This window comes from Plantactinospora sp. CA-294935, from assembly GCF_050936445.1.
Taxonomy (GTDB): domain Bacteria; phylum Actinomycetota; class Actinomycetes; order Mycobacteriales; family Micromonosporaceae; genus Plantactinospora.
In genome coordinates, this window is sequence record NZ_JBNJMU010000001.1 from 4,687,208 (window position 1) to 4,742,732 (window position 55,525).

General features: G+C 71.2%; 48 protein-coding genes, 20 tRNA genes and 2 pseudogenes (2 of these 70 cut by a window edge). 31 read left to right on the forward strand and 39 right to left on the reverse strand.

All coding sequences use genetic code 11. The features are described from left to right. On the reverse strand, positions 1–704 hold the 5' portion of the coding sequence (locus ACQEVC_RS20905; protein WP_432880067.1) for a serine hydrolase. Its footprint begins 157 nt before the window's first position; only the first 704 of its 861 coding nucleotides appear in the window; the start codon lies at positions 702–704; its stop codon lies off the left edge, out of view. A 21-nt stretch (positions 705–725) separates the two neighbouring features. Beyond that, positions 726–2,594, reverse strand: a complete 1,869-nt coding sequence (gene typA, locus ACQEVC_RS20910) for a translational GTPase TypA (RefSeq protein ID WP_432880069.1) — start codon at positions 2,592–2,594, stop codon at positions 726–728. A 134-nt stretch (positions 2,595–2,728) separates the two neighbouring features. Here typA and ACQEVC_RS20915 point away from each other — a divergent pair. The 3 genes and pseudogenes from ACQEVC_RS20915 to ACQEVC_RS20925 form a co-directional block, all read left to right on the forward strand. Next, positions 2,729–4,138, forward strand: a pseudogene (locus ACQEVC_RS20915) (DedA family protein); the annotation flags it as partial. 181 nt (positions 4,139–4,319) lie between these two features. After that, on the forward strand, positions 4,320–5,180 hold the full coding sequence (locus ACQEVC_RS20920; RefSeq protein WP_432880072.1) for a lytic transglycosylase domain-containing protein: 861 nt from the start codon (positions 4,320–4,322) through the stop codon (positions 5,178–5,180). A 150-nt stretch (positions 5,181–5,330) separates the two neighbouring features. After that, entirely contained in the window at positions 5,331–6,203 is an 873-nt protein-coding gene (locus tag ACQEVC_RS20925; RefSeq protein WP_432880074.1) for a peptidoglycan recognition protein family protein, read from the forward strand. A gap of 54 nt (positions 6,204–6,257) precedes the next feature. Here ACQEVC_RS20925 and ACQEVC_RS20930 read toward each other — a convergent pair whose 3' ends face one another. Further along, positions 6,258–7,313 (reverse strand): NAD-dependent epimerase/dehydratase family protein, encoded by a 1,056-nt coding sequence (locus tag ACQEVC_RS20930; RefSeq protein WP_432880076.1) that lies wholly within the window; start codon positions 7,311–7,313, stop codon positions 6,258–6,260. Positions 7,314–7,607: 294 nt separating this feature from the next. Between ACQEVC_RS20930 and ACQEVC_RS20935 the strand changes: the two genes are divergently transcribed. Both ACQEVC_RS20935 and ACQEVC_RS20940 read left to right on the forward strand, forming a co-directional pair. Beyond that, a complete protein-coding gene (locus ACQEVC_RS20935) occupies positions 7,608–8,180 on the forward strand; it encodes an ArsR/SmtB family transcription factor (protein ID WP_432880079.1) in 573 nt (190 codons plus the stop codon). Positions 8,181–8,352: 172 nt separating this feature from the next. Next, positions 8,353–9,642, forward strand: coding sequence for an MFS transporter (locus ACQEVC_RS20940; RefSeq protein WP_432880082.1), 1,290 nt, complete (start codon positions 8,353–8,355; stop codon positions 9,640–9,642). Here the strand turns inward: ACQEVC_RS20940 and ACQEVC_RS20945 are convergent. Next, positions 9,623–9,826, reverse strand: coding sequence for a cold-shock protein (locus ACQEVC_RS20945; protein WP_278063023.1), 204 nt, complete (start codon positions 9,824–9,826; stop codon positions 9,623–9,625). The genes ACQEVC_RS20940 and ACQEVC_RS20945 overlap by 20 nt on opposite strands. Before the next feature lie 219 nt (positions 9,827–10,045). On the opposite strand from ACQEVC_RS20945, the gene ACQEVC_RS20950 reads away from it, so the two are divergent. Beyond that, a complete protein-coding gene (locus tag ACQEVC_RS20950; RefSeq protein WP_432880086.1) occupies positions 10,046–10,654 on the forward strand; it encodes a DedA family protein in 609 nt (202 codons plus the stop codon). Between the two features lie 293 nt (positions 10,655–10,947). Next, positions 10,948–11,199, forward strand: coding sequence for an SCO4848 family membrane protein (locus ACQEVC_RS20955; RefSeq protein WP_432880088.1), 252 nt, complete (start codon positions 10,948–10,950; stop codon positions 11,197–11,199). Between the two features lie 370 nt (positions 11,200–11,569). On the opposite strand, the gene ACQEVC_RS20960 is transcribed toward ACQEVC_RS20955, so the two are convergent. The 23 genes from ACQEVC_RS20960 to ACQEVC_RS21070 all read right to left on the reverse strand — a co-directional run bounded on the left by ACQEVC_RS20960 (position 11,570) and on the right by ACQEVC_RS21070 (position 16,807). After that, positions 11,570–11,642, reverse strand: a tRNA-Cys gene (locus ACQEVC_RS20960). Between the two features lie 28 nt (positions 11,643–11,670). After that, positions 11,671–11,753: transfer RNA gene (locus ACQEVC_RS20965), tRNA-Tyr, on the reverse strand. A 1-nt stretch (position 11,754) separates the two neighbouring features. After that, positions 11,755–11,831 (reverse strand) — tRNA-His (locus ACQEVC_RS20970). A gap of 20 nt (positions 11,832–11,851) precedes the next feature. Next, a tRNA-Val gene (locus ACQEVC_RS20975) sits at positions 11,852–11,924 on the reverse strand. Positions 11,925–11,952: 28 nt separating this feature from the next. Continuing rightward, positions 11,953–12,026 (reverse strand) — tRNA-Glu (locus tag ACQEVC_RS20980). A gap of 7 nt (positions 12,027–12,033) precedes the next feature. Further along, positions 12,034–12,106 (reverse strand) — tRNA-Val (locus ACQEVC_RS20985). 2 nt (positions 12,107–12,108) lie between these two features. Beyond that, a tRNA-Met gene (locus ACQEVC_RS20990) sits at positions 12,109–12,180 on the reverse strand. Positions 12,181–12,362: 182 nt separating this feature from the next. Further along, positions 12,363–12,445 (reverse strand) — tRNA-Ser (locus tag ACQEVC_RS20995). Positions 12,446–12,848: 403 nt separating this feature from the next. Continuing rightward, positions 12,849–13,592, reverse strand: coding sequence for a hypothetical protein (locus ACQEVC_RS21000; protein WP_318403228.1), 744 nt, complete (start codon positions 13,590–13,592; stop codon positions 12,849–12,851). A gap of 67 nt (positions 13,593–13,659) precedes the next feature. Continuing rightward, positions 13,660–13,733: transfer RNA gene (locus ACQEVC_RS21005), tRNA-Pro, on the reverse strand. A 6-nt stretch (positions 13,734–13,739) separates the two neighbouring features. Beyond that, positions 13,740–13,814, reverse strand: a tRNA-Arg gene (locus ACQEVC_RS21010). 5 nt (positions 13,815–13,819) lie between these two features. Further along, positions 13,820–13,905, reverse strand: a tRNA-Ser gene (locus ACQEVC_RS21015). A gap of 22 nt (positions 13,906–13,927) precedes the next feature. Continuing rightward, positions 13,928–14,000 (reverse strand) — tRNA-Leu (locus tag ACQEVC_RS21020). Positions 14,001–14,170: 170 nt separating this feature from the next. Further along, positions 14,171–14,245: transfer RNA gene (locus ACQEVC_RS21025), tRNA-Leu, on the reverse strand. Between the two features lie 52 nt (positions 14,246–14,297). Then, positions 14,298–14,369, reverse strand: a tRNA-Gln gene (locus tag ACQEVC_RS21030). A gap of 35 nt (positions 14,370–14,404) precedes the next feature. Then, the gene (locus tag ACQEVC_RS21035; RefSeq protein WP_318403232.1) at positions 14,405–14,845 is read right to left on the reverse strand and encodes an HNH endonuclease; all 441 of its coding nucleotides are present in this window, start codon (positions 14,843–14,845) and stop codon (positions 14,405–14,407) included. Between the two features lie 51 nt (positions 14,846–14,896). Next, positions 14,897–14,969 (reverse strand) — tRNA-Gly (locus tag ACQEVC_RS21040). 9 nt (positions 14,970–14,978) lie between these two features. After that, positions 14,979–15,052: transfer RNA gene (locus tag ACQEVC_RS21045), tRNA-Leu, on the reverse strand. 6 nt (positions 15,053–15,058) lie between these two features. After that, positions 15,059–15,142 (reverse strand) — tRNA-Gln (locus ACQEVC_RS21050). A gap of 12 nt (positions 15,143–15,154) precedes the next feature. Further along, a tRNA-Gly gene (locus ACQEVC_RS21055) sits at positions 15,155–15,225 on the reverse strand. Between the two features lie 11 nt (positions 15,226–15,236). Beyond that, positions 15,237–15,309 (reverse strand) — tRNA-Glu (locus ACQEVC_RS21060). A gap of 222 nt (positions 15,310–15,531) precedes the next feature. Continuing rightward, positions 15,532–15,604: transfer RNA gene (locus ACQEVC_RS21065), tRNA-Trp, on the reverse strand. Positions 15,605–16,003: 399 nt separating this feature from the next. Beyond that, positions 16,004–16,807, reverse strand: a complete 804-nt coding sequence (locus ACQEVC_RS21070; RefSeq protein ID WP_432880092.1) for an alpha/beta fold hydrolase — start codon at positions 16,805–16,807, stop codon at positions 16,004–16,006. Positions 16,808–17,336: 529 nt separating this feature from the next. Here ACQEVC_RS21070 and ACQEVC_RS21075 point away from each other — a divergent pair. Both ACQEVC_RS21075 and ACQEVC_RS21080 read left to right on the forward strand, forming a co-directional pair. Continuing rightward, positions 17,337–17,768: a phage holin family protein gene (locus ACQEVC_RS21075; protein ID WP_432880094.1), complete on the forward strand. Its 432-nt coding sequence runs from the start codon at positions 17,337–17,339 to the stop codon at positions 17,766–17,768. After that, entirely contained in the window at positions 17,765–18,322 is a 558-nt protein-coding gene (locus ACQEVC_RS21080) for a DUF3618 domain-containing protein (RefSeq protein WP_432880097.1), read from the forward strand. Before ACQEVC_RS21075 ends, ACQEVC_RS21080 begins: the two co-directional genes overlap by 4 nt. A 92-nt stretch (positions 18,323–18,414) precedes the next feature. On the opposite strand, the gene ACQEVC_RS21085 is transcribed toward ACQEVC_RS21080, so the two are convergent. Then, positions 18,415–19,068, reverse strand: a complete 654-nt coding sequence (locus tag ACQEVC_RS21085) for an MBL fold metallo-hydrolase (protein ID WP_432880099.1) — start codon at positions 19,066–19,068, stop codon at positions 18,415–18,417. A 48-nt stretch (positions 19,069–19,116) separates the two neighbouring features. After that, positions 19,117–19,872, reverse strand: a complete 756-nt coding sequence (locus ACQEVC_RS21090) for a maleylpyruvate isomerase family mycothiol-dependent enzyme (RefSeq protein ID WP_432880101.1) — start codon at positions 19,870–19,872, stop codon at positions 19,117–19,119. Positions 19,873–20,093: 221 nt separating this feature from the next. Here ACQEVC_RS21090 and rsgA point away from each other — a divergent pair, with 221 nt between their 5' ends. The 4 genes and pseudogenes from rsgA to uvrC all read left to right on the forward strand — a co-directional run bounded on the left by rsgA (position 20,094) and on the right by uvrC (position 27,036). After that, entirely contained in the window at positions 20,094–21,164 is a 1,071-nt protein-coding gene (gene rsgA / locus ACQEVC_RS21095) for a ribosome small subunit-dependent GTPase A (protein WP_432880103.1), read from the forward strand. Positions 21,165–21,306: 142 nt separating this feature from the next. Continuing rightward, a pseudogene (gene uvrA / locus ACQEVC_RS21100) lies at positions 21,307–24,246 on the forward strand (excinuclease ABC subunit UvrA); the annotation flags it as partial. Positions 24,247–24,532: 286 nt separating this feature from the next. After that, the gene (locus tag ACQEVC_RS21105) at positions 24,533–25,021 is read left to right on the forward strand and encodes a Rieske (2Fe-2S) protein (RefSeq protein ID WP_432880105.1); all 489 of its coding nucleotides are present in this window, start codon (positions 24,533–24,535) and stop codon (positions 25,019–25,021) included. A gap of 77 nt (positions 25,022–25,098) precedes the next feature. Continuing rightward, positions 25,099–27,036: an excinuclease ABC subunit UvrC gene (gene uvrC, locus ACQEVC_RS21110; RefSeq protein WP_432880107.1), complete on the forward strand. Its 1,938-nt coding sequence runs from the start codon at positions 25,099–25,101 to the stop codon at positions 27,034–27,036. Between the two features lie 16 nt (positions 27,037–27,052). On the opposite strand, the gene ACQEVC_RS21115 is transcribed toward uvrC, so the two are convergent. Next, the gene (locus tag ACQEVC_RS21115) at positions 27,053–27,328 is read right to left on the reverse strand and encodes a hypothetical protein (protein WP_432880109.1); all 276 of its coding nucleotides are present in this window, start codon (positions 27,326–27,328) and stop codon (positions 27,053–27,055) included. 373 nt (positions 27,329–27,701) lie between these two features. Here ACQEVC_RS21115 and ACQEVC_RS21120 point away from each other — a divergent pair, with 373 nt between their 5' ends. Then, positions 27,702–28,418 carry a hypothetical protein gene (locus ACQEVC_RS21120; RefSeq protein ID WP_432880112.1) on the forward strand — a complete coding sequence of 239 codons (717 nt, stop codon included), beginning with the start codon at positions 27,702–27,704 and terminating at the stop codon, positions 28,416–28,418. An 82-nt stretch (positions 28,419–28,500) separates the two neighbouring features. On the opposite strand, the gene ACQEVC_RS21125 is transcribed toward ACQEVC_RS21120, so the two are convergent. Both ACQEVC_RS21125 and ACQEVC_RS21130 read right to left on the reverse strand, forming a co-directional pair. Continuing rightward, the gene (locus ACQEVC_RS21125) at positions 28,501–29,799 is read right to left on the reverse strand and encodes an MFS transporter (RefSeq protein WP_432880115.1); all 1,299 of its coding nucleotides are present in this window, start codon (positions 29,797–29,799) and stop codon (positions 28,501–28,503) included. After that, positions 29,796–30,530 carry a winged helix-turn-helix domain-containing protein gene (locus tag ACQEVC_RS21130; RefSeq protein ID WP_432880118.1) on the reverse strand — a complete coding sequence of 245 codons (735 nt, stop codon included), beginning with the start codon at positions 30,528–30,530 and terminating at the stop codon, positions 29,796–29,798. Before ACQEVC_RS21130 ends, ACQEVC_RS21125 begins: the two co-directional genes overlap by 4 nt. Before the next feature lie 307 nt (positions 30,531–30,837). On the opposite strand from ACQEVC_RS21130, the gene rapZ reads away from it, so the two are divergent. The 8 genes from rapZ (at position 30,838) to ACQEVC_RS21170 (ending at position 37,994) form a co-directional block, all read left to right on the forward strand. After that, positions 30,838–31,722 (forward strand): RNase adapter RapZ, encoded by an 885-nt coding sequence (rapZ, locus tag ACQEVC_RS21135; RefSeq protein ID WP_318399435.1) that lies wholly within the window; start codon positions 30,838–30,840, stop codon positions 31,720–31,722. 89 nt (positions 31,723–31,811) lie between these two features. After that, positions 31,812–32,777, forward strand: coding sequence for a gluconeogenesis factor YvcK family protein (locus ACQEVC_RS21140; protein WP_318399274.1), 966 nt, complete (start codon positions 31,812–31,814; stop codon positions 32,775–32,777). Positions 32,778–32,852: 75 nt separating this feature from the next. Further along, positions 32,853–33,833 (forward strand): DNA-binding protein WhiA, encoded by a 981-nt coding sequence (gene whiA, locus ACQEVC_RS21145; protein ID WP_107263068.1) that lies wholly within the window; start codon positions 32,853–32,855, stop codon positions 33,831–33,833. Positions 33,834–34,100: 267 nt separating this feature from the next. Beyond that, positions 34,101–35,105: a type I glyceraldehyde-3-phosphate dehydrogenase gene (gene gap / locus ACQEVC_RS21150; protein ID WP_432880122.1), complete on the forward strand. Its 1,005-nt coding sequence runs from the start codon at positions 34,101–34,103 to the stop codon at positions 35,103–35,105. 143 nt (positions 35,106–35,248) lie between these two features. After that, on the forward strand, positions 35,249–36,448 hold the full coding sequence (locus tag ACQEVC_RS21155; RefSeq protein WP_432880124.1) for a phosphoglycerate kinase: 1,200 nt from the start codon (positions 35,249–35,251) through the stop codon (positions 36,446–36,448). A gap of 32 nt (positions 36,449–36,480) precedes the next feature. Continuing rightward, complete coding sequence (gene tpiA / locus ACQEVC_RS21160) at positions 36,481–37,245, forward strand: triose-phosphate isomerase (protein WP_432891591.1); 765 nt, start codon at positions 36,481–36,483, stop codon at positions 37,243–37,245. A 51-nt stretch (positions 37,246–37,296) separates the two neighbouring features. Next, the gene (gene secG / locus ACQEVC_RS21165; protein WP_101367013.1) at positions 37,297–37,551 is read left to right on the forward strand and encodes a preprotein translocase subunit SecG; all 255 of its coding nucleotides are present in this window, start codon (positions 37,297–37,299) and stop codon (positions 37,549–37,551) included. A 98-nt stretch (positions 37,552–37,649) separates the two neighbouring features. Then, positions 37,650–37,994, forward strand: a complete 345-nt coding sequence (locus ACQEVC_RS21170) for an RNA polymerase-binding protein RbpA (RefSeq protein ID WP_318399277.1) — start codon at positions 37,650–37,652, stop codon at positions 37,992–37,994. A gap of 102 nt (positions 37,995–38,096) precedes the next feature. Here ACQEVC_RS21170 and pgl read toward each other — a convergent pair whose 3' ends face one another. The 6 genes from pgl to tkt form a co-directional block, all read right to left on the reverse strand. After that, positions 38,097–38,861 carry a 6-phosphogluconolactonase gene (gene pgl / locus ACQEVC_RS21175; RefSeq protein WP_432880128.1) on the reverse strand — a complete coding sequence of 255 codons (765 nt, stop codon included), beginning with the start codon at positions 38,859–38,861 and terminating at the stop codon, positions 38,097–38,099. Next, positions 38,858–39,841, reverse strand: a complete 984-nt coding sequence (locus ACQEVC_RS21180; protein ID WP_432880131.1) for a glucose-6-phosphate dehydrogenase assembly protein OpcA — start codon at positions 39,839–39,841, stop codon at positions 38,858–38,860. The genes pgl and ACQEVC_RS21180 overlap by 4 nt, the downstream gene beginning before the upstream one ends. 36 nt (positions 39,842–39,877) lie before the next feature. Beyond that, positions 39,878–41,392, reverse strand: a complete 1,515-nt coding sequence (gene zwf / locus ACQEVC_RS21185; protein ID WP_432880133.1) for a glucose-6-phosphate dehydrogenase — start codon at positions 41,390–41,392, stop codon at positions 39,878–39,880. Positions 41,393–41,441: 49 nt separating this feature from the next. Continuing rightward, positions 41,442–43,121, reverse strand: a complete 1,680-nt coding sequence (locus ACQEVC_RS21190) for a glucose-6-phosphate isomerase (protein WP_432880135.1) — start codon at positions 43,119–43,121, stop codon at positions 41,442–41,444. A gap of 156 nt (positions 43,122–43,277) precedes the next feature. Further along, a complete protein-coding gene (gene tal, locus ACQEVC_RS21195; RefSeq protein ID WP_432880138.1) occupies positions 43,278–44,468 on the reverse strand; it encodes a transaldolase in 1,191 nt (396 codons plus the stop codon). Positions 44,469–44,483: 15 nt separating this feature from the next. Continuing rightward, complete coding sequence (gene tkt / locus ACQEVC_RS21200) at positions 44,484–46,622, reverse strand: transketolase (protein ID WP_432880140.1); 2,139 nt, start codon at positions 46,620–46,622, stop codon at positions 44,484–44,486. Between the two features lie 263 nt (positions 46,623–46,885). Between tkt and ACQEVC_RS21205 the strand changes: the two genes are divergently transcribed. The 3 genes from ACQEVC_RS21205 (at position 46,886) to ACQEVC_RS21215 (ending at position 49,281) form a co-directional block, all read left to right on the forward strand. After that, on the forward strand, positions 46,886–47,833 hold the full coding sequence (locus ACQEVC_RS21205) for a heme o synthase (protein ID WP_432880142.1): 948 nt from the start codon (positions 46,886–46,888) through the stop codon (positions 47,831–47,833). A 195-nt stretch (positions 47,834–48,028) separates the two neighbouring features. Then, a complete protein-coding gene (locus ACQEVC_RS21210) occupies positions 48,029–48,364 on the forward strand; it encodes a hypothetical protein (RefSeq protein WP_318399285.1) in 336 nt (111 codons plus the stop codon). Positions 48,365–48,366: 2 nt separating this feature from the next. Beyond that, positions 48,367–49,281, forward strand: a complete 915-nt coding sequence (locus ACQEVC_RS21215) for an ATP-grasp domain-containing protein (RefSeq protein ID WP_432891594.1) — start codon at positions 48,367–48,369, stop codon at positions 49,279–49,281. 181 nt (positions 49,282–49,462) lie between these two features. On the opposite strand, the gene ACQEVC_RS21220 is transcribed toward ACQEVC_RS21215, so the two are convergent. Next, positions 49,463–50,413, reverse strand: coding sequence for a COX15/CtaA family protein (locus ACQEVC_RS21220; RefSeq protein WP_432880145.1), 951 nt, complete (start codon positions 50,411–50,413; stop codon positions 49,463–49,465). Positions 50,414–50,520: 107 nt separating this feature from the next. On the opposite strand from ACQEVC_RS21220, the gene ACQEVC_RS21225 reads away from it, so the two are divergent. The 6 genes in view from ACQEVC_RS21225 to ACQEVC_RS21250 are tightly spaced (at most 56 nt apart) and all read left to right on the forward strand, a layout consistent with a single transcriptional unit that may run on beyond the window. After that, positions 50,521–51,273 carry a helix-turn-helix transcriptional regulator gene (locus tag ACQEVC_RS21225; protein ID WP_432880147.1) on the forward strand — a complete coding sequence of 251 codons (753 nt, stop codon included), beginning with the start codon at positions 50,521–50,523 and terminating at the stop codon, positions 51,271–51,273. A 20-nt stretch (positions 51,274–51,293) separates the two neighbouring features. Further along, positions 51,294–52,700 (forward strand): Fe-S cluster assembly protein SufB, encoded by a 1,407-nt coding sequence (sufB, locus tag ACQEVC_RS21230; RefSeq protein WP_432891597.1) that lies wholly within the window; start codon positions 51,294–51,296, stop codon positions 52,698–52,700. A 56-nt stretch (positions 52,701–52,756) separates the two neighbouring features. After that, positions 52,757–53,968 carry a Fe-S cluster assembly protein SufD gene (gene sufD / locus ACQEVC_RS21235; protein WP_432880150.1) on the forward strand — a complete coding sequence of 404 codons (1,212 nt, stop codon included), beginning with the start codon at positions 52,757–52,759 and terminating at the stop codon, positions 53,966–53,968. Then, positions 53,968–54,297: a non-heme iron oxygenase ferredoxin subunit gene (locus ACQEVC_RS21240; protein WP_318399289.1), complete on the forward strand. Its 330-nt coding sequence runs from the start codon at positions 53,968–53,970 to the stop codon at positions 54,295–54,297. The genes sufD and ACQEVC_RS21240 overlap by 1 nt, the downstream gene beginning before the upstream one ends. Next, the gene (gene sufC / locus ACQEVC_RS21245) at positions 54,294–55,067 is read left to right on the forward strand and encodes a Fe-S cluster assembly ATPase SufC (RefSeq protein WP_432880152.1); all 774 of its coding nucleotides are present in this window, start codon (positions 54,294–54,296) and stop codon (positions 55,065–55,067) included. The genes ACQEVC_RS21240 and sufC overlap by 4 nt, the downstream gene beginning before the upstream one ends. A gap of 22 nt (positions 55,068–55,089) precedes the next feature. Beyond that, positions 55,090–55,525, forward strand: the 5' portion of a protein-coding gene (locus ACQEVC_RS21250; protein ID WP_432880155.1) for a cysteine desulfurase. It continues 869 nt past the right edge of the window; 436 of the gene's 1,305 nt are visible here — the first part of the coding sequence; the start codon lies at positions 55,090–55,092; its stop codon lies beyond the right edge, outside the window.

Below are 55,525 nucleotides of genomic sequence, written 5' to 3' on the forward strand. Positions count from 1 at the left end.
TCGTCCGGGAAGACCACGCCGGCACCGTGCCGGACGCCGCGTACCCAGCCGTTCTTGTGTGCGATCCGGGTGCCCGGCGGCAGCCCGGCGGCCAGGTCCTCCCCGCGCTCCTGCGCGAACAGCACGTCCAGCATCGCGGCACAGGTGCCGGGGGAGGCCAGTCGGGATCGGGCGACCGCGCCGAGCAGCCCGGCCAGGTCGGCGGCGGTGACCTGGTTGTCGAGTCCGGCGTCCCGGGCGGCGAAGTCCTCGATGCCCCGCTGGGTGCGGCTGTGCCGGGCACCGCTGTCGGCCCACACCTGGGCGACGGCGGGCAGCCCGACGTGCCCGAGCACCAGGTTGGTGGCGAGGTTGCTGGACCGGACGATCATCCGTTCGGCGAGCCAGCCCAGCGGCGCGGTGCCGCCGAGCCGGGCCCAGACCGCCTCGTCGTTGTCGTAGTCGGCCGCGCAGCAGAACCGGCCCGCGCCCGGCCGGGCCGAGTCGAACTCGTTGACCACCGGCACCGGCGCGTCCAGCTCCAGCTCACCGGCCTCGGCGGCCCGGTGCAGGGCGGCCAGCACCGCCACCTTCATGGTGCTGGCCGCGTAGTGCGGGGTGTCCGGCAGCCGGGTGTACGCCGGCCGGCGGCCGAGCCGACCCGCGTAGACCGAGACTGTTCCGGGTACCGCCGCCAGTTCGACCTCGAGTGCGTCCCAGGGCATCTGCGCAGCGTACGACCGGACTCAGCCGGCGTGCTTGCGCCGGGCGGTGGCCCGGGCCCGGGACGGCGCGTCCAGCATCACCTTGCGCAGCCGGATCGCCACCGGAGTGACCTCGACGCACTCGTCCTCGCGGCAGAACTCCAGGGCCTGCTCCAGGGAGAGCTTGCGCGGCGGGATCAGCTTCTCGGTCTCCTCGCTGGTCGAGGAGCGCATGTTGGTGAGCTTCTTCTCCTTGGTGATGTTGACGTCCATGTCGTCGGAGCGGGAGTTCTCGCCGACCAGCATGCCCTCGTACACCTCGGTGGACGGCTCGACGAAGAGGGTGCCGCGCTCCTGGAGGTTGAGCATCGCGAACGCGGTCGCCACCCCGGACCGGTCGGCGACCAGCGACCCGGTGTTCCGGGTACGCAGCTCGCCGAACCACGGCTCGTAGGACTCGAAGACGTGGTGCAGGATGCCGGTGCCCCGGGTGTCGGTGAGGAACTCGGTGCGGAAGCCGATCAGACCCCGGGCCGGGACCAGCCACTCCATCCGGATCCAGCCGGTGCCGTGGTTGACCAACTGCTCCATCCGGCCCTTGCGGGTGGCCAGCAACTGCGTGATGGCGCCGAGGTATTCCTCCGGGGCGTCGATGGTGAGCCGCTCCACCGGCTCGCAGGTCTTGCCGTCGATCTCCCTGGTCACCACCTGCGGCTTGCCGACGGTCAGCTCGTACGACTCGCGGCGCATCTGCTCGACCAGGATGGCCAGCGCCAGCTCGCCCCGGCCCTGCACCTCCCAGGCGTCCGGCCGGTCGGTGGGGAGGACCCGCAGCGAGACGTTGCCGATCAGCTCCCGGTCCAGCCGGTCCTTGACCATCCGGGCGGTGACCTTGGCACCCTTGACCCGGCCGACCAGCGGCGAGGTGTTGGTGCCGATGGTCATCGAGATCGCCGGCTCGTCGACGGTGATCAGCGGCAGCGGCCGGGGGTCCTCCAGGTCGGCCAGGGTCTCGCCGATCATGATCTCCGGGATGCCGGCGACCGCGATGATGTCGCCCGGCCCGGCCGAGGTGGCCGACTTGCGCTCCAGCCCCTCGGTGATCAGCAGTTCGGAGACCCGGACCCGCTCCACGGTGCCGTCGGTGCGGCACCAGGCCACCGTCTCACCCTTGGTGACGGTGCCCTGGCGGACCCGGCACAGCGCCAGCCGGCCGAGGAACGGCGAGGCGTCCAGGTTGGTCACGTGCGCCTGCAACGGGGCGTTCTCGTCGTAGGCCGGCGGCGGGATGGTGCCGAGCAGGGTCCGGAACAGCGGCTCCAGCGAGCTGCTGTCGGCCGGCACGGTGCCGCCGGGCGGCTGGGTCAGCGAGGCGATGCCGTCCCGGGCGCAGGCGTAGATGATCGGGAAGTCGATCTGCTCGGCGTCCGCGTCCAGGTCCAGGAAGAGTTCGTACGTGTCGTCGACCACCTCCTTGATCCGGGCGTCCGGCCGGTCCACCTTGTTGATCACGAGGATGATCGGCAGCCGGGCCTGCAGCGCCTTGCGGAGCACGAACCGGGTCTGCGGCAGCGGGCCCTCGCTGGCGTCCACCAGCAGCAGCACCCCGTCGACCATGGTCAACCCGCGTTCCACCTCGCCGCCGAAGTCCGCGTGCCCCGGGGTGTCGATGATGTTGATGGTGACCGGGTCGGAACCGTCCGCCGGCAGGTAGCGCACGGCGGTGTTCTTGGCCAGGATGGTGATGCCCTTCTCCCGCTCCAGGTCCATGGAGTCCATCACCCGGTCGGTCGGCTCGGCCCGGGCGGAGAACGCGCCGGACTGCCGCAGCATGGCGTCGACCAGGGTGGTCTTGCCGTGGTCGACGTGGGCGATGATTGCGACGTTACGAAGGTCCCCGCGGGTCTGCATGCCCTCCATCCTCTCGCCTGCGCGATCCGGGCCGGCGTCCGGGTTCCCCCTGAGGTAACCCCGCTCTCGGCGGGAATCGCTGTGCCATCACACCACGCGGCTGGCATGCTGGCCGGGGTGTTCGGGGGGTCGCCGTGCAGGATGTGTTGACGGTGGTGCGGGAGTTGCCACCGGTGCTGGTCTACCTGGCCGCCGCGCTGCTGGTGGCCACCGAGACGGCGGTGATCGTCGGCCTGGTGATGCCGGCGGAGGCGACCCTGCTGCTGGTCGGCTTCCTCGCGTACACCGGGATGCTGCGGCTCGGCCCGGCACTGGTGGTGATGATTGTCGCAGCGGTGCTCGGCGACGCGCTGGCCTTCCGCAGCGGCCGGCGGCACGGCCCCCGGCTGCGGGCCGGCCGCTGGGGGAGCCGGGTCGGGGCGCGGCGCTGGGCGAAGGCCGACGCGATGCTGGCCCGGCTGGGCGGGCGCGGGGTCTTCGCGGCCCGCTGGGTGGCCTTCGCCCGGACCCTGGTGCCCCGGCTGGCCGGCAGCGCCGGGATGCCGTACCGGCGGTTCGCGCCGTGGAACCTGGCCGGGGTGGTGACCTGGGTCGGCGGCTCGGTGCTGGCCGGCTATCTGGCCGGGGAGTCGTACGAGACCGTCTCCCACTACCTCGGCAAGGCGACCGGTGCCGTACTGCTGCTGATCGTCTTCATCGTGGCCATCGTGCTGGTCGGCCGCTGGCTCGGCCGGAACCCCGACCCGGTGCGGGCGCTGCTGTCCCGGGCCGTCGCCCGGCCGCCGCTGCGCTGGCTCGCCCGGCGGTACGGGGTGCTGTTCTTCGTGCTGTCGATGCACATCGGGCCGGGCTGGACGCTGCTGGCCAACCTGGTCGCCGGGTTGGCGCTGCTCTTCGTGACCGGGCTCACCCTGGCCTGGCTGCTCGACCTGGTGGTCACGCAGAGCGGGCTGTCGGTGGTCGACAGCGCGATAGCGGAGTGGTTCGCGTCCCGGCGTACCGAGGGGGTGGCCGAGCTGGCGCACGGCGCGATCGGTGCGCTGCGTGGTCCGGTGCTGATCCTGGTGGTGGCGCTGGTCGCCGCGGTGGTCGGCTGGCGTACCCGGCCGTGGCGGGTCGACCTGCTCAGCGTGCTCGGTACGGTCGGTGCCTTCGTACCGCTGCTGGTGCTGGTCCTGGTGACCGACGTCACCGGGCCGACCAGCGGCACACCGGTACGGCTGCTGCCGGCCCAGAACGCGGTGGTCGCGGCCAGCCTCTGCACGCTGGCCTGGCTGCTGGCCCGGCAGAGCCGCTGGCCGATGGCGGTGGCGGCCTGGACCGTGGCGGCGGTCGGGGTGGTGATGATCGGCGCGGCCCGGCTCTACGTCGGCTGGAGTTCGGCCAGCGAGACGGTCACCTCCATGCTGCTCGGGGTGCTCTGGACCGCGGTCTTCATGGTCGCCTGGGCGACCCGGGACCGCGCGGTACGCGCGGCCGGGGCCTCGGCCGCGCCGGCCACGGCGAACCGGCCACGGCCTTCGGCGGCCGAGGCCCGGCAGCCGTCGGAAGGCGAGGCGGTGCTGCCCGCACGTGAGGCCCGACCGCCCGCAGCGGAGGAGCGGCCTTTGGCGGAGCGGGCCGGCACGCCGGTCGAAGAGACGGCCCCGACCAGCCGGACGGTCGAGGCCCCCTGAGCTGACGGCGTGCCTGTTATGGTGCGCCCGGAGATCTTGGGGGGCTCGAATGACTGAGTGGCTACGCAGGACCGGGCTGGTGTCGGGGGCGGTGGTCCTGGCGCTCGCCACCGTGGTCGCCTGCGCCAACGGCGAGCCGGAGCGCGAGGGCGGCACGACCGTCGCGGCGGAGACCGACCCGTCCGTCGCCGCCGACCCGGTCGCTGACGGCGAGCCGACGACCGAGCTTGAGCCGCCGGCCGTGGCCGGGCTCGGCGCCCGACCGACCCCTTCGGCCACCCCGAGCCGCACCGCGAGCAAGAAGCCGGGGCCGCGCAAGGTCCCGAAGCCGCCGACCGAGACGAAGCTGCCCCCACCGCCGCCCAAGCCCGAGACCGGCTGCACGAAGCCGCGCTACGAGGGCACCCAGGCCAGCCGGGCCCAGGTCAAGCAGGCGCTGACCGAGGCGGCCGGCCGGACCTACTGGCCGAGTTCGGCGCCGAGCATCCGGGTGCCGGTCGACCTGGTCAAGGCGACCGCCTGGCAGGAGAGCGGCTGGCAGTCGAACATCATCGCCTGCGACGGCGGGGTGGGGCTGATGCAGGTCATGCCGGACACCGCGGCCTTCGTCAACCAGCGCTTCGACCAGTCGTACGACATCGACGCCTACCGGGACAACGCCACGCTCGGGGCGAACTACCTGGCCTGGCTGATCAAGTACATCGGTGACGCCTTCTTCGAGAGCGACTACGGGGTCTCCGCCGAGGACTGCCGCACCGAACTCAACTCCTGCCTGCTGAACGCGGTGATCTCGGCGTACAACTTCGGGCCGGGGGCGGTGGTGACCGACGACGGGCTGAAGATCCCCAACCCGCAGTACGTGCGAAACGTCCGCGCGCTGATGACGGAGTGTGAGTGCCTGGCCTTCTGAGGCCGGTGGCCGGCTCGTCGTCCTATCCCGACCTCAGGTCGGTTGACCATTGCTTTTGCTCATATTGGCAGCTTGGACGACTGGACTCGAGCCGTCGTCGCAGATACGGTCAGTAGTGAACCCCTACCTCCGAGTAAGGAGGGCTGATCGATGCGACTGCTCTGGCTCGCCGACGTGCTCCGGTCCGCCGGTCTCACCGTGCACGAGGTCGGCGGTTGGCGGAGTCGCGGGTCCACATCCTTCGATCCACACGGGATCATGTGCCACGAGACCCGCGGTTCACTGCGCTCCACCGACGCCGGCGAGATCTACGTCCTGCTCAACGGTTCCGCGACCGCGCCACCGCCGATAGCCCAGCTCTACCTCTCGCGCACCGGGCACTGGCACGTGATCGCCTCCGGCCGGTGCAACCACGTCCGGGTCGGCTGGGCCGGGCCGTTCAAGGGGGTCGGCAACTCCGGCCTGATCGGCATCGAGGCGCAGCACGCCCTCGGCGAGCCGTGGACCGACCGGCAGTACGACTCCTACGTGCGCGGGGTACGGGCGCTGCGCGACCGTACCGGCTGGGGGATCGCCGGCCACAAGGAGCACCAACCGGCTGGCTACGGACACCCGAGCGTCAAGACGGACCCGAGTTTCAACATGAACCAGTTCCGGCGCGACGTCGCCGCATCGTCCGGAGGGGAGAACATCATGCCGGCACTGTCCGATCAGGAGCAGGAACAACTGCTCAAGTTCGCCAAGGACAACAACTACCTTCTGTGGCAGGGCGCGCAGAAGCCTGACGGAAGCGGCCGTACCGACATCCGGCAGCACTTCTACACCATCGAGGGGATGCTGACCGAGGTCAAGGCCAACCAGATGAACATGCTCGGCAAGGACTGGGTCAACGAGCAGCAGATCATCGACGGCGTGCTCAACGGGCTGGGCTCGAAGGACCTCGACGACGCGGCGGCCGCGCTGCGGGCGGCGTTCGGCGACCGGATCGGGGAGCTGGCCGCCAAACTCGCTGCCGCGACCTGAGCCCCCCGCCGGCCCGGCGGCTCGGCGGCCCGGTCAGCCGGTCGGGTGGCCCGGTCAGCCGGTCGTGCGGCGGCGCAGCCAGGCGTCCTCGGCGAGGTAGTCGAAGTAGTCGGTGCGGTAGTTCTGCGCGAGGTCGGGGAAGACGGTCCGCCAGTCCCGGCCGTGCGCGGCGTCCACCAGCCACCGTACGGTCTCCGGCAGCGAGTCGAGATAACTGGTCACCGGGCGGTAGCCGAGCTGGCGTTCCGCCAGGCTCATGTCCAGCACCACCGGGTACGGCGTGGACCACGGCGTCTCGCCGACCGGTGGTGCCGGCGAGGGGCCGTCGATCAGCACGTCCTCCGCACCGTGGTCCAGCACCGCGTGCACGGCGGCGCCGATCTCGCGTACGGTCGGTGGCTCCGGGTCGCCGGCGTTGAGCACCCGGGCCCCGGGCTCGGCGGCGGAGAGCCGGATCAGCTCGGCGAGGTTGGCCGTGGAGACCGGATGGAACCGGCTCTGTCCGGCGTACGTCAGCACCCGTACCGGCCGGTGGTCCAGGGCGCGTTTGACGAAGTGCCACTCGCGCGGGTGCACGGTGTGCGGCCCGTGGATCGCACCGGCCCGCAGCAGCGTGGTCGGCAGGACCGCCCCGGCGGCGAGCAGTTCGCGCTCCAGGGCCGCCTTCCCGGCCGCGTACGTGTCGCCACCCGCCGCCGCGTCCGGGTCGAGCGGTGCGACGGTCTGCTGGGTCTCGGCGATCGGCACCGGGAACCGGACCCCTTCGGCGCCGAACCCCCGGCCCGCGTCGTCCAGGTAGACCCCGGCGGTGGAGACGACCACGGCCGAACCGATCCGGTCGGCGAGCCGGAGCAGTTGGCGGGCGTGCCGGGCGTCGTACGCGACGGTGTCGACCAGTACGTCGCAGCCGTCGCCGACCGCGACCGCCAGCCCGGCGTCATCCTCGCGGTCCAGCGGCACCAGCTCGACGTTCCAGTCCGGCGGCCAGGGTGCCCCGGCCCGCAGGCCCCGGGCGGCGGCCCGGACGTGCCAGCCGTCGGCGACCAGGGCGCGGACCGCGGCCCGGCCGACCTGGCCGGTGGCGCCGACGACCAGAGCGAGCTTCTCCATAGCGTCACGCTAGATCTCCGCACCGAGGCTGGCGAGCCCTTCGGCTCTCAGCCGAACCCGCCGGCCGTCGATGCCGACCGAACAACGTCGCCACTCGTGACGTGCAACCGGGACAGCCCCCGGTCGGTACGCAGGTGCAGCGGGACGTGCCCGCGCCGAGGCGTCGGCATCGGACGGCGCGGTCACGCCCGGGTCCGTCGCACGAACAGGCGGGCGCGACCAACGACGCGTTCTGCAACCGCCATTGTGCAATAACTATTGCGCAATCTCTCTTGCGCATGTCAGCCTGGGGGTATGAACAGAGAGGTCCGCCAGGTCACCGACTCCCGGGTGCTGGCCGCGATGTCCCACCCGTTGCGCCGGCGCCTGATGGACGTGCTCAAGGTCTACGGCCCGGCCACGGTCAGCACGCTGGCCGAGCGCACCGGGCAGGCGGTGGCGAACGTCAGTCACCACCTCAAGGTGCTGGCCGCCGCCGACCTGGTCGAGGAGGCACCGGAACTGGCCCGGGACCGCCGGGAGCGGTGGTGGCGGCTGGTCTCGGCCGGGCTCCGCTGGTCCAGCGCCGACTTCGCCGGTGACCCGTCCCGCGAGGCGGTGCAGCAGGCCGCGGTGTCGCTCAACCTCGACCGCCAGGTCGGCCTGGTCCGGGACTGGCACGCCGCCGCCGAGGAGCAGCGGGCCGCCTGGGCGGAGGCGCCGTTCTCCACCGACCGCTGGCTGCGGCTCACCCCGACCGAGCTGGCCGAGTTCGAGACCGAACTGCTCGCCCTGCTGTCCCGGTGGGGCGATCGCGAGCTTCCCGACGACGGGCAGCGCCGCGAGCCGGTCTTCTTCTTCGCCCACGGCATCCCGGCCCAGCCCTGAACCACGGCGAGCCCATCTGGTGACCCGGTCGGTCTTGCTACCCACGGTCGCCGACCCGGTCGGGTCACCCCACCCACCCTGAACCACGGCGAGCCCATCCGGTGACCCGGTCGGTCTTGCTACCCACGGTCGGGTCTCCCCGCCGCGAGGCCGGCGAGCGAGAGGAGACGAAATGAGCCTGCTCCGGCAACGGGAATTCCGGCTGCTCTGGATCGGTCAGGCCGGCAGCACCTTCGGCGCCAGCGTCACCAGCGTGGCGCTGCCGCTGGTGGCGGTTGCCACCCTCGGCGCCAGCACCTTCCAGGTGGCGCTGCTGACCGCCGCCGCATGGCTGCCCTGGCTGCTGGTCGGTCTGCCGGCCGGCGCCCTGGTGGATCGGCTGCGCTGCCGGCCGGTGATGGTGACCTGCGACCTGGTCGCCGCGCTGCTCTTCGCCAGCGTGCCGGTCGCCGGCTGGCTCGGCGTACTCACCATCGGGCACCTGCTGGCCGTCGCGCTGGGCGGCGGCACCGTGAGCGTCTTCTTCAAGACCGCGTACCAGGTCTACCTGCCCACCCTGCTGGACCGGGCCGACCTGGCCGAGGGAAACGCGAAGCTCCAGGGCACCGAGGCGGTGGCCCAGGTGGCCGGCCCGGGCGCGGCCGGCCTGCTGGCCAGCCTGGTCGGCGCCGCGACGGCGCTGTTGGCGGACGTGCTCGGCTTCCTCGGCTCGGCCGCCTGCCTGCTGTCGATCCGTCGCCAGGAGCCACGCCGCGCCGCCGATCCGGCGGCGGGTCTCGGCCGGCAGATCGCCGAGGGGGTACGGTTCACCGCCCGCGATCCCTACCTGCGGGTGCTCACCGTCTGGGGCGCGGTCAGCAACCTCGGCCTGGTCGGCTACCAGGCGATCCTGGTCGTCTTCCTGGTCCGCGAGGTCGGGGTCGGTCCGGGTACGGTCGGCGGCCTGCTCGCCGTGATGAGCCTCGGCGGTGTCGTCGGCGCTGCCATCGCCACCGCGCTGTCCCGGCGCCTCGGCAGCGCCCGCGCGCTGCTGCTCTGCGCCCTCGGCGCCGAACCGTTCGGGTTGCTGATCCCGCTGACCGCCCCCGGTGCCCGGCTCGGCCTGCTGGTGCTGGCCGGGACGGTGATCGGCGCGGGAGTGGTCGCCGGCAACGTGATCAAGGCAGGCTTCCGCCAGGCGTACGTGCCGCACCGGCTACTCGGCCGGGTCAGCGTGACCATGCAGGTGGTCAACCTCGGCACCATGCCACTCGGTGCCGTGCTCGGCGGTGCGCTCGGTATGGCGCTCGGCCTCCGCCCGGCGATGTGGGTGATCACCGCCGGGCTGGCGCTGAGCGGGCTGATCCTGCTGATCGGCCCGCTGCGGAGGCGCCGCGACCTACCCGAACCGCGGCACGATACGGAGCCGGCGGCACCGGCCCGCCCGGCGCGTAGCGAGATGGTCAGCGCGGCTGCACGTTAGCCGCCTGCGGGCCCTTCTCGCCCTGGGTGACGTCGAACTCGACCTTCTGCCCCTCGTTGAGCTCGCGGTAGCCGGACGAGGCGATCGCGGAGTAGTGGACGAACACGTCCGGCCCTCCGCCGTCCTGCTCGATGAAGCCGAAGCCCTTTTCCGAGTTGAACCACTTGACGGTTCCGGTTGCCATGGGTGTCTCCTTAGCGGCGCGCCCGGTGCGTGGCGTGCCCTGTACGTCACCGACAGTAGCCTCCCTGCGTACTCGGTGCGGGCGGAAGTCGGGAGTCGTACAAACCTCGGCGTAGGCCGGACGGCGGAGTCACCCCTAGATCGAGTCAGGGTTGCCCGCGTCGCTTACCAGGGCTGGACCCGGATGTCCGGGTGCCGTTCCGTCCGTAACGTTCCTGACGTGGCGGACTGGCTGGTTCAGGTGGGGGAACTGCCGTCGGGAGTCTTTCTGGCGGTGCTCGGCGGTGTCATGATGCTGGACGCGATTCCGCTGCTCGGCGTACTCGTGCCCGGCGACGTCGCGGTACTGGCCGCGGTGGGGGTGGGCCGGCCGGCCAGTGTGGGGGCGTTCCTGGCGGTGATCGGCGGCTGCCTCGGCGGCTGGTCGCTCACCTTCTTCGCCGGTCGGCGGTTCGGCGCCCGGCTGCGGCGCAGCCGTACCGGGGCGTGGATCGGGGAGGCGCGCTGGTCGGCGGCCGAGCGGATTCTCAGCAGTGGCGGGGGCCGGATGGTGATGGTGGCGCCCTTCCTGCCGGTACTGAACGCGCTGCTGCCGCTCGCCGCGGGCGGGCTGCGGATGTCGTACCGGCGGTTCCTGGGCTTCGCGGCGGTCGGCGCGGTGCTCTGGGCCGGGCTCTACATGGTGCTCGGCATCCTGGCCCGGTCGGTCGGCGGGTTGCTACCCGGCGAGTCGTTCGCGCTGGTGGGCACGGTGGGCTTCGGGATGATCTTCGGCGGCCTCGTCCTGCTGGGCGTACGCCGCCGACTCGCCTCGACGGTCCAGGGCTGACAGTGCGGATGGGGGGGGCGGGAGGTGACCGGGTGGCGCCGGCGGGCTGGGGCGGCCGGCCGGCACCACCCGGGGGACGCGGATCGCGGTCACGGGGGTGCCAGGACGGGCTGGGGCAACGGCCGGTCGGGGACGTGGTCGCGCAGCCGGGGCGGACCGGCGGCCGGTCGGGGGTGACCGGCCGCCGGGGCCGGCTGTCGACTCCGGGTGACACCCTCGGCCGGCGGTGACAGCGGCCCGGGCGATGTCGCCGGTCAGGGCCGGTCGGGTACCGGCTGGCATACTGGGCTGCCATGATGTTGTCGCGGCGCTGGGCCGGTTTCCTGATCCTGGTCGGCGTGTGGACCTGGGTGATCTGGCCCCGGTTCGCCGTCGCGATCTGGAACGACGCCCGGGCCTGGTCGACCGGGGAGATCGGGCAGGGCAGCCCGACGAGCTTCCTCTGGGTGCACGCGCTGCTGATCGGGGCGTCCCTGGCGATCGGTACCGCGGTCGGCGTGCTCGGCGTACGCGCCTGGTGGGCCGGGCGGACTCCTCGATCCTGAGCCGGTCTCGGCCCTGAGCTGGTCCTGCCGTCGCGCGTTGTCGGGCGCCGGCCGGCGTTCCCCCGTCATCACCACCGCCGGCCGGCGAGTCATGGGCCCCGGTGTCGAACCGGGCACACCGCCATCCTGAGTGAACTTTCCAACCTGAACCGGGCGGTGTCTACGCTCCGACTTCCACCTGCGGCCACCACGGACCGCAAAGGGGAGGTTGAAACAAGTTCAGTGGCGGCCGAGCAGCCGACGCCCGCGCCCATGGCATCCACAGTGAACCTTTTTCAACCTGAACCGCGCGGCGCCCACGCACCGCGTCCGACCTTGCGGTCCGGCGGACCGCAAGGGGAGGTTGAAAAAGGTTCAGTGGATGGCATCGAGGCCTCGCCGGGAGTCGAACCCGCATCACCCGCTTTGCAGGCGGGGCGCCCCACCGGGGACGAAACGAGGCCGGGTGGTGCCCGACGATCGGGCTCGACGTGCGGGTGGGAGGACTCGAACCTCCTCAGCGCGAAGCACCTGTTCTACAGACAGGCCCGACTCTCCAGCGTCGGCGCACCCGCGTGGGGTGACTGGCGGGACTCGAACCCAGCGACCTCCGGATCCACAGTCCGGCGCTCTTCCGACTGAGCTACAGTCACCATCGCGGCCTCATGGCCAGTACCCGGACCTGGGATCGAACCAGGGACCTCCTCGGTGTGAACGAGGCGCTGCCACCACTGAGCTATCCGGGCATCGCTCCACCCGAGCGGGAGAGCGAGGTAGCGCCGACGGGATTCGAACCCGCGAAATCCAGGGTGAAAGCCTGGCGACTCTTGCCACTCGTCCACGGCGCCGCGTGAGTGTTCCGAGCTGGACTCGAACCAGCGACCCTCGCGATGTCGACGCGATGCTCTTCCGACTGAGCTACCGGAACGGGGGCGGGACCGGGAGTCGAACCCGGGGCCTGCGGTTTATGAGACCGCCGCGCTACCACTGCGCTATCCCGCGAGTACGCCGCCAGGGACTTGAACCCTGAACCCACGCATTAAGAGTGAACCTTTTTCAACCTGAACCGCACGGCGCTCACACACCGCGTTCGACCTCGCGCTCCAACGGACCGCAAGGGGAGGTTGAAAAAGGTTCAGTGCGTTGCTCTGACCATTGAGCTAGCGGCGCAAGGCATGTGTTCGAGGAAGGCGGAGGAGTCGAACCCCTGCCGTTGCCGACACCCCGGTTTTCAAGACCGGTCGCCCGCCGCCGGGCGGCGCCTTCCGAGAGTTTGGCGGACCCCCGGGGTATGCCCGACCCCGGGGGCCCTGAAGTTCCACCCGTTCGCACGCCAGCGGCGTTTAAGCTCCACGATCAGTCTGCAGTCGACGTGCTTTGCCATTAAGCGACCGCCGCAGGGAGAGCGGCAGACTGGACTCGAACCAGCATCTCGTCGAGGTTGTCGTGGTCGGTAGGTCTGGCGATCGGTGGGGGTGCTGAGCCTGGAGCGATAGTCTCAGCCTGCTCGGTGCCGGTCTGCCTCTACCGGTTGGGCTACCTCGGCCCGAAGTGCCGAGGGGAGGACTCGAACCTCCACTGGAACCGTCACCGTTGATGAGTCTGACAGGTCAGCCTCAGTCTCGGCGCATCTCGCGCCACCCCCCCGCTCCACGGGGGTGTCTGGGAGACTACCCGAACAGGTAGCCGAACACCTCGTCGCCGACGGTGCGGTCCTCGACGGTGGTGCTGTTGGCCTCCTCGCGGGCCACCTTCACCGCCTCCAGCAGCTTGTCGACCCGGCCGCGCAGCACCTTGACCCGCTCGGCCGGCAGGGCGCCGGAGAGCTTCACCGTGGTCCAGGTGCCCACCGGTACGTCCTCGGTGTAGACCTCGACCTGCGCCGGGTGCTTCTCGGTCGCCTCGGCCTTGACGTGGTTGCGGTGCACCTTGCGCATCTTCTGGGTCTGGCTCGGCGTACTCGCGTAGCAGCCGCGGTCGGGGTCGAACTCCCACCGCTCCGCCGCGTCCAGGGTGGCCAGCCCGTCGACGAAGGTACGCAGGTCGACGAGCTGCTTCTCCAGGAAGAGCAGGTAGGTGACCGGTGCCTGGCGGACCAGCGTCCGCCCGTCGACCACCACGTCGGCCTTGGCGGTGGCGTTGCCGGTGTCCTGGAGGAACTGGAGGTCGAAGAGTCGACCCATGGTGGTGGCGACCTCGTCGAGGACCTCCTGGACGGTGTACTGCACCCGGGTCGACTCCGGCGGCAACTGCTCCCGGATGTCGTCGGCGAACGGCTGGTAGGTCCGGGAGATGCCGGAGAGCGGCGGCGCCTTCTGGGTACGCCGGTGCGCGTCGGTGAGTTCCCGCTTGGCCTGCGGCTTGAAGCCCTGCACCAGCGCGTTGACCTTGTGCAGTTCGGTGGGATTGGGCACCATGATCCTTTCGGTCTCGTCGGGCAGACGATAGTCGTCGTCGCCACGTACGGCGACCCGGTCGAAGTCGGGACGGCCGGACTTGAACCGACGACCTCCGCACCCCCAGTGCGGCGCGCTACCAAGCTGCGCCACGTCCCGATGTCGTACCCCTGGGAGGATTCGAACCTCCGCTCGACACGGCTTCGTAGGCCGCCGCTCTATCCACTGAGCTACAAGGGCAGGAGCGGAAGGAGAGGGATTCGAACCCTCGCCGGGTGTGAGCCGGTCCGCCTTAGCAGGGCGGCGCCATGGACCTCTCGGCCATCCTTCCGAACCGCGCCTACGGCGCGTAGTACCCGGAGCAGGAGTCGAACCTGCAACACACCGGTTCTGAGCCGGCGGCCTCTTCCGTTGGGCTACCCGGGCATGGGTGAACCTTTTCAGGCTCCCCTTGCGGTCGGTCAGACCGCAGGGTCGGACGCGGTGTGTGAGCGCCGCGCGGTTCAGGTTGAAAATGGTTCAGTGGAGTGACGCGGGATCGAACCGCGCACGCGCAGCTTGCAAGGCAACGCTGTGCACCAGCACCCACCCAGAAGTGCCCTCGGCGCGACTCGAACGCGCACGTGACCAGGCTCTCGACCTGGCGCCTCTACCAATTGGACCACGAGGGCATCGCGCTCCCGGAGGAGTATTTACTGGACGTTTACCAGCCATTTCAACTCGCTCCCAGGTTAGGACTCGAACCTAAACAATGCGCTCCAGAGACGCATGTCCTACCTATTAGACGACCTGGGACTGACAGCCGGCGGGGGAGAACCCGCCGGCCGCCGTCAGCGCCGGGTCAGCGCGGCCCAACTCGGGACCGTCGCCGCCGACCGCAGCACCATGCCCGCCTCGGCGGGGGTGCGGTCTGCCTTGCGCTGATTGCAGCCGTCGCAGGACGCGACGGTGTTGGTCCAGGTGTTCCGGCCACCGCGGGAGCGGGGCAGGATGTGGTCGACGGTACTCGCGGGACCGCCGCAGTAGCCGCACCGACGTCCGTCCCGGGTGAGCACGCCCGACCGGGACCAGGCCGGTCCCGAGCTGAAGCGCCATCTGGTGACGACGTACTTGACCAGGCGGACCACCGTCGGCACCGGGTAGACCCCGATCAGCCGGTCCGGTACCGCCTCGTGCACCTCGGCGACGCGCCGGACCAGCATCCGTACGGCGTGCCGGAGACTGACCCGGTGGAGCGGGCCGAGGTCGGCGTTGATGACCAGGACGTCCACCGGATACCTCCTTCTCTTGTCGATGTCACGGAACTCTCGTCGGATATTCGGAGCGGCTACCGGGATTTGAACCCGGGACCTCCACCGTGGCAAGGTGGCGCGCTGCCAACTGCGCTACAGCCGCATGGGAAAATGCTCCGGGTGCGATTCGAACGCACACTGTGCGCGTTTTGAGTGCGCTGCCTCCTGCCGTTGGGCTACCGGAGCGGACGGCCGGGGAAGCTGGACTCGAACCAGCACGAGCGTTACCGTCTCCCGGTTCAAAGCCGGGCATGTTGCCAGTTACACCATTCCCCGTCGGTACTGCCGAGCGGCCACGGAGAATCGAACTCCGGTCCTCTGGGTGGAAGCCAGGTGCTCTGCCGTTGAGCTATGGCCGCGATGTCGTACGTAGACCGTGCCGGAATCGAACCGGCCTTCTCCAGAGTGAGAGTCTGGCGAGATAACCACTACTCCAACGGTCCGGGCGGCGGGGCGGAGTCGCCCCGAATCCACTGAACCTCGTCCGGGACCCGAGAGTCGAACTCGGTGTCTCCTGTACCCAAAACAGGCGGGTCAGCCGTCTCCCTCGCCCCGGATCGGCCCGGCCGGCGCGGTGGTACGGCGCCGGCCGGGCATCATCTATGCCATCCACTGTGGAGTTTTCAACGTGGTACCGGTCCCGCCGGCCGAGGTCGGGGGAAAAGCAGGGGTGACAGGACTCGAACCTGCAACCTTCGGATTTGGAGGCCGCTGCGCTGCCAGTTGCGCCACACCCCTGTGTGGTGAAAGCCCGGGTGGGAAAAAGAAACGCCGCCCGGTCCCGGGTCCGGGAGGGCGGCGTAGACGCGAGTGGAGTCGCGTTACGTCCGCCAGCCGCCCAGTTCGGCACATTCGCCGGCGCTTAGGTGGACGGGGTGCCCGAGCATGGCGCAGCCCGCCGGAACGTACGGCTTCTGCCGCCACGCTCGCGATGAGGCCTGCCACAACATCGGATGCTCCTGTCGTTTCGGTGTCGCTTTGTTGATCGCTGTGGTAACTACGGTAGGGGCCGTTCCCGCGCGGAGCAACATCTTTTTCGGCTTTTCCGCGCACCGTCCTGTCGTCGGGCGGGAATGGCTGCTCAGTGGCGTTGCCGGCACCGGTGGACAGCGGTGCCGGCAACGGTACACACCGGACTCAGCGGACCCGTTCGACCAGGCGGCTCACCGCGGCCGCCACCGCGTCGGGTGCCTGGGCCTGCGGGTAGTGCCCCACTCCGGGTACCACCACCACCTCGGCTTCGAGCTGTTCGCCGATCCAGTGCGCCTCGGCCGCCGGGTCCTTCCAGTCCACGTCGGCGGCGCCCATCACCACGACGGCGGGGGCCGACACTTCGGGCAGCCGTTGCCGGGCCGGCTCGTGCGAGCTGCGGCTGGTCTGCACGAAGGCCCGCCAGTGCCCGGGCCGGCGCAGGTTGTCGCGCACCCGGGCGAGGTGCTGCTGGTAACCGTCGGGCTTGGTGCCGGGCAGCCACTTCGGGTAGTAGCCGAGGAAGGCCGCCGGGCCCCAGGGCCGGAGGAGCATGATCCGGAACAGCAGGTTCATCACGGCCGCCCCGGCGGGGTTCCGGACGAACGGGCCGAGCAGGGCGAGGCCGCGTACCTTCGCCGGGGCGTCGGCGGCGGCGATCACGGCGGCTCCGGCGCCCATGGAGTTGCCGACCAGGTATCCGGATCCGCCGAGTTCGTCGAGGAGGGCGAGCAGGTCGCCGGCGAGCGCGACGTCGTCGTACCGCGAGAAGCTGGTGTCGCTGTCGCCGTGCCCCCGGATGTCCATGACGGCCACCCGGTAGCCCGCCTCGACCAGCTTCGGCGCGAGCAGCCGGTACGACTGGCGCAGCTCGCCCATCCCCGGTGTGCAGATCACCAGCGGGCCGTCGCCGTCCCAGAGGTCGTACGCGATGCGCCCCTCCGGGCGGCGAAGGTAGTGGGTGTTAGTCATAGCCTTAAAGCTACACCCATTAGCCAACAGCGCCAAGGACGACCTTCCGTGGCGTGCGGGACTCGCCAGCCCCGCGCGCTGTGGTGGGCGCCGCTGCCTCTTCGCCGCGCGACCCGCCGGTGCGCCTGCGGCGTCGGCTCGACCACCGTCCCCCTTCGGCACGCCCACGATCGAACTGTTCGTGGGCCGTATCTGGAGATCGGCACCGAGCGGATGCTCGACCCGATCCGGGACCGGTGAGGCGTACAGCCAGGTCAGGGCGGGTGGAAGCGTCAGTTTCGTCCCTGTCCGGCAACGGCCGGTGGCACGATGAGAGCAGTTGGTCTCTGGCGAGTCGACTGAACCTTCGAGACGAACTCCAGCCGGGGCTTCGGCCTGTGCGGACGGAGATGCGACGGCCCTCAACACGCCCGTGCCGTCATCCCGGCAGCGGGGAGGGTGACGCTGCCGCAAGGCCCAACTCCGGCGGCTTGCGAGGGTCGCCTCGGCCGCGCGGGTCCGGTCCGACAGCCGTACGGGAGGAGAAGCCATGGGGGATGCCTCGGCCAGCACAAGTACGAGCGGCGACGGAGCCACCACACCCGAGTTGGTGCAGCGGGCCGCCGAGCAGATATCCGGACTGCTCCGCGAGGAACTCGCACTAGCTCAGATGGAGATGTCAGAGAAGGGGAAGCGTGCGGGGATCGGCGCCGGGCTGTTCGGTGGCGGCGGTGCTATGGCCCTCTACGCCGGTGGTGCCCTGATCGCCGCAGCGGTGGTGGCGTTGAGCTACGTCATCCCGGCAGCACTGGCCGCACTCGTCGTCGGTGTCATTCTGGCGGGTCTCGCGGGATTGCTCGCGCGATCGGGCCAGAAGCAGGTCCGCCGGGCGGGGCCTCCGATGCCGAAATCGACGGCGGGAAGCCTGCGCGCCGATGCCGAAACGGTGCGGAACGCGGCCAAGGATCGGGGACGGTCATGACGATGGGGGACGGCACCGGGGACGTGGACCGGACCCGTGAGGAGATCGACAGGCGGCGTGCCGAACTCGGCGAAACGGTTCAGGCGTTGGCGGCCAAGACGGACATACGGGCCCGTGGCCGCCAACAGGCCGGACAGGCCACGGACCGGCTCCGGGAACGATCGACACAGGCCACCGGGGCAGTACGCGAGAAGGTGGCGCAACTGCCGGGAGTGGTGAGCCAGAAGGTGGGACAGGCGCAGCGGAGGGTGGGCCAGATGGCTGCGGATGCCGGCCAGCAGGGTGCACGCGGTGCTCAGGTGGTGGGCGCCTCGGTCAACCGGGCGGGCGGAATCGTCCGGCACAACCCGGTGCCGTTCGCCCTCGGTGCCGTCGCGATGATCGCTGGCATGGTGATAGGGCGGAAGCGCATGGAGGCGGCCCGAGCCAGGCGTCGGAGCGGCCAGTGGAACGCCGACCGGCTGCTGCGGATGGCTCGGCCGATGGCTCCGTGGCGGTCGGCGGCGATCAGGTCCGTGAAACGCTTCTCCGGGTCCCGGCGCATCTCCCGCTGAGCAAGGGCCGTCGGGCATCGCGACGGACCCGCACAAGCCGACGTACCGGGCCAGGGCTGCCTGCCACATGTCTGCCCTGGTCGCGATCCTGACTACCAGCCCCGGGCGCGCCACTCCGGTAGCGAAGGCCGTTCGGCGCCGAGCGTGCTGTCCCGGCCGTGACCCGGATAGAACCAGGTCTCGTCCGGCAGCCGGTCGAAGATCTTCTGCTCCACGTCGTTGATCAGCGAGCCGAACCGCACCGGGTCCCGGTCGGTGTTGCCGACCCCGCCCGGAAATAGCGAGTCCCCGGTGAACAGGTGCGTCCCGTCGACCTCGTCCCGATAGAGCAGCGCCACGGAGCCGGGGGTGTGCCCGACGATGTGGATCACCTCGAGTTCGCGGTCGCCGACCCGGATCCGGTCGCCGTCCGCGAGCGGCTCGGAGGGGATCGGCAGCCCGTCCGCGTCGTCGGCGTGCACCAGCGACCGGGCCCCGGTGCTGGCCACCACCTCTTCCAGCGCGACCCAGTGGTCCATGTGCCGGTGCGTGGTGACCACGGCGGCCAGCCCGCCGTCGCCGATCAGTTCCAGCAGCCGGGGCGCTTCGTTGGCCGCGTCGATCAGCACCTGCTCGCCGGTCGAGGCGCAGCGCAGCAGGTACGCGTTGTTGTCCATCGGGCCGACCGAGAGCTTGCTGACGGTCAGGCCGGTCAGCTCGCGTACGTCGGGTGGGCCGTCGGCGATGACGTCTCCGGTGTAGCTCATGTTCGGGTGCCTCCGAGTTGGTCGGCGGAGCAGAGTCGGGTCGGCGGATCAGATCCAGGGCGGGGGTGCCGGCAGCGGCCCGGCGGGCGTGACGACGAGGCCGGTACCGGCGCTCCGGCCGGTCAGCCAGCCCGCCAGTTCGTGCGCCGGGCCGGCGACGGTGCGCAGTTCCGGGCCGCTGTCCGGCGCCGGGATGCCGACCGGCCGGCCCCGGCCGGTGTCGACGGTCAGCGGTTGCCCGGTCTCCGCCGGCAGCAGCACCAGGGCGAGTGGGTCGTCCCGCTCGGCCAGGTCGTGCACCACCTCGTGCAGCAGCCGCTGGCCGAACGCGTCCGGCCAGTCGGCGGTCCGGTAGCCGGCGGCGAGGTCGACGTGGTGCACCTCCACCTCGCGCAGCCGCCCCCAGGTCAGGGTGGCGGCGGGCCGCAGCCCTCGGGCGGAGCGCACCTGTGCGGCCCAGGAATCCGCGGGCAGCGCCCGGGCGGCCTCGGCGAACCGCTCCGCGCTGGCCCGCAGGTCGGCGAGTTGGACGGCGGCCGGCCGGGCCGCGCCGGCCGCGATGTCCGCGTTCCGGGCCGCCGGGTTCGGGTACTGCGGGATGTCCTCGCCGGTACGCGCCGAGGTCAGCAGGTTGACGAAGCTGTCGGCGTTCCGGGCGAGGTGGCTGAGCACGTGCCCCCGGGTCCAGCCGGGGAGCAGGGACGGCTCGCCGATCGCCACGTCGTCGAGCCCGTCGACGGTCCGCAACAGCCGGTCCGTCGCCCGGTCCACCTCGGGCAGCAGCGCGAGTGGGTCGAGTGTCACGAGTCACGACGATAGCGCCCGGCGACCGGAGGGGCCCGGACGCCTCCGCCGGGAGTGGCGGGCCGGAATTGGCTTTCGGTCCGGTCGGACCAGCACCTACCGTCGACACCACACCCGCATGGCGTGAGGAGGTGGGATGCATGCCGGTCGCAGTGCGCGGGGCCACCGTTTCCACTTCTGGATTCGACTGCTGAATTCCACTCCTGACGACAAGGGTTGACATGACCTTCGATCTCGCGTCCCTCGGCTGGGACGCGTCTGCGGCCGCGGCGTACCTGGACCGCGGCGACGAACTACGACCGGGGCGGGTGGTACGGGCCGACCGGGGGATCTGCACGGTGCTCGTGCCGGCCGGACCGGTCCGGGCCAGTCTCGGCGGCGGGGTGCTGGTCGCGGCCGCCCGGGACGCGGTCAACCTGCCGTGTGCGGGCGACTGGGTGCTGGTCCGGGACTGGCCGGATCGGCGACTGACTGTGGAGGCGGTGCTGCCCCGGCGGACCGCGATCGTGCGGCGGACCGCGGACAAGGACTCGACCGGCCAGGTGTTGGCGGCCAACGCCGACGCGGCGGCGGTGATCGAGCCGCTGCACCCGTCGCCGGACGTGGCCCGGATCGAGCGGCTGCTCGCGCTGGCCTGGGAATCCGGCGCCACCCCGCTGCTGGTGCTGACCAAATGTGACCTGGTCGCCGATCCGGTGGCGGTGGCCGAGCAGCTCGGCGAGGCGGCGCCGGGCGTCGAGGTGCTGCCGGTGAGCGCTCAGCGCGGTACCGGGCTGGCCCGGCTGCGCCCGTGGGTCGCCGCCGGCCGCACCCTGGCGCTGCTCGGGCCCTCCGGTGCCGGCAAGTCGACGCTGGTGAACGCGCTGGCCGGCGCGACGGTGATGACCACCCAGGGGGTACGCGGAGTGGACGGCAAGGGCCGGCACACCACCACGCACCGGCAACTGATCCCGATCCCGGGCGGGGGAGCGGTGCTGGACACCCCGGGCGTGCGGGCGGTGGGTCTGCTCGACGCGGCGGTCGGGCTGGACCAGGCCTTCGCCGACGTTGCCGCACTCGTCGCCGCCTGCCGGTTCGCCGACTGCGGGCACCGGGGCGAGCCGGGCTGCGCGATCCAGGGCGCGCTGGAGACCGGCGAGCTGAGCCCGCGGCGCTGGGCGAGCTGGCAGAAGCTCCAGCGCGAGGTGGCGTACGAGACACGCCGTCGGGACGCGCGGTTGGCGGCCGAGGAGCGGTACAAATGGAAGCGGATTCGCAAGGAGCAGCGGAGTCGGGGCGGCCCGGGGCGGTGAGCTGCCGGGATCGGGGGCGTTGACCTGCGGGAATCTGCCGGTGGGGAAAACTGTCGTACGCCGGGGCTAGAGTTGCCGAGGCGCTTCTCTGCGCCACCAAATCGGACAGAATATATCTTTTCTCCCCGGGAGTGCGCGGACAGTGGCCGACCGACTGATCATCCGTGGCGCGCGTGAACACAACCTGCGCGACGTCAACCTCGACCTGCCACGCGACGCCCTGATCGTCTTCACCGGGCTCTCCGGTTCCGGCAAGTCCAGCCTGGCCTTCGACACGATCTTCGCCGAGGGCCAGCGGCGGTACGTCGAGTCGCTGTCGTCGTACGCCCGGCAGTTCCTCGGTCAGATGGACAAGCCGGACGTCGACTTCATCGAGGGCCTCAGTCCGGCCGTCTCGATCGACCAGAAGTCCACCTCGCGCAACCCGCGTTCCACCGTCGGCACCATCACCGAGGTCTACGACTACCTCCGGCTGCTCTTCGCCCGGGTCGGCGAGCCGCACTGCCCGATCTGCGGAGAGAAGATCTCCAAGCAGAGCCCGCAGCAGATCGTCGACCGGGTACTGGCGATGGACGAGGGCATCCGGTTCATGGTGCTGGCCCCGGTGGTGCGCGGCCGCAAGGGCGAATACGTCGACCTCTTCGCCGAACTCCAGGCCAAGGGGTACGCCCGGGCCCGGGTCGACGGGGTGGTCTATCCGCTGACCGAGCCGCCGAAGCTGAAGAAGCAGGAGAAGCACACCATCGAGGTGGTGGTGGACCGGCTCACCGTCAAGGCGAGCGCCAAGCAGCGGCTCACCGACTCGGTCGAGGCCACGCTCGGGCTCTCCGGCGGGCTGGTGCTGCTCGACTTCGTCGACCTGCCGGAGGACGACCCGGGGCGGGAACGGCGCTACTCCGAGCACCTGGCCTGCCCCAACGACCACCCGCTGGCGATCGAGGACCTCGAACCCCGGGTCTTCTCCTTCAACGCCCCGTACGGCGCCTGCCCCGAGTGCACGGGGCTGGGCACCAAGAAGGAGGTCGACGCCGAACTCGTCGTACCGGACGTGGAGCGGACGCTGCGCGAGGGTGCGATCCAGCCGTGGTCCGGCGGGCACACCCAGGAATACTTCCTCCGCCTGTTGCAGGCGTTGGGCGAGGCCGAGCACTTCGACGTCGACACCCCGTGGCGGGCGCTGCCGTCCCGGGCGCAGAAGACCATCCTGCACGGCTCCGGCGACCAGGTGCACGTGCGCTACCGCAACAAGTACGGCCGCGAGCGCTCCTACTACACCGGCTTCGAGGGTGTGGTGCAGTGGATCGAGCGGCGGCACAACGACACCGAGTCGGACTGGTCCCGCGACAAGTACGAGGGGTACATGCGGGACGTGCCCTGCCCGGTCTGCCGGGGCAGCCGGCTCAAGCCGGAGGTGCTGGCGGTCACCCTGGGCGGGCGGAACATCGCCGAGGTCTGCGCGCTGTCGGTGGGCGAGTGCGCGGAGCTGCTCGCCGGGATGACTCTCACCGACCGGCAGAAGATGATCGCCGAGCGGGTGCTCAAGGAGATCAACGCCCGGCTCCGCTTCCTGGTCGACGTCGGCCTGGACTACCTGTCGCTGGACCGCCCGGCCGGCACCCTCTCCGGCGGCGAGGCGCAGCGGATCCGACTCGCCACCCAGATCGGCTCCGGTCTGGTCGGGGTGCTCTACGTGCTGGACGAGCCGTCGATCGGGCTGCACCAGCGGGACAACCACCGGCTGATCGAGACGCTGGTCCGGCTCAAGGGGCTGGGCAACACGCTGATCGTGGTGGAGCACGACGAGGACACCATCCGGACGGCGGACTGGATCGTCGACATCGGGCCGGGGGCCGGCGAGCACGGCGGCAAGATCGTGCACAGCGGTTCGGTGCCGGAGCTGCTGGCCAACACCGAGTCGGTGACCGGGGCGTACCTCTCCGGGCGCCGGTCGATCCCGACCCCGCAGGGGCGCCGGCCGCAGATGCCGGGCCGGGAGCTGGTGGTGCAGGGGGCGCGCGAGCACAACCTGCGGAACCTGACCGTCTCGTTCCCGCTCGGCCAGTTCATCGCGGTCACCGGGGTCAGCGGTTCGGGCAAGTCGACGCTGGTCAACGACATCCTCTACGCCGTACTCGCCAACCAGATCAACGGGGCCCGGCTGGTACCCGGCCGGCACACCCGGATCACCGGCCTGGAGCACGTCGACAAGGTGGTCGGGGTCGACCAGTCGCCGATCGGGCGTACCCCGAGGTCCAACCCGGCGACCTACACCGGGGTCTGGGACCACGTCCGCAAGCTCTTCGCCGAGACCACCGAGGCGAAGGTCCGGGGGTACGGGCCGGGCCGGTTCTCCTTCAACGTCAAGGGCGGCCGATGCGAGGCGTGCAGCGGCGACGGCACGATCAAGATCGAGATGAACTTCCTGCCCGACGTCTACGTGCCGTGCGAGGTCTGCAAGGGTGCCCGCTACAACCGGGAGACCCTGGAGGTGCACTACAAGGGGCGGACGGTCTCCGACATCCTGGAGATGCCGATCGAGGAGGCGGCCGAGTTCTTCTCGGCGATCCCGGCCATCCACCGGCACCTGAAGACCCTCGTCGACGTGGGCCTCGGGTACGTCCGGCTCGGCCAGCCGGCACCGACCCTCTCCGGCGGCGAGGCGCAGCGGGTCAAGCTCGCCTCCGAGCTGCAGAAGCGCTCCACCGGCCGGACGGTGTACGTGCTCGACGAGCCGACCACCGGGCTGCACTTCGAGGACATCCGCAAGCTGCTCGGGGTGCTGGAGAGCCTGGTCGACAAGGGCAACACCGTGATCGTCATCGAGCACAACCTCGACGTGATCAAGACCGCCGACTGGCTGGTCGACATGGGCCCGGAGGGCGGGCACCGGGGCGGCACGGTGCTGGCTGCCGGTACCCCGGAGGAGCTGGCGGAGGTGCCGGAGAGCCACACCGGGCAGTTCCTCCGGCCGGTGCTCGGGTTGACCGGCCCGGCCCGGGGAGCGAGCGCGGCCACCACCCGGGCGGCCCGGGCCAACGGCACCGCGAAGGCCACCGGCGGCAGTGCGAAGGCCGCCGGGGCGGCGCCGGCGAACGGCGGCGTGACCAGGGCGAACGGCGGCGCGGCCAAGACCGGTGACGGTACCGCGAAGGCCGGCAACGGCCGGGCCGGCGGCGGTACGGTGAAGGGCGGCGCCACCCGGGCGGGTACGACGGCGAAGACCACGACCGCGAAGACCGGGCCGGCGAAGAGCCGGCGTACCGGAAAGTCCTGACGCCGGTCCGGTTGAACCGGTTGGTGGATATATCCGTGTCTTCGGGCGTGGCCGCGGACGACCAGGAGCGCGGCGCCGAAGAGGAAGGCTAGGTATGAGTGACGAACTGACCGGGCCGGGCACGCAGACCCGACGGGCGCTGTTGGCCGGTGCGGGTGCGGTTGGCGCGTCCGTGGTGTTGGCCGCGTGCGGCACCGGCGACGACGACGCGCTCGACGGCACCGGAAGCAGCCCGTCGGCCGGCGGCGCTCCGGCCCCCAGCGGTTCGGCGAGCGCTCCGGCCGAGGGTGGCAGCACCGCCGCGCTGGCCAAGAAGAGCGAGATCCCGGTCGGCGGCGGCAAGATCATTGCGGACCAACAGGTTGTGGTCACCCAGCCGACCGAGGGCGAGTTCAAGGCCTTCAGCTCGATCTGCACCCACCAGCAGTGCCCGGTGACCGGCGTCGACGGCGGCACCATCAACTGCAGTTGCCACTTCAGCAAGTTCTCCGTGGCGGACGGCTCGGTCAAGGGTGGCCCGGCCACCAAGCCACTGGCCGAGAAGAAGGTCACGGTCGACGGGGACAACATCGTCCTGGCCTGAGCCGGGGACGCCTGGCGCGGCCGACCGTGCGGTCGCCGCGCCAGGTGGTGTCCCAGGTGGGGACTACGCTTGTCGGCGTGCCCGACCCCGCTACCTATCGCCCGGCACCGGGCACCATTCCCGACCTGCCCGGGGTATACCGATTCCGTGATCCCAGCGGCCGGGTGATCTATGTCGGCAAGGCCAAGAGCCTGCGTAGCCGCCTCAATTCCTACTTCGGCGACCTGTGGAACCTGCACCAGCGCACCCAGCAGATGGTCACCACCGCCGGCAGCGTGGACTGGGTCACCGTCGGCACCGAGGTCGAGGCGCTCCAGCTCGAGTACAACTGGATCAAGCAGTACGACCCCCGGTTCAACGTGCGCTACCGGGACGACAAGTCGTACCCCTATCTCGCGGTCACCCTCGACGAGGAGTTCCCCCGGCTCCAGGTGATGCGGGGCGCCAAGCGCAAGGGGGTGCGCTACTTCGGGCCGTACTCGCACGCCTGGGCGATCCGCGAGACGCTGGACCTCCTGCTCCGGGTCTTCCCGGCCCGGACCTGCTCCGCCGGGGTGTTCCGGCGGCAGGCTCAGATCGGCCGGCCGTGCCTGCTCGGTGACATCGGCAAGTGCTCGGCCCCGTGCGTCGGCCGGGCCTCGCCCGACGAGCACCGCCGGATCGTCGACGAGTTCTGCGACTTCATGGCCGGCCGCACCGACCAGATGGTCCGCCGGCTCGAACGCGAGATGGGCGAGGCCAGCGAGGCGCTGGAGTTCGAGCGGGCCGCCCGGCTGCGCGACGACATCGTGGCGCTGCGCCGGGCGATGGAGAAGCAGACCGTGGTGTTCGGCGACGGCACCGACGCCGACGTGGTGGCGTTCGCCGAGGATCCGCTGGAGGCGGCGGTCCAGGTCTTTCACGTCCGGGACGGCCGGGTACGCGGCCAGCGCGGCTGGGTGGTGGAGAAGGTCGAGGACCTGACCACCGGAGACCTGGTGCACCACTTCTGCTCGCAGGTCTACGGCGGGGCCGAAGGGGAGAGTGACGTGCCCCGCGAGCTGCTGGTGCCCGCGCTGCCGGCCGACGTCGACGCGCTGGCCGAGTGGCTGTCGGCGCGGCGGGGCGGCAAGGTGGCCCTGCGGGTGCCGCAGCGCGGCGACAAGAAGGCGCTGCTGGAGACGGTGGCCCGGAATGCGGCCGAGGCGCTGACCCGGCACAAGCTGCGCCGGGCCGGTGACCTGACCACCCGCAGCGAGGCGCTGGACGAGATCACCGAGGCGCTCGGGCTGCGTACCGCGCCGCTGCGCATCGAGTGCTACGACGTCTCGCAGATCCAGGGCACCGACGTGGTGGCCAGCATGGTCGTCTTCGAGGACGGCCTGCCGCGCAAGAGCGAATACCGGCGGTTCGTGGTGCGCGGCGCCACCGACGACCTGTCGGCGCTCTCCGAGGTACTGCGCCGGCGGTTCGCCCGTTACCTACAGGCCCGGGGCGAGACCGGGGAAATCGGCGACGAGATGGCCTCCGACCCGGACCGGCCGGGCATCGACCCGACCACCGGGCGGCCACGCAAGTTCGCGTACCCGCCGCAGCTCGTGGTGGTGGACGGCGGGCAGCCCCAGGTCGCCGCCGCCGCGGAGGTCTTCGCCGAACTGGGCCTCGACGACATCGGGCTCTGCGGGCTGGCCAAGCGGCTGGAGGAGGTGTGGCTGCCCGGCGACGAGTTCCCGGTCATCCTGCCGCGCACCTCCGAAGGGCTCTATCTGCTGCAACGGGTCCGGGACGAGGCGCACCGGTTCGCCATCACCTTCCACCGGCAGCGCCGCTCCAAGCGGATGACCGTCTCCGGCCTCGACCAGGTCCCCGGCCTCGGCGAGGTACGCCGCAAGGCACTGCTGCGACACTTCGGGTCGGTGAAGCGGCTGGCGGCGGCCACCGTGGACGAGATCGCCGAGGTGCCGGGGGTGGGCCGGCGTACCGCCGAGGCGATCGTCGCGGCACTGAATCCGGCGCCGGCCCCGGAGACCCGCTGAACGGTCTTCCGTCGGGTTACAACGCGATCGGACGGTACGCCAGCAGCCGCTCGACGATCTCCGCCGGCCCGGGTGCCGGGCCGAGTCCGTGCTCCTCCGGGTAGTAGATCAGTCCGCTGGCAAACCCGTCGGGTGTCGGACCCTGCCGGTCGAGTAGGGCCAGCAGGCTGTCGAGTTCCTCCTCGGTGCCTTCCGCCGACATGATCCGATCGACGATTGCCACCAGTTCGGCCCTGGCCAGCCGATCGGCCCAGCGGCCGGCCCGATTGTCGCCGATCGACCTCTCGGCCATGTCCCGCGCCCTCCGTCCGAAGCCGGAGAATACGGCATCCCGTACGGCCCGACTGTGACGACCTGTCCGGTTCGATTTCATGATCGACTCGGTCTCGGGGAATGTTGGTGGCCTGCCGGTCGTTACATATCGCGTACGGCTGAGTACCACCGCCTGTGACCTGGGCTGGTGGTCGGGTCTCCGGGAATGATCCGGGGCCGCCGGTCGTTACATATGGTGTTCGCCCGAGTACCAGCATCCCCCCGCGAGGTGCTCGGGTGTTCTTCTGTCCCTTGGAGACCAGCGTCAGCGTGTGTCTCGGGACGAGGTTGCATTTCCGATGACACCCCAGCCCCCTGTGGGTGTTGTTCCCCCGATTGGAAGGTGGACCATCATGAACAAGACTCTGTTCAGCCGATGGCTTCCGGCCGTCGAGCAGACTTCTCTGGTTCGTAGGACCGCGCTGGGTGTGGCTGGTCTGGCGTTCGTCGGTGGCGCTGTCGCCGGCCCCGCCGTGGCCGCGCAGGCCGCTCCCGAGCATGCCGGTTCGCCGGTGTCGCAGTCGGTCATGGCCGACAAGGGCGACAAGGGCGACAAGGGCAAGAGCGACAAGCATGACAAGGGTGACAAGCGGGATAAGGATCGTAAGGGTGATCGTAAGCCGTCGCGGGACAAGCTGGTTCCGCGTGGTGTGCAGGGTGAGCAGTCGCGGATCTCGCTGTCGGGTGAGCAGTCCGAGAACGTGAAGGCGATTGTGAAGGCGACGAAGAAGGCTGGTCTGGACGAGCGTGCCGCGGTGATCGCGGTGGGTACGTCGCTTCAGGAGTCGAAGTTGGAGAACCTGGGTCATCTGGGTGACCGTAACGACCACGACTCGCTGGGGCTGTTCCAGCAGCGTCCGTCGTCGGGTTGGGGTTCGCCGGAGCAGATCACGGATCCGGAGTACTCGACGATCGCGTTCCTGAAGGGTCTGCGTCAGGTTGATGGTTGGCATGACCTGCCGTTGACCGAGGCGGCGCAGAAGGTGCAGGTGTCGGCGTACCCGGACGCGTACGCGCAGTGGGAGGACCAGGCCGCTGACCTGGTCGCCAACACCTGGAACAACAGCTAACGAACAAGCAGAGCAGCACATCCGCTGGCCGGGTCCCCACCATCGGGGACCCGGCCAGCGGCGTCTCCGGATCCGGAACGGATCACCCGGTGGCGGCGTGGTCCGGCTCCGGCAGGTCGCGCAGTTTCGGGATCGCGGTCGGCAGCACCCAGAACAGCCCGGCAACCGCCCCTACGGTGGCGATCCAGAGCGTCGGGCGTACCCCGAGGGCCGCGCCCAGGGTGCCACCCAGCACGGCGCCGATCGGCCGGATGCCGTAGTTGACGGTCCGCTTCGCACCCGCGACCCGGGCTAGCAGGTGCTCCGGGATGACCGCGGTCTGTAGCGAGCCGACGGTGATGTCCATCATCATCAGGCCGAGCCCGGAGAGGAACTCCGAGGCGAGGAGCACGCCGAGCAGCACCGGGGTCGACCCGCCTGCCAGCGGCACCAGCACCAGCGGCGCCGGGAAGAGCACGAAGCTGATGACCACGGTCCGGCCGATGCCGAGCCGGCGGACGAGCCGACCGGTGACCGCCGCGCCGAGCAGCGCGCCGATCGAGCCCACGCCGATGACCAGCCCGAGCAGGCCGGGGGAGAGCCCCAGTTCGGTGCTGACGTAGAGCACGTACAGCGCGGTGAACATGTAGTTGAAGAGGTTCAGCGTGGTGGTGCCGAGCAGCAGCGAGCGGAGGATCGGGGCACGGACCACGAACCGGAGCCCCTGGCCGATGCCGAGACCTGCGCCGTCGGTCGGCGCCGGCTCCGTCGGCCGGGTCAGCCTGATCCGGGCCAGGAATAGCGCGGAGACCAGGTACGACACCGCGTCGGCGAGCAGCGCGAACGGTGCGGTGAGGGTCTGTACCAGGATGCCGCCTACGCTCGGCCCGGCGACGAACGACATCGCCCGGCTGCCGTAGGTCAGCGCGTTCGCGTCGACGTAGTCCTTCCGGGGTACCAGCGAGACGAAGAGGGTGCTGTGCGCGACCTCGAAGAGCACGGCCAGGGTGCCGGTCAGGAAGGCCACCACGTAGAGCTGGTTGAGCGAGAGGACCCCGAACAGGTACGCCACCGGCACGGCGGCGAGCAGCACCGCTCGGCCCAGGTCGGCGAGGACCATCACCCGGCGCTTGTGTGGGTAGCGGTCGATCCAGGCACCGAGGAGCAGCGAGAAGAGCAGATTCGGGATCAGCGCGGCAGCGGTGAGGTAGCCCATCTCGGCCGGGCCGGCGCCGGTGCCGAGCACCGCCAGCAGGGGCAGGGCGAGCACGGAGATCTCGTCGCCGAATAGCGACACGGTCTGGGCCGACCAGTACCGTCGGAACTGCGTCTGGCGCAGCAGCTCCGGCACCCAGCGCCGGCGGCGCTCGACCACCGGCGGGGTCGGCAGCGTGTCGGTCACCGCCCCGCCTCCGCCGTCGAGTCGGCGTCCGTCGAGTCCGGGTCCGTCGAGCCGGCCCTCGCCGTCGAGTCGGCGTCCGTCGAGCCGGCCCTTGCCGTCGAGTCGGGATCCGTCGAGTCGGCGTCCGCCGTCGTGGACCCGGCCGCGGTCGTACCGGCCGGCGGCTCGGTGGGCACCATCAGTTGGATGATGCCGACCGGCCGGGACCCCTCGGGCCGGGTGGACGGGTCGGTGAGCCGTTCGTCGTACTCGGCGAACAGGGCCTCGATCCGTCGGGTCAGCTCGGCCAGCTCGGCCTGGGTGACGTGCACCAGCGCGTCACCGAAGCCGAGCACGGCCCGCCAGTCCGCCGGCTCGGACGCCCGCTGCGCCAGATGCGCCTGGGCCCGTTTGAAGTAGTGGTTCAGGATCACCGAGTGCAGCTCGTTGACCGCCGCCAGCAGCGCCGGGTCGTCGGAGGTGTCGTCCCAGGAGGTGTTGAGCGCGGTCGCCTGCCAGGGCCGCTCCCGGGCGTCGCTGCCCTCGACCCGCTCGGCGAGGCCGTACTTCGCGAGCTGGCGCAGGTGGTAGGAGCAGCTCGGCACGCTCTCGTCGAGCCGCTCGGCGGCCTGGGTCGCGGTCAGCGGCCCCTCCCGGCGGAGCAGCCCGACCAGGGTCATCCGGAGCGGGTGCGCGTATCCCCGGAGGGCCCGGGGGTCGGTGAGTCGGATCTCGGACCTGGGTGGCGGCATATCCTAAAGATAACTCTAGAAAGATTTCTTTAGCAATCGCGAGCGGCAATCCGACTGGGCCACCGGCCCGGGAGATTCCGACGGCCGGGTAGATTACGTCTCCAACCTCGCCGGGTGGTCGACCCTCGCCGAACCCGCATCCGGGCGGCGTACCGTCGATCCGGCAGGCGGGTACGGCTGGGGGTGGAACGTGAGCGAGACTCGGCTGGCGACCGACGAGTCGCCGACGGGCGCGGAAGACCAGAGCAGGGAGTACGAGACGGAACAGGCACCGGACGAGGGACAACCGGCGCGGACCCGGTCCGAGGTGGAACCGGCGGAACCGACCCGCTCGGACACCACCCTGGTGGTGGTCACCGGGGTCTCCGGCGGTGGCCGCAGCACCGTCGCCCGGGCCCTGGAGAACGTCGGCTTCTACGTGGTGGACAACCTGCCGCAGGCGCTCATGCTCGACATGGCCGAGCTGGCGTTCCAGGCCGGTGGGGCGGCCCGGAAGACCGCGATGGTGCTCGACGTGCGCAGCCGGGCGTTCTCCACCGACCTGGCCGGGGCGATCCGGGCGCTCAAGGAACGCGGCTTCCAGCCCCGGGTGGTCTTCGTGGACGCCGACGACGAGGTGCTGATCCGGCGCTTCGAGAGCGTCCGGCGTTCGCACCCGCTGCAGGGCGACGGCCGGCTCGCCGACGGCATCGCGGTCGAGCGCGGTCTGCTGGAGGAGGCCCGCGACCAGGCCGACGTGATCATCGACACCTCCCACCTGAACGTGAACCAGCTCCGCAGCCGGGTCGAGGAGCTGTTCGGCGGCGAGGACGCCCGCCGGCTCCGGGTGACCGTGCTCTCCTTCGGCTTCAAGTACGGCCTCCCGCCGGACGCGGACTTCGTGCTCGACGCCCGCTTCCTGCCCAACCCGTACTGGGTGCCGGAGCTGCGCGAGCACACCGGCCGGGAGGAGGACGTCAGCCGGTACGTGCTCGGCCAGCACGGTGCGGTGACCTTCGTCGAGACGTACGCCCGGTTGATCAACGCGACCGCGCCCGGCTTCGAGCGGGAGGGGAAGCGCTACCTGACCGTGGCGGTCGGCTGCACCGGCGGCAAGCACCGCAGCGTGGCGATCGCCGAGGAACTCGCCGCCCGGCTGCGCCAGGCCCGGCTCTCGGCCACGCCGCACCATCGTGACCTGGGGCGCGAGTGAATCTTTCTCAACCTGAACCGCGCGGCGTGCGCCCCCCGACTTCCACCCGCGGTCACGACGGACCGCGAGCGGAGGCTGAGCAAGGCTCAGTGAAGCAGCGGGTGGTCGCGTTCGGCGGCGGGCACGGCCTGTCGGCGTCGCTGCGGGCACTGCGCCGCTGCGCGCCGGAGCTGGACCTCGACATCACCGCCGTGGTGACGGTCGGCGACGACGGCGGCTCCAGCGGGCGGCTGCGCCTCGAACGCGGCGCGCTGCCCCCCGGCGACCTGCGGCAGGCGCTCGCCGCGCTGGCCGCGGACGAGCCCGGGACCCGGCGCAGCGCCGCGCTGTTCCAGCACCGGTTCGCCGGCGGCGGCCCGCGTCCCGACCCGCTGGCCGGGCACGCGGTCGGCAACCTGGTGCTCTGCGGGCTGATGGAGCTGCTCGGCGACCCGGTGGCCGCGCTCGACCACGCCGCCGCGATGCTCGGCGCGGTCGGCCGGGTGCTGCCGATGGCCTGCCAGCCGGTCGGCATCGAGGCCCGGGTGCGCGGCGCCGACCCGCGCCGGCCGAGCGCCGTGCAGACGGTACGCGGACAGCACGCGGTCGCGGTCACCGACGGCCGGGTCGAGTCGGTCCGGCTCACCCCGGAGGGGCCGAGTGCCTGCCCGCAGGCGGTGGCGGCGGTCCGCGAGGCCGACTGGCTGATCTTCGGCCCGGGAAGCTGGTACACCAGCGTCATCCCGCACCTGCTGGTGCCGGAGTTGGCCGCGGCGATGGTGGCGAGCCCGGCCCGCCGGCTGGTCACGCTCAACCTCGCCAACGAGGCGGAGACGCTCGGCCTCTCCCTCGCCGACCACCTGGCCGCGCTCGGCTGGTACCTGCCCGGGCTCAAGGTCGACGTGGTGCTGGCGGACGGAAAGGCGGTGGGTGACCCCGAACCGGTGCACCGTGCGGCAGAATCGCTGGGTGCGCGGCTCGTGCTCGCCCCGGTGGCCGTACCGGACGGCGGACCCCAGCACGATCCGGCGGCGCTGGGTGCCGCGCTGGTGCCTCTCCTGGGCGCCGATCGTTAAGCACCTACGAATCAACAACCAAGCACCTACGAATCACCGGCACCCGCCGGGACCGGCCCACGAGGTGACGACAAGATGGCGATGACGGCTGCGGTCAAGGACGAGCTGAGCCGGGTGGACGTGCCCAAGCCCTGCTGTCGGCGGGCGGAGATGGCCGCCCTGCTGCGCTTCGCGGGCGGGCTGCACATCGTCTCCGGACGGGTGGTGGTCGAGGCGGAACTCGACACCGGCGCGGTGGCCCGTCGGCTGCGCCGGGAGATCGCCGAGGTCTACGGATATCCGAGCGAGATCCACGTACTCGCCTCCGGCGGGCTGCGCAAGGGCAGCCACTACATCGTCCGGGTGGTCAAGGACGGCGAGGCGCTGGCCCGGCAGACCGGGCTGCTCGACGTACGCGGCCGGCCGGTACGCGGGCTGCCCCCGCACGTGGTCGCGGCGAACGTCTGCTGCGCGGTCTCGGCCTGGCGGGGGGCCTTCATGGCACACGGTTCGCTGACCGAGCCGGGTCGCTCCTGCGCGCTGGAGATCACCTGCCCCGGCCCGGAGACGGCGCTCGCCCTGGTCGGCGCCGCCCGCCGGATCGGCATCACCGCCAAATACCGCGAGGTGCGCGGGGTGGACCGGGTGGTGGTCAAGGACGGCGACGCGATCGCCGCGCTGCTGACCCGGATCGGCGCGCACTCCAGCGTGCTCTCCTGGGAGGAGCGCCGGGTACGCCGCGAGGTGCGGGCCACCGCCAACCGGCTGGCCAACTTCGACGACGCCAACCTGCGCCGCTCGGCCCGGGCCGCCGTGGCCGCCGCCGCCCGGGTGACCCGGGCCCTGGAGATCCTCGCCGAGGACGCCCCGAACCACCTCACCTCGGCCGGCCGGCTGCGGCTGGAGCACCGGCAGGCGTCCCTTGAGGAACTGGGTGCCCTGGCCGACCCGCCGCTGACCAAGGACGCGATCGCCGGGCGGATCCGCCGGCTGCTGGCGCTGGCCGACAAGCGGGCCCGTGACCTGGGCATCCCCGACACCGAGGCGGCGGTCACCCCGGACATGTTGGCGGTCTGACGCTCCCCGGCGGGGCTCTCCGAGCGTCGCCGGTGAAGTCGATTGGCCGGATTGTGCCCCGACGCAACGCGGAGCGGCCCGCTCGGATAAGGTCGCAGCGTACGGCGACGGGGCCGGTACCGGCCTTCTCCGCCGTGCTGACCGCCCAGAGGTCGCGGTGAGACGGCCGGGGTGACATCCAGCGGCCGGCTCCAACGGTCGGCGCGCCCACCTTCGCCGCCGCGCGCTCTCACCGGCGGTGAACCGAAACACGAGGAGATGGACCCAGTGACCATCCGGGTTGGCATCAACGGATTCGGCCGGATCGGCCGCAACTTCTTCCGCGCGGTGCTCGCGTCGGGCGCCGACGTCGAGGTGGTCGGCGCCAACGACCTGACCGACAACGCCACGCTGGCGCACCTGGTCAAGTACGACAGCATCCTCGGCCGGCTGCCGCAGGAGGTCAAGGCGAGCGCCGACGAGATCAGCGTCGGCGGGCACGCCATGAAGGTCTTCGCCGAGAAGGACCCGAGCAAGCTGCCCTGGGGCGACCTCGGTGCCGACGTGGTGATCGAGTCGACCGGCTTCTTCACCGACGCCACCAAGGCCAAGGCGCACATCGACGGTGGGGCCAAGAAGGTCATCATCTCGGCGCCGGCCAAGAACGAGGACGTCACGGTCGTCATGGGGGTCAACCACCAGACGTACGACCCGGCGAAGCACAACATCATCTCCAACGCCTCGTGCACCACCAACTGCCTGGCGCCGATGGCGAAGGTGCTGCAGGACACGGTGGGCATCGAGAAGGGTCTGATGACCACCATCCACGCGTACACCCAGGACCAGAACCTCCAGGACGGCCCGCACAAGGACCTCCGTCGGGCCCGGGCCGCCGCGCTGAACATCGTGCCGACCTCGACCGGTGCCGCCAAGGCGATCGGCCTGGTGCTGCCCGACCTCAAGGGCAAGCTGGACGGCTTCGCGCTGCGGGTGCCGATCCCGACCGGCTCGGCCACCGACCTGACCGTCGACGCCGGCCGGGACACCTCGGTCGAGGAGATCAACGCCGCGATGAAGGCCGCCGCCGAGGGTCCGCTGAAGGGCATCCTCAGCTACACCGAGGACGAGATCGTCTCCGCCGACATCGTCACCGACCCGGCCTCGTGCATCTTCGACTCCGGCCTGACCAAGGTGATCGGCAACCAGGTCAAGGTCGTCGGCTGGTACGACAACGAGTGGGGCTACTCGAACCGCCTGCTCGACCTCGTCAAGCTGGTCGGTGCCGGGCTGTGAGTACGGCACGAACGAACGGGGGGCTCTCGCGGTGAACGCGAGGAGTGAGCTTGCGAGCCCCGCAGTCGTGAACGGAGGGCAAGCTCGGTGAACGCGAGGAGTGAGCTTGCGAGCCCCGCAGTCGTGAACGGAGGGCAAGCTCTGTGAGCATCCGCAACCTCGACGATCTGCTCGCCGAGGGGGTCTCGGGTCGGCGCGTGCTGGTGCGCGCCGACCTGAACGTGCCCCTCGACAAGGAGACCGGGGAAATCACGGACGACGGCCGGATCCGGGCCGTGCTGCCGACGCTGACCGCGCTGCGGGACGCCGGTGCCGCCGTGGTCGTCTGTTCGCACCTGGGCCGCCCCAAGGGCGCGCCCGACCCGAAATACACCCTTGCCCCGGTCGCGGCCCGGCTCGGTGAGCTGCTCGGCGCCGAGGTCGCGTTCGCCACCGACACGGTCGGCGAGTCGGCCCGCAAGGCGGTCGAGGAGCTGGGTGCCGGCCAGATCGCGCTGCTGGAGAACCTGCGGTTCAACCCGGGCGAGACCAGCAAGGACGAGGCCGAACGGGGTGCCTTCGCCGACCAGCTCGCCGCGTTCGCCTCGGCGTACGTCGACGACGCGTTCGGCGCCGTGCACCGCAAGCACGCCAGCGTCTACGACGTGCCGGCCCGGCTACCGCACTTCGCCGGCCAGCTCGTGCTCCGCGAGGTCGAGGTGCTGGCCCGGCTGCGGCACGAGCCGGACCGGCCCTACGTGGTGGTGCTCGGCGGCTCCAAGGTCTCCGACAAGCTCGCCGTGATCGAGGCGCTGCTGCCGACCGTCGACCGGCTGCTGATCGGCGGCGGCATGTGCTTCACCTTCCTGCGTGCCCAGGGGCACGAGGTGGGCAAGTCGCTGCTCGAGGAGGAGATGCTCGACACCTGCCGGGACCTGCTGGAGCGGGGCGCCGACCGGATCGTGCTGCCGGTCGACGTGGTCGCGGCGACCGAGTTCAGCGCCGACGCCGCGTACGACACCGTGCCGGTGAACGCGATCCCGGCCGACCGGCTCGGCCTGGACATCGGTCCCCGCACGGTCGCCGAGTTCGCCGACATGGCCGGTACGGCCCGGATGGTGTTCTGGAACGGCCCGATGGGCGTTTTCGAGCTGGCGCCGTTCGCCGCCGGTACCCGGGGGGTGGCCGAGGCGATCACCTCCGTGAAGGGCTTCACCGTGGTCGGTGGCGGTGACTCCGCCGCGGCCGTCCGCGCGCTCGGTCTGGACGAGTCGTCGTTCGGGCACATCTCGACCGGCGGGGGAGCCTCGCTGGAATACCTGGAGGGCAAGGCCCTCCCCGGCATCGTCGCTCTGGAGCAGTAGTGGCCACCCCTGCGCCCGCCCGCCGGCCCCTGATGGCCGGCAACTGGAAGATGAACCTCAACCACCGGGAAGCCAACCTGCTGATCCAGAAGCTCGCCGCGAGCCTCAACGAGAAGCAGTTGACCGACGTGGAGACGGTGGTGCTGCCGCCGTACACCGACCTGCGGACGGTGCAGACGGCGGTCGACGGCGACAAGCTGCTGATCGGGTACGGCGCGCAGGACCTCTCGCCGCACAAGGGCGGGGCGTACACCGGCGACATCTCGGGTGCGCTGCTGACCGCGCTGGGCTGCACCTACGTGGTCGTCGGGCACTCGGAGCGGCGGACGTACCACCACGAGGACGACGCGCTGGTCAACGCCAAGGTGAAGGCGGCGCTGGCCAACGAGTTGACCCCGATCGTCTGCGTCGGCGAGGGCCTGGACATCCGCGAGCAGGACGGGCAGGTGGCGTACGTGCGCGATCAGCTCGACGGGTCGCTGGCCGGGCTGACCGCCGAGCAGGTGGCCAAGCTCGTCGTCGCGTACGAGCCGGTCTGGGCGATCGGCACCGGCAAGACCGCGACTCCGGAGAACGCCCAGGAGGTCTGCGGCGCGATCCGGCAGCGGATCGCCGAGGTGCACGGTCCGGAGACCGCCGACCAGGTCCGGGTGCTCTACGGCGGGTCGGTAAAGGCGGCCAACATCGCCGCGATCATGGCGCAGCCCGACGTGGACGGCGCACTGGTCGGCGGGGCGAGCCTGGACGCCGAGGAGTTCGCGCAGATCTGTCGGTTCCCGGAGCACATCGCCCGCTGACGGTCGCTATCCTTGACGAGCCCCGCGTAGCTGAGAGGACTGACCCCTACCATGCCGATCTGGTTCGCATACACGTTGATCGTGTTGCTGGTGATCACGAGCGTGCTGCTCACCTTGCTGATCCTGCTGCACCGGGGCAAGGGCGGCGGGATGTCGAGCATGTTCGGCGGAGGGGTCAGCTCCAGCCTGGCCGGCTCCTCGGTGGCCGAGAAGAACCTCGACCGATACACCGTTCTGGTGGGTCTTGTCTGGTTCGCCTGCATCGTCGGGCTGGGTCTCTGGCTGCGTCTCGCCGAGACGACCTGACAACCAGGGCGTACAAACTGCGCGCGGTCCGCTAACGTGGGCCGCGCGCAGTTTGTCATACCCTCAGGGGCCCCCTCTGACGAACGGAGCGAGCAGTCGTGCCCAGTGGCAGTGCCATCCGTGGCAGCCGAATCGGTGCCGGCCCAGCCAGGCCGACCGAGCGATGCGAACCGGCCCCCCGCCGTCCGGTCACCTACTGGTGCGGCAGCGGGCACATGCTGGAGATCCTGCTGGCGGCCGAGGCCGAGATCCCGGAGACCTGGGACTGCCCGCACTGCGGGCAGCCGGCCGGGCAGGACGTGCACAATCCGCCCGGGCGGCCGCGGACGGAGCCGTACAAGTCGCACCTGGCGTACGTGAAGGAGCGGCGCAGCGAGGCGGACGCCGAGGCGATCCTCGCCGAGGCGCTGGCCGCACTGCGGGCCCGGCGAGGTGAGGCCTGACCGAGCCCCGGTCCGGTGGGGCTTGACCGGGCCGGTGGGGCCTGCCTGAGCCCGGGGCCGGTTACCCCGGGCGAACTTAGCTGGGCGGCGACCCCGACCGATTCAGCGGAGACTGCGGAACGCCGGCTTCACCTCGGCCGCCGCGGCCCGGTCCAGCAGCCACCGGGTCCGCTGCACCCCGGCGACGCCGGCCGCCGGCACCTGCACCGGCCCGGCGCCGGTCAGCGCCATGCCGACCGCCCGGGCCTTGCCGCTGCCGCTGGCGATCAGCCAGACGTCCTCGGCGGTGTTGATGGCGCCCCGGGTCAGGGTGATCCGTACCGGCGGCGGCTTGGGGCTGCCCCGTACCGCGCTCACCGGCCGGTTCTCGTAGGCGACGGGATGCTCGGGGAAGAGCGAGGCGACGTGGCCGTCCTCGCCCACCCCGAGCATCAGCACGTCGAAGTAGGGCAGGGTGGCCGTACCCGGGCCGGCGGCCGCGGCGAGTTCGGCCGCGTACCGGGCCGCCGCCGCCTCCGGGTCGGCACCGTCCGGGCCGTCCGAGGCGGGCATCGGGTGCACCCGGGCCTGCGGCAGCGCGTCGAGCAGCGCCTCCCGGGCCTGGGTCTCGTTCCGCTCCGGGTGCCCGGCCGGCAGGAACCGTTCGTCACCCCACCAGACGTCGACCCGGGACCAGTCGACCGCGTCCCGGGCCGGCAGGTCGCGTACCGCGCGGTGGACCGCCGCCGCGATCCGGCCGCCGGTCAGCACGACGCTCGCCTCGCCCCGTTCCGCCTGGGCGTCGATGATCCTGACCAGCAGCCGGGCCGCGACCGCCTGCGCGAGTAGCTCGGGGTCGGCGTGCACCACCACCGTGGTGTCGGTCACGCCACGCCCTGCGGCTGCTTCGACGGGTCCCTCCAGATGTGCGCCCGCTGGGCCGGCCGGCGGTCCAGCCCGGCCACCCCGGCGGCGGCGCCCAGCGCCTCGGCGTAGATCTGGTCCGGGTCGAGCCGGCGCAGCTCCTCGGCGAGTTCGTCGCCGAGCGGGCGGCGTACCAGCGGCAGTTGCCGGTCGGCCTGCCCGGTACGCCGGAACGTCGCCTGGTCGTCGTCCCGGGTCAGCACCAGCTCGTCGCCGTTGGCGCAGCGCAGCTCCACCGAGCGCATCCGGGGGAACTCGCTGGTGTGCTCCCAGTGCGGGTGCAGCCCCAGCCGGGACTTCAACCAGCCGATCATCAGTGCCGCGGTCGGGTCGGTGTGCGGCGCGACCACGGTGGCCGAGGTGACCCGGTTGCCCTCGGTGGTGTCGAACGCCCCGGCGACCAGGGTGCGCCACGGGGTGATCCGGGTCCACGCCAGGTCGGTGTCGCCGGGCGCGTAGTCCCGGGCCCGCTGCCGCAGCGTCTCCACCGGATCGGCGGCCTGCGCCGAGTCGGTGATCCGGCGGTCCGCCACCACCCCGAGGAAGTCGTTGGCGATCTCGGCCGGCGGTTCGCCGTGCCACCAGGTCACCACCGGCACGTCCGGCACCAGCAGCGGCATCACCACCGACTCGGCGTGCAGGGCGAGCCGGCCGTACATCCGGGTCACCACCGCCTCGCCGGGACCGAGCCGGCCGCCGACCACGATCTCGGCGTCGAGCCGGTTGCGGTCGCGTTCGATGTCGGAGCGGACCACCACCACCATCCGGCACGGGTGCGCGGCCGAGGCGATGGTCACCGCCGCCTCGGCCTCCCGGACCCGCGGCTCGTCGACAACGACGATCAGGGTCAGCGCCATGCCGCTGGCCACTCCGCCCGCGCTGCGCCGCTCGGCGGCCAGGGCCTTCACCACCTCGTTACCGGTGGTGTCCCACAAGCCGATCAACGATGCCTCCTGGTTGTTGTCGCGATCCTCGGCAGGTCACGCCCGCCGCCACGCCCGGCCCTCCCGGGCGAGCAGCTCGTCCGCCGCCCGGGGACCCCACTCACCGGCCCGGTACGGCTCCGGCTTGCCGCCCTCCCAGGCCCCCTCCAGCGGGTCGATCACCTGCCAGCTCTGCTCGACCTCGGCGGCGTCCGGGAAGAGGGTCCGGTCACCGATCAGCACGTCCAGCACCAGCCGCTCGTACGCCTCGGGGCTGGACTCGGTGAACGCCTCGCCGTACTGGAAGTCCATCGCGATGTCCCGGACCTCCATGGTGGTGCCGGGAACCTTGGAGCCGAACTTCAGCACCACACCCTCGTCCGGCTGGACCCGGATCACGAGCTGGTTGTTGCCGAGCATCTCCATGTCGGCCGGGTTGAACGGCAGGTGCGGCGCCTTCTTGAACATGATGGCGACCTCGGTCACCCGGCGCGGCAGCCGCTTGCCGGCCCGGATGTAGAACGGCACCTCGGCCCAGCGCCGGTTCTGGATGCCGAGCCGGACCGCGACGTACGTCTCGGTGGTCGAGTCGGGCGGCACGCCCTCCTCGTCGAGATAGCCGACCGCCCGTTTGCCGGCCACCCAGCCGGGCAGGTACTGCCCGCGCACGGTGCCGGTGTGCACGTCCTTCGGCAGGGTGATCGCGCGCAGCACCTTCAGCTTCTCGGCCCGGATCTCGCTGGCGTCGAAGCTGGTCGGCTCCTCCATCGCCACCAGGGCGAGCAGTTGCAGGAGGTGGTTCTGCAGCACGTCCCGGGCGGTGCCGGTGGCGTCGTAGAAGCCGGCCCGGGTGCCGATCCCGACGTCCTCGGCCATGGTGATCTGCACCGAGTCGACGTACTTGGAGTTCCACAGCGGCTCGAAGAGATTGTTGGCGAAGCGCAGCGCGAGGATGTTCTGGACGGTCTCCTTGCCCAGGTAGTGGTCGATCCGGAACACGTCGTCCCGGGTGAAGACGTCGTCGACCAGGTCGTTGAGCGCCTTCGCCGAGGGCAGGTCGTGCCCGAACGGCTTCTCCACCACCACCCGCCGCCAGCCGCCGCACTTGTCGTTGTCGGCCATCCCGGTCCGGGCGAGCTGCTTGAGCACGGTCGGGAACGCCGCCGGCGGGATGGAGAAGTAGAAGGCGGCGTTGCCGCCGATCCCGTGGCTGTCCCGCAGCTCGTCCAGCGTGGCCGCCAGGTGGTCGAACGCGGCGTCGTCGTCGAACGCGCCGCCGACGAACTTGATGTTTCCGGCCAGCCGGCCCCAGACCTCCTCCCGCCACGGTGTCCGGGCGTGTGCCTGGGCCGCGTCCCGGGCCATCGACTCGAAGTCTCCGTCGCCCCAGTCGCGCCGGGCGAACCCGAGCACCACGAAGCTCGGCGGCAGCAGCCCCCGGTTGGCCAGGTCGTAGACCGCGGGCAGCAGCTTCTTGCGGGCCAGGTCCCCGGTGACGCCGAAGATCACCAGTGCGCACGGCTCCGGGATCCGCGGCAACCGCCGGTCCTGCGGGTCGCGCAGCGGATTCACGGTTCCCCCTCCTCGCTCAGTCCGTCAGTGTCAGCATGCCGGGTTGTCGTCAACTCCGCAGACCCCGTACCGCATCGAGCAGGTGCGGAATTCCGGCGCCACGGTCGGTCAGGTGCAGCCGGAGCACCGGCCGGCCCCGCTGGGCGAGGGCTTCGCGGTCGCCCGCGGCCTGCGCGGCCTGCAACTGCCCGAACGAGTACGGCTTGCCGGGCACCGGCAGGTCGTCGGCCACGTCCCCGGTGATCTGCAGGTACGACCCGAGCTGCGGGCCGCCCTTGTGGTACTGCCCGGTGGAGTGCAGGAACCGTGGCCCCCAGCCGAAGGTGACCGGCCGCCCGGAGGCGGCGGCGAGCCCGGGGCGCACCTGCGCGGTCTTGGCGTCGGCGAACCGGTCGAGGTAGGCCATCACGGCCAGGTAGCCGTCCTCGCCGAGCCCGTCCCGCAGCAGCCGCAGCGCCCCGGCGAGGTCACCGGGGAGCGGGTCGGTCCGCTGCGGCTCGCCCGGGAACCAGTACCCCTCGATCCCGCCGTCGACGAAGGTCGGCGTCTCGATCGGCAGCCCGGTGCCGAGCAGCCGGTTGGTGTTCTCCTTCGACTCGGTCACGTTCGGCTGGTTGAACGGGTCGATCCCGAGCACCACCCCGGCGACCGCGGTGGCGTACTCCCAGGCCAGGAACTGCGCGCCCAGCGGGCCGTTCACCGCCAGGTCGGGCCGGATGCCGCCGCCGGGCACCGCACCGGCGGCGAGCCCACCGCCGTAGGTGACGGTCAGCACGTCCGGTCCGGTCGCACCCGGGCTACCCGGGTCCTCGACCACCACCGGCAGGATGCCGACGCCGTTCTTGCCGGTCGACTCGGCGATCAACTGTTCGGCCCAGTCGCCGAGGCCGTCGATGCCGGTGCCGTCCGACACCAGTGCGACCTTGTCCCGGCCGGTGGTAGCGGCGGCACCGAGCGCGGCACCGAGCGCCAGCCCCGGGTTGTCCTGCGGCCCGCCGAGCGCCCCGGCCAACTCCTCGGCCTGGTCCAGCAACTCGGCCACCTCGACCCCGGCCAGTGCCGACGGGACCAGCCCGAACGCGGTCAGCGCCGAGTAGCGCCCCCCGACGTCCGGGTCGGCGAGCACCACGAACGCGCCCATCTCCTCGGCGGTCCTGGCCAGTGGCGAGCCGGGGTCGGTGACCACCACGAAGCGCCGGCCAGCCTCCGCCTCGGTCAGGCCGGCGTCCAGGAACGCCTGCCAGTACGCCCGCCGGTGGCTGTCGGTCTCCACGGTCGAGCCGGACTTGCTGGCCACCACCACGACGGTCCGGTCCAGCCGGTCGGCGATCGCCGCGCGTACCTGTCCGGGGTCGGTGGTGTCCAGCACGGTCAGCGACCTGCCGAGGGTACGGGTGATCACCTCGGGGGCCAGCGACGAGCCGCCCATCCCGGCGAGTACCACGTGGTCGAGGTCGGCCAGTTCGGCCTTCAGCTCGGCGAGTTGGGGGAGCAGTTCCCGGCTGCGCCGGAAGGTGTCCACCCAGCCGAGCCGGATCGCCGCCTCGGCCTGGGCGTCCGGCCCCCACAGCGTCGGGTCCTTGGCGACCAGCCGCGCCGGTACGTCCTCGGCGAGCAGTGCGGCCCGGGCCGAGGCCGGGGCGGCGGAGTCGACCGCCTCCGCCCCGTAGACGGCGAGTCCGGCCGCCCCCTCGCAGCCGCCGTCCAGCACGTCCTGACCCTCACTCATGCCGCCACTCCGCTTCGCTCCGTGCCGTCATGAGGCACCTTGGCACTGAGCTGGCTGGTTCGCTCACTACGTTCGCTCATGCCGCCACTCCGCTTCGCTCCGTGCCGTCATGAGGCACCTTGGCACTGAGCTGGCCGGTTCGCTCACTACGTTCGCTCACGCGTTGCCTCCTGCGCGGAGGGCCGCATCGGCGTTCTCCCCGGCGGCCCGGTTCGGCTCGCCGGCACCCTGCGCGGCGGCCTCCAGGGACTTGCGGACCCCGTCCAGCAGCTCCAGCCAGCTCGCCTCGAACTTCTGCACGCCCTCCCGTTCCAGGGTGACGATCACGTCGTCGAAGTCGACGCCGGCCGCGGCCAGCCCGGTGAAGACCTCCCGGGCCTGCGAGTAGGCGCCGGTGACGGTGTCCGGGCGGATCTCGCCGTGCTCGGCGAAGGCGTCGATCACCGGCTCGGGCATGGTGTTGACGGTGCCGGGGGCGATCAGCTCCTCGACGTAGATCACGTCGCGGTACTCCGGGTTCTTGGTGGAGGTGGAGGCCCAGAGCGGGCGCTGCGGGTGGGCACCGGCGTCGGCCAGCGCCTGCCAGCGGTCCGAGGAGAAGACCTCGGAGTACCGCTCGTACGCGAGTTGCGCGTTGGCGACCGCCGCCTTGCCCTTCAGCGCGGCCAGATCCGGCCGGCCGGCACCGCCGCCGAGCTTGTCCAGCCGCTTGTCCACCTCGGTGTCGACCCGGGAGACGAAGAAGGACGCCACCGAGGCGATCTTGCTCAGGTCGTGCCCGTTCGCCAATGCCTGCTCCAGGCCGGCCAGGAACGCCTCCATCACCTGCGAGTAGCGCTCCAACCCGAAGATCAGCGTGACGTTCACACTGATCCCGGCGGCCAGGGTGGCGGTGATGGCCGGCAGCCCGGCCTCGGTCGCCGGGATCTTGATGAACAGGTTCGGCCGGTCGATCAGCCACCACAGGGCCTTCGCCTCGGCAACGGTCGGCTCGGTCTGGTACGCCAGCCGCGGGTCCACCTCGATCGAGACCCGACCGTCCACCCCGGCACTGCTGTCGTACGCCGGGCGCATCACGTCGCAGGCCCACCGCACGTCGTAGGTGGTCAGCGCGCGAACGGCCTCCTCGACGCTGACCCCGCGCACCGCCAGGTCCCGGAGCTGCCAGTTGTACTCGTCCGCGTCGCTGAGCGCCTTGGCGAAGATGGTCGGGTTGGTGGTCACCCCGACCAGGTGCTTCTCCCGGCGTAGCTGGTCCAGGTCGCCGGAACTCAGCCGCACCCTCGAAAGATCGTCGAGCCAGACCGCCACTCCCGCAGCGGTGAGCTCACCCAACCGGTCAGTCATGTCTGCAACGCTCCCTCAGTTGCCGGTGGTGTCACCGGTGATCTGGCCCACCCGGGTCAGCGACGCGTGCGCGGCCGCGACGATCCGGTCAGGGGTGAATCCGAACTGTTCGAAGAGCACGCTGTGCGGTGCGCTCGCGCCGTAGTGCTCCAGGCTGACCGCCTCGCCGCTGTCGCCGATCAGGTCCCGCCAGGACATCGCGATGCCGGCCTCGACGCTGACCCGGGCCCGCACGTCGCGGGGCAGGACCGCGTCCTGGTAGGCCGAGTCCTGCTCCCGGAACCACTCCTGGCACGGCATCGAGACCACCCGGGTCGGGGTGCCCTCGGCCTCCAGCCGCTCCCGGGCGGTCAGGCAGAGCTGCACCTCGGAGCCGGTGCCGATCAGGATCACCTGCGGCTGCGCGTTCGACGCCTCGGCCAGCACGTAGCCGCCCTTGGCGGTCTGGTCGGCGCCGGCCAGCTCGGTGCGGTCGAAGGTCGGCAGCGGCTGCCGGCTCAGCGCCAGCGCGGACGGCCGGTCGGTGTGCTCCAGCGCCCGCCGCCAGGCCCAGGCGGTCTCGTTCGCGTCGGCCGGCCGGATCACGTCCAGGCCGGGGATGGCGCGCAGCGCGGTCAGGTGCTCGACCGGTTGGTGGGTGGGGCCGTCCTCGCCGAGACCGATCGAGTCGTGCGTCCAGACGTAGACCACCGGCAGCTTCATCAGCGCGGCGAGCCGGACCGCCGGGCGCATGTAGTCGCTGAACACCAGGAAGGTGCCGCCGTACGGGCGGGTGCCGCCGTGCAGCGCGATGCCGTTCAGGATCGCGCCCATCGCGTGCTCGCGGATGCCGAAGTGCAGGGTCCGGCCGTACTCGTTGCCCGGGAACGCCTTGGTGGCGTACTCGCTGGGGATGAAGGACGGCTCGCCCTCCATGGTGGTGTTGTTGCTCTCGGCCAGGTCGGCCGAGCCGCCCCACAGCTCCGGCAGCACCGGGGCCAGGGCCTGGAGCACCTTGCCGGAGGCGGCCCGGGTGGCGATCCCCTTGGCGTCCGCCGGAAACTCCGGCAGCGCGTCGGTCCAGCCGGCCGGCAGCGTACGGGTGGCCAGCCGGTCGTGCAGCGCCTTGCCCTCCGGGTTGGCGTCCGCCCACGCCTGGTACGCGGTCTCCCACTCGGCGTGCGCCGCCCGGCCCCGCTCCAGCACCTGGCGGGCGTGCGCCAGCACCTCGTCGTCGACCTCGAAATGCTGGGCCGGGTCGAAGCCGAGCAGCTTCTTGGTCTCGGCCACCTCGTCGGCGCCGAGCGCGGAGCCGTGGATCTTGCCGGTGTTCTGCTTGGTCGGCGCCGGCCAGCCGATGATGGTGCGCAGCGCGACGAACGACGGCCGGCCGGTCTCCGCCTTGGCGGCGAGCAGCGCGGCGTACAGCGCCTCGACGTCCTCGTGGTAGTGACCCTGGTCCGCGTCACCGCTGCGCCAGTCCACCGTCTGCACGTGCCAGCCGTACGCCTCGTAGCGGGCGGCCACGTCTTCGCTCTTGGCGATCCTGGTGTCGTCCTCGATCGAGATCTCGTTGTCGTCGTAGATCAGGATCAGGTTGCCGAGCTGCTGGTGCCCGGCGAGCGCGCTGGCCTCGTGGCTGATCCCCTCCTCGATGTCGCCGTCGGAGGCGATGCACCAGATGTGGTGGTCGAACGGGGAGGTGCCGGCCGAGGCGTCCGGGTCGAGCAGGCCCCGCTCGCGGCGGGCGGCCATCGCCATCCCCACCGCGTTGCCGAGCCCCTGGCCGAGCGGGCCGGTGGTGGTCTCGACGCCCCGGGTGTGCCCGTGCTCGGGGTGGCCGGGGGTGAGCGAACCCCACTGCCGCAGCGCCTTGAGGTCGGACAGTCCGAGGCCGTACCCGCTGAGGTAGAGCTGGATGTAGAGGGTGAGACTGCTGTGGCCCGCCGACAGTACGAACCGGTCCCGCCCGGTCCAGTCGGGGTGCGTCGGGTCGTGCCGCATGACCCGGTTGAACAGCAGGTATGCGGCCGGCGCCAGGCTCATCGCCGTACCCGGATGGCCGTTGCCGGACTTCTCCACGGCGTCCATGGCCAGCACGCGGACGGTGTCGACGGCACGCTGGTCGAGATCGGACCAGCTCAGCGAGGTTTGCTCGGGTCGATTGTCAGCCACGATCGTGTGTGCTCCTCGGCGTGATGGGCGGAACCCTCCCTCATGACCCTAGCGACCGCTTCCGCGCGCCAACCCCCGGATCTCGCCCACCGGCGATGCGGTTCGCCGGAAGTGTGATCGTTCGCACCGAAGAAGGGTCGCCCGGGCAGCGAAAACGACGACGCGTAGGCTGTCGGTCGGCGTGCTGGCCCCCGGCCGCCCGCCACCCGCGCTGCCTCCGCAGCCGAATCACCCGTGTGTCCGACGCCGGAAGGTGGCAATCCGTGAGCATGATCACCGAGCGCCCCGTGACCGGCGGTGCCCCGGCAGCGGGGACCCCGGGCGAGGTGACCCGGCGCCGCGACGTCGCCGCCCTGATCCGGGCGTACGTCGCGCTGACCAAGCCACGGATCGTCGAGCTGCTGCTGATCTCCACGGTGCCGACGATGATGCTGGCCGCCGAGGGGATCCCGTCGCTCTGGCTGGTCGGCGTCGTACTGGTCGGCGGATCGCTGGCGGCGGGCGCGGCCAACGCGCTGAACTGCTACATCGACCGCGACATCGACCAGGTGATGAAGCGGACCAAGCGCCGGCCGCTGCCGACGCACACCGTGGCGCCCCGCAACGCGCTGGTCTTCGGACTGGTGCTGGCGGTGGTCTCGGTGACCCTGATGGCGGTCTTCACCAACTGGCTGGCCACCGCGCTGACCCTGGGTGCCATCGCCTACTACGACCTCGTCTACACGCTGTGGTTGAAGCGGACGACCTGGCAGAACACCTTCTGGGGCGGGATCTGCGGCTCGGCTCCGGTGCTGATCGGCTGGGCGGCGGTGACCGGCTCGCTGGCGCCGCGGGCCTGGGGGCTGTTCGCGGTGGTGTTCTTCTGGCAGCTACCGCACTTCTACGCCCTGGCCATCAAGTTCAAGGACGACTACGCCCGGGCCGGCATTCCGATGCTGCCGGTGGTGGCCTCGATCCGCCGGGTCACGACGGAGATCGTGCTCTACACGTGGTTGACCGTGGCGGCGTCGGTGCTGGTCTGGCCGCTGGGCATGGGTCCGGTCTACGGGCTCACCGTGCTGGCGGCGGGCGGGATGTTCGTCGTCGAGGCGCACCGGTTGAGCCAGCGGGCCGCCCGGGGCGGGCCGGTCAAGCCGATGCGGCTGTTCCACTGGTCGATCACGTACCTGACGATCGTCTTCGCCGCGGTCGCGGTCGACGCGCTGCTCTGACGGTTTCGGACCCTTCGTGCCCGTTCGTCCTGTTTGCCGGCCTTGAACGTGAATGATGGCTTTAAATTAATCGCGTATACACCGAAAAATCGCCCAAAGCTGGTGAGTAGTTCCGGTAAACGTCACCGTAATCGGCATCACAAATTATCGGTAGCTGCCCCTCGTGCCGGTCGAAGTCTGCTTAGGCTTCGCGTTATGGCAGATGGTTCCGATACGACGCCGACGGCCGAGCAGACCGTCGCGGGCCAGACCCCCAACGGTCTGGTCGCTGGCATCCAGTCGTTTGCCGCCGGCCACGGCGGCGCGAAGGCGGTCATCGAGTACGTCGGCAAGCGGGGCGCACGCATTGTCCTGGTGGGGGAGGACGGCGTGTGGGCTGACCAGTTCGCGGAGAGCACCGACGTCGCGCGACTGGCCTGCGCCAAGGCGGGGGTAGCCGTGGAGAACGAATGGGAGCGGGAACTGATGGACCAGATGCGTCCGAGTAACGATCTTTGGCGGTCGATGGCTCGGCGTACCATGGCTCGTTGATAATTTTGTCCGATAACAGTCGTGCGACCCGGGGCGAGCCCCGGGTCGCACTCATTACCTGTAGCGAACTTCCCGGACTCGACCCCGACGACCGGCTGTTGCTCGACCCGCTCGCCGAACGCGGCATCCGGGTTGAGGCGGTGGTCTGGGACGACCCGGACGTGGACTGGGCCGGCTACACGCTGGCGGTGCTCCGCTCGCCCTGGGACTATCCGACCCGCCGCGCCGAGTTCGTCGCCTGGACCGAGACCGTGCCCCGGCTGGCCAACCCGGCCGACCTGGTGCGCTGGAACACCGACAAGCGCTACCTGCGGGAACTCGCCGAGGGCGGGCTGCCGACCGTGCCGACGACCTGGCTCGACCCCGCCGCCGACTGGGCGCTCCCGCCGGAGCCCGGCGAGTACGTCATCAAGCCCGTCGTCGGGGCCGGCAGCCTGGACACCGGCCGGTACGACCTGGCCGACGCGGAGCACCGGCAGCTCGCCGCCACACACGTCAAGCGGCTCCAGGCGGCGGGCCGGTGGGTGATGGTGCAGCCGTACCTGACCGCCGTGGACACCGCCGGGGAGACCGCGCTGCTCTTCGTCGCCGGCCCGGACGGGCTCCGGTTCAGCCACGCGGTCCGCAAGGGGCCGATGCTGGTCGGCCCGGACTACGGCGTCGAGGGGCTGTTCCGGCCGGAGCAGATCACCCCGCGTACCCCGGCGGAGCCGGAACTCGCGGTCGCCGAGCGGGTACTCGCGGCGCTGCCTGGCGGGCCGGGCCGGCCGCTCTACGCGCGGGTGGACCTGATTCCGGGCCCGGACGGCGCCCCAGTGCTGGTCGAGGTGGAACTCACCGAGCCGTCGCTCTTCCTGGCCCACGACCCGGGCGCGGCCGGCCGGCTGGCCGACGCCATCGCGGCCCGGCTGGACTGAGCGTCCCGCCGCAGGCCGCGCCCCGGACCGGCCTGCCGCCCGCCGCGTCCCCCGGGCCCGACGTCGGATGCGGCCCGGGACCGGTTGTCGTGCAGTGCCCCGGACCGGTTGCTGTCGCGGACCGGTGCCGTGCGGTGCGCCGGACCGGTTGCTGTCGTGCGGTGCGCCGGACCGGTGCCGTTCAGTGCGCCGCGCCGGCGAATTCGGGCCGGGCCTGGCTCGGCGGGGTGGCGGGGGCGCTGCGTTCCCGGGTCGACCAGAGCACCGCGAGAGCGGCGAGCCAGACCAGGCAGGAGCCGAGCATGTGCGCGCCGACCATCGCCACCGGCAGACCGGTGAAGTACTGCACGAAGCCGATCAGGCCCTGGCCGAGTTCGGCGAGCACCAGCAGGCCGGCCGCCCGGATCGCGCGGGCCGGCGCGCCGACCGCGCGGAACGCGAACCAGATCGCGACGGAGAGGCCCACCAGCAGGAAGACGGTGTCGGCGTGCACCTGGGAGATGGTCTCCGGGTCCAGGCCGTTGCGGGCCGCCCCGGAGTCGCCGGAGTGCGGGCCGCTGCCGGTCACCCAGGTGCCGACCACCAGTACGGCGGCGGCCACCCCGGCGGTGAGCCAGCCGAGGGTACGCAGCGGCGCCGGTACGGTCGGCCGGGCCGGACCGTCCGGTTCGAGGGTCCGGCGCCAGAACGCGTACGCGGCCGCGATCACCGCCATCGAGGCGAGGAAGTGCAGTCCCACCACCCACGGGTTCAGGTCGGTGAGCACGGTGATCCCGCCGATCACCGCCTGTGCCGGGATGCCGAACGCGGCACCGACGCTGAGCCACCGGAGCCCTCGGCGGGCCGGGCGCTGCCGCCAGGCGGCGACCACGGCGGCGATCACCACGGCGGCGAGCGCGAAGGTGAGCAGCCGGTTGCCGAACTCGATCACCCCGTGCACGCCCATCTCGGCGGTCGCCACGTACGACTCGTCGGTGCAGCGGGGCCAGGTGGGGCAGCCGAGCCCGGACTTGGTCAGCCGGACCGCACCGCCGGTACCGACGATCAGCACGTTACCCACCACGGAGGCGAGGGCCAGTCGCGATAAGGTGGGTTTGCCAGAAAATTCGCCGAATCGGCTCACGCGGGCCATGGTACGTGCAAATGTGATCATGCTGGACGGCGCGCCCGCCGTCCGGTGGTCTGGATCACCGGACGGCGGGTTTGCGGACCACGGACGAAATACGTAACGTTGGCGTAGTGAAAAACCTGGCGGCGTGCTCGGAGCAGGAGCAGGTGACCGATCCGGTCGCCGGTTCCGCCGTGGTCGCCGCCGGCCCGGAGGGCCGCCCCACCCGCGACCGGGTGACCCAGTTGCTGCTGGAGCACGGCGCGGCCACCGCCGCGCAGCTCGGCGTGGAGCTGGGGCTCAGCCCGGCGGCGATCCGCCGGCACCTGGACGCGATGCTCGCCGACGGCGACGTGATCGCCCGTGACCAGGTCGTCCGGGGTCAGCGCGGTCGCGGCCGGCCGGCAAGGATCTTCCGGCTCACCGACTCCGGCCGGCGCCGCTGCGGCACCCACACCTACGACGGGATGGCCACCGCCGCGCTGCGCTGGATCTCCCGGTACGGCGGGCCGGACGCGGTCGACGCCTTCGCCGCCGAGCAGGTCGCGGCGCTGGAGGCACGCTGCCGGGCCGCCATGGAGGGCGCCGGGGACGACCCGCTGGCCAGGGCCGAGGCACTCGCCGGGGCGCTGACCGCCGAGGGATACGCTGCCAACGCGTCCACGATCGCCTCCGGCGGCCAGTTGTGCCAGCACCACTGCCCGGTGGCCCACGTGGCCGCGGAGTTTCCCCAGCTGTGCGAGGCCGAGACGGCGGTCATCTCCCGCCTGGTCGGCACCCACGTGCAGCGGCTCGCCACCATCGCCCACGGCGACGGGGTGTGCACCACGCACATCCCGACCCAGCCCAAACCTTCCGTCAGCAGTGTGAGGACAGATAGATGACCGAGCAGATCGTCCAGCCCATGACGCAGGAGGAGCAGCTCGCCGCCCTGGGTCGCTACGAGTACGGCTGGGCCGACTCCGACGTTGCCGGTGCCGGTGCCCAGCGTGGCCTCAACGAGGCGGTGGTGCGGGACATCTCCGCCAAGAAGAACGAGCCCGCCTGGATGCTCGACCTGCGGCTGAAAGGGCTGCGGCTGTTCGGCCGCAAGCCGATGCCGAACTGGGGTGCCGACCTCGGCGGGATCGACTTCGACAACATCAAGTACTTCGTCCGGTCCACCGAGAAGCAGGCCGCGAGCTGGGAGGACCTGCCCGAGGACATCAAGAACACCTACGACAAGCTGGGCATCCCGGAGGCCGAGAAGCAGCGGCTGGTCGCCGGTGTCGCCGCCCAGTACGAGTCCGAGGTGGTCTACCACAAGATCCGTGAGGACCTCGAGGAGCAGGGCGTCCTCTTCCTGGACACCGACACCGCGCTCAAGGAGCACGAGGACATCTTCAAGGAGTACTTCGGCACGGTGATCCCGGTCGGCGACAACAAGTTCGCCGCGCTGAACACCTCGGTCTGGTCCGGCGGCTCCTTCATCTACGTGCCGAAGGGCGTGCAGGTGGAGATCCCGCTCCAGGCGTACTTCCGGATCAACACCGAGAACATGGGGCAGTTCGAGCGGACCCTGATCATCGTCGACGAGGGCGCGTACGTGCACTACGTCGAGGGCTGCACCGCGCCGATCTACTCCTCCGACTCGCTGCACAGCGCGGTCGTGGAGATCGTCGTCAAGAAGAACGCCCGCTGCCGCTACACGACCATCCAGAACTGGTCGAACAACGTCTACAACCTGGTCACCAAGCGGGCGGTCTGCCACGAGGGCGCGACCATGGAGTGGATCGACGGCAACATCGGCTCCAAGGTGACGATGAAATACCCGGCGGTCTTCATGACCGGCGAGCACGCCAAGGGCGAGGTGCTCTCGGTGGCGATGGCCGGCGAGGGCCAGCACCAGGACGCCGGCGCCAAGATGGTGCACGCCGCGCCGCACACCTCCAGCACGATCGTCTCCAAGTCGATCGCCCGGGCCGGTGGGCGCACCTCCTACCGTGGCCTGGTCCAGGTGCTGGAGGGCTCGCACCACAGCAAGAGCACCGTCAAGTGCGACGCCCTGCTGGTCGACACCATCTCCCGGTCGGACACCTACCCGTACGTCGACATCCGCGAGGACGACGTGGCGATGGGGCACGAGGCGACCGTCTCCAAGGTCAGCGAGGACCAGCTCTTCTACCTGATGAGCCGGGGCATGACCGAGGACGAGGCGATGGCGATGATCGTGCGTGGCTTCATCGAGCCGATCGCCAAGGAACTCCCGATGGAGTACGCGCTGGAGCTCAACCGGCTGATCGAGCTGCAGATGGAGGGCGCGGTCGGCTGACGCCGCCCCACCCCGCATCCCGCCCTCGGACCTCGCGAGACAAGACCAAGGAAGAGATGACTACCGAAGCATTCGCGCCCGCCGCGCCGGTCGCGCAGACCAAGGCGCAGACGCTCCGCTCGTACGACGTCCGCGACTTCCCGGCCCTGACCGGCCTGGAGGAGGAGTGGCGGTTCACCCCGCTGAAGCGGCTGCGCGGCCTGGCCGACGACACGTTCACCCCGGTCGACGGCAAGCTGCGCTACGAGGTCGCCGCGCTGCCGGACGGGGTGACCTTCGGCGGCGTGCACGAGGGTGAGGCCCGGATCGGCAGCGTGCTGACCCCGTTCGACCGGATCAGCGCGCTGGCGCACGGCCGGGCCGGCGAGGCGGTGGTCGTGGCGGTGGCCCCGGAGACCCGGCCGGCCCAGCCGGTCACCGTCCGGCTGGTCGGGCAGGGCGCCGACGGCGCCTCCTTCGGGCACACCTTCGTCGACGTCGGCCGGTTCGCCGAGGTGACGCTGGTGCTGGAGCAGACCGGTTCGGTGACCCTGGCCGACAACGTCGAGGTCGCGGTCGACGAGGGCGCGAAGCTGACCCTGGTCACCGTCGCCGACTGGGCGCCGGACGCGGTGCAGGCCCAGCACCTCAAGGTCCGGCTCGGCCGGGACGCCAAGGTGACGCACATCCAGGTGAGCCTGGGCGGCGAGCTGGTCCGGCAGTACACCAGCGTGGAATACACCGGCCGGGGCGGCGAGGCCGAGCTGTACGGCCTCTACTTCGCCGACGCCGGGCAGCACCTGGAGCACCGGCAGATGGTCGACCACAGCGTGCCGGACTGCCGCAGCTACGTCGGCTACCGGGGCGCGTTGCAGGGCGCCAGCGCACACACCGTCTGGGTCGGGGACGTGTTGATCCGGGCCGCCGCGACCGGCACCGACACGTACGAGATCAACCGGAACCTGGTGCTGACCGACGGCGCCCGGGCCGACTCGGTACCCAACCTGGAGATCGAGACCGGCGAGGTGGCCGGCGCCGGGCACGCCAGCGCGACCGGGCGCTTCGACGACGAGCAGCTCTTCTATCTGATGGCCCGGGGCATCCCCGAGGACGAGGCGCGCAAGCTGGTGGTCCGGGGCTTCTTCGCCGAACTGCTGAACAAGATCCCGGCCGAGGAGCTGCGCGACCGGCTCGGCGAGCAGATCGAGGCGCGACTCGCCAGGGCGGGGAGCGAGCTTGCGAGCCCCGCAGCGGCCGACGAAGACGTCGCAGCCAAGGCGGCGGTCTGATGATCCGGATCTGTTCGACCGAGGACGTGCCGAAGGGCAGCGTCATCTCTGCCGACGTGGACGGGACCGAGATCGCCGTCGTGCACGCCGAGGACGGCAACTTCTACGCCGTACGCGACGAGTGCTCGCACGCCGCCGTGGCGCTCTCCGAGGGCGAGGTCGACGGCTGCACCCTGGAGTGCTGGCTGCACGGCTCCCGCTTCGACCTGCGTACCGGCGAGCCGACCGGGCTGCCCGCGACCGAACCCGTACCCGTCTACCCCGTCGAGATCCGCGACGGCGACATCTACCTGAGTCTCACACCGAGCAATGGAGTTACCGCACCATGAGCGTTCTGGAGATCCGTGACCTGCAGGTGTCGGTCCGGCTGCCCGAGGGCGAGCTGAAGCCGATCCTGGCCGGGGTCGACCTCACCGTGCGGGCGGGGGAGACCCACGCGATCATGGGCCCCAACGGGTCCGGCAAGTCGACCCTGGCGTACTCGATCGCCGGGCACCCGAAGTACGAGATCACCGGTGGCGAGGTGCTGCTGGACGGTCAGGACGTGCTCTCGATGGCCGTGGACGAGCGGGCCCGGGCCGGCCTCTTCCTCGCCATGCAGTACCCGGTCGAGGTGCCCGGTGTCTCGGTGGCGAACTTCCTGCGCACCGCGAAGACCGCGGTGGACGGCGAGGCGCCGAAGCTGCGTACCTGGGCCGCCGAGCTGCGCGGCGCGATGGAGCGGCTCCAGATGGACCCGGCGATGGCGCAGCGCAACGTGAACGAGGGCTTCTCCGGGGGTGAGAAGAAGCGGCACGAGATCGTCCAGCTCGAGCTGCTCAAGCCGAAGGTGGCGATCCTCGACGAGACCGACTCCGGCCTCGACATCGACGCCCTGCGGGTGGTCAGCGAGGGCGTCAACCGGGTCCGCGAGACCGGCGAGACCGGGCTGCTGCTGATCACCCACTACACCCGGATCCTCCGCTACATCACGCCGGACTTCGTGCACGTCTTCGTCGCCGGCCGGATCGTCGAGCAGGGCGGCCCGGAGCTCGCCGAGAAGCTCGAGGCCGAGGGCTACGAGCGGTACGTCGCCGGCGCCGGCACGGCCCGGGCCTGAGAACCGGAAGGGCACCGTCGAGATGACCAGCATCGCGATCCCGCCGGGGATGCCACAGTACGACGACGTGCCGCGCTACGACGTCGAGGCGGTACGCGCCGACTTCCCGATCCTCGGGCGCGAGGTCAACGGCCACCCGATGGTCTACCTCGACAGTGCGAACACCTCGCAGAAGCCCCGTCAGGTGCTGGACGTGCTGCGCGAGCACTACGAGCGGCACAACGGCAACGTCTCCCGCTCGGTGCACACCGTCGGGACGGAGGCGACCGAGGCGTACGAGGGGGCCCGGGCGAAGGTGGCGGCGTTCGTCAACGCGCCGAGTGCCGACGAGGTGGTGTTCACCAAGAACTCCACCGAGGCGATCAACCTGGTCGCGTACGCCTTCTCCAACGCCTCGGTCGGCGCGGGCGGTGACCCGAGGTTCCGGCTCGGCCCCGGCGACGAGATCGTGATCTCCG

What these genes read in the sequence shown, in the direction of transcription:
- sufB (WP_432891597.1), top strand. Translation starts at nt 51,294, where the DNA reads ATGACGCAGGAGGAGCAGCTCGCCGCCCTGGGTCGCTACGAGTACGGC.
- ACQEVC_RS21085 (WP_432880099.1), bottom strand. Translation starts at nt 19,068, where the DNA reads ATGAGCTACACCGGAGACGTCATCGCCGACGGCCCACCCGACGTACGC.
- ACQEVC_RS21120 (WP_432880112.1), top strand. Translation starts at nt 27,702, where the DNA reads ATGAACAAGACTCTGTTCAGCCGATGGCTTCCGGCCGTCGAGCAGACT.
- tpiA (WP_432891591.1), top strand. Translation starts at nt 36,481, where the DNA reads ATGGCCGGCAACTGGAAGATGAACCTCAACCACCGGGAAGCCAACCTG.
- ACQEVC_RS21105 (WP_432880105.1), top strand. Translation starts at nt 24,533, where the DNA reads ATGAGTGACGAACTGACCGGGCCGGGCACGCAGACCCGACGGGCGCTG.
- whiA (WP_107263068.1), top strand. Translation starts at nt 32,853, where the DNA reads ATGGCGATGACGGCTGCGGTCAAGGACGAGCTGAGCCGGGTGGACGTG.
- ACQEVC_RS21080 (WP_432880097.1), top strand. Translation starts at nt 17,765, where the DNA reads ATGACGATGGGGGACGGCACCGGGGACGTGGACCGGACCCGTGAGGAG.
- ACQEVC_RS20940 (WP_432880082.1), top strand. Translation starts at nt 8,353, where the DNA reads ATGAGCCTGCTCCGGCAACGGGAATTCCGGCTGCTCTGGATCGGTCAG.
- ACQEVC_RS20945 (WP_278063023.1), bottom strand. Translation starts at nt 9,826, where the DNA reads ATGGCAACCGGAACCGTCAAGTGGTTCAACTCGGAAAAGGGCTTCGGC.
- ACQEVC_RS20920 (WP_432880072.1), top strand. Translation starts at nt 4,320, where the DNA reads ATGACTGAGTGGCTACGCAGGACCGGGCTGGTGTCGGGGGCGGTGGTC.
- secG (WP_101367013.1), top strand. Translation starts at nt 37,297, where the DNA reads ATGCCGATCTGGTTCGCATACACGTTGATCGTGTTGCTGGTGATCACG.
- rsgA (WP_432880103.1), top strand. Translation starts at nt 20,094, where the DNA reads ATGACCTTCGATCTCGCGTCCCTCGGCTGGGACGCGTCTGCGGCCGCG.
- ACQEVC_RS21190 (WP_432880135.1), bottom strand. Translation starts at nt 43,121, where the DNA reads ATGAGTGAGGGTCAGGACGTGCTGGACGGCGGCTGCGAGGGGGCGGCC.
- ACQEVC_RS21070 (WP_432880092.1), bottom strand. Translation starts at nt 16,807, where the DNA reads ATGACTAACACCCACTACCTTCGCCGCCCGGAGGGGCGCATCGCGTAC.
- ACQEVC_RS21210 (WP_318399285.1), top strand. Translation starts at nt 48,029, where the DNA reads ATGGCAGATGGTTCCGATACGACGCCGACGGCCGAGCAGACCGTCGCG.
- typA (WP_432880069.1), bottom strand. Translation starts at nt 2,594, where the DNA reads ATGCAGACCCGCGGGGACCTTCGTAACGTCGCAATCATCGCCCACGTC.
- sufC (WP_432880152.1), top strand. Translation starts at nt 54,294, where the DNA reads ATGAGCGTTCTGGAGATCCGTGACCTGCAGGTGTCGGTCCGGCTGCCC.
- tal (WP_432880138.1), bottom strand. Translation starts at nt 44,468, where the DNA reads ATGACTGACCGGTTGGGTGAGCTCACCGCTGCGGGAGTGGCGGTCTGG.
- ACQEVC_RS20925 (WP_432880074.1), top strand. Translation starts at nt 5,331, where the DNA reads ATGCGACTGCTCTGGCTCGCCGACGTGCTCCGGTCCGCCGGTCTCACC.
- ACQEVC_RS21130 (WP_432880118.1), bottom strand. Translation starts at nt 30,530, where the DNA reads ATGCCGCCACCCAGGTCCGAGATCCGACTCACCGACCCCCGGGCCCTC.
- ACQEVC_RS20935 (WP_432880079.1), top strand. Translation starts at nt 7,608, where the DNA reads ATGAACAGAGAGGTCCGCCAGGTCACCGACTCCCGGGTGCTGGCCGCG.
- sufD (WP_432880150.1), top strand. Translation starts at nt 52,757, where the DNA reads ATGACTACCGAAGCATTCGCGCCCGCCGCGCCGGTCGCGCAGACCAAG.
- ACQEVC_RS21240 (WP_318399289.1), top strand. Translation starts at nt 53,968, where the DNA reads ATGATCCGGATCTGTTCGACCGAGGACGTGCCGAAGGGCAGCGTCATC.
- ACQEVC_RS21115 (WP_432880109.1), bottom strand. Translation starts at nt 27,328, where the DNA reads ATGGCCGAGAGGTCGATCGGCGACAATCGGGCCGGCCGCTGGGCCGAT.
- ACQEVC_RS21220 (WP_432880145.1), bottom strand. Translation starts at nt 50,413, where the DNA reads ATGGCCCGCGTGAGCCGATTCGGCGAATTTTCTGGCAAACCCACCTTA.
- ACQEVC_RS21075 (WP_432880094.1), top strand. Translation starts at nt 17,337, where the DNA reads ATGGGGGATGCCTCGGCCAGCACAAGTACGAGCGGCGACGGAGCCACC.
- ACQEVC_RS20955 (WP_432880088.1), top strand. Translation starts at nt 10,948, where the DNA reads ATGATGTTGTCGCGGCGCTGGGCCGGTTTCCTGATCCTGGTCGGCGTG.
- ACQEVC_RS20930 (WP_432880076.1), bottom strand. Translation starts at nt 7,313, where the DNA reads ATGGAGAAGCTCGCTCTGGTCGTCGGCGCCACCGGCCAGGTCGGCCGG.